Genomic DNA, 53,073 nt, shown 5'->3' with positions numbered 1-53,073 from the left:
CCTATCACGTGGCCATCTACCTAGGAAACGGGCAGATGGTCGAGGCGGCACCACCACGCAACTCCACCAGCGTGCACGTGACGAACGTCTACGGGGGTGACTTCGGTATCCGGGTGAACATGTGACCCGGGCTAGAACCTGAGCAATGGCACGGTCCTGCCACCGCACTCGGTGGCAGGACCGTGCCATTTCCCGTGCGTGCGGCAGGAATGTCCGTGGCACGTCCAGGACAGCCCTTTTCTCTTGTTGCCCGGCGGGTGCCGGGAAAGGATAAGAAACAGAAAGCAGGAATCCCCCGCCGAATTGGAGAAAACCGTGCAGATCAATGCCGCGCAGCGTGTCGCCGCCGTCGTCCTCGCCGCCGTCCTGCTCGCCGGAGCCGGCCAGACGGCGGCCAGCGCGTCCGACCCGCAGTGGGAGACGGACCCGCAGTGGGAGACGACGCCGCCTGCCACCGCCCACCCGTGACCGATGCGGATCGTCAGCATCGTCGTCGATGCGCCGCCGACCACGACCTGGACCACGTCGGAGCAGCTCACCGAGGCGGTCCAGTCCGTGGCCGCGCCGCGGGACGAGCTGATGCACGTCTACGCGGGCGCGCTGCCCACGGGCTTCGGCGTGGTGATCTTCCTGCTGGTCCCGCTGGAGCAGGCGGCGGCCACCGGGTGCCGCCTCCTGCTCGCCGCGGCCGACTCCCTGGAGCTGCCCGGCTGGACGCTGGGCACCGTGCGGGTGTGGAGCCCCGCGGAGCTCAACTGAGGTCGGCCGGGTCCAGCCAGCCGCGCTCCAGCGCCCGGGCGCCCGCCTGGAAGCGGCTGCCGGCGTCGAGCCGCTCCATGAGGGCGCTGCTCAGACGGCGTACCGTCCGCAGGGACACACCCAGCCGGCGGCCCGCGGTCTCGTCGGTGGCCCCCTTGGCCCACAGCCGGAGCAGCTCGTGCTCCTGCACGGACAGGCCGTCGTCGTCGCGCCGTCGGTCCGCGCCCAGCGGGGTGGCCGAGCGCCAGGTCTGCGAGAACAGGGCCATGAGCGCGGCCACGACCCCGGGCGACGTCATCACCACGGCCCCGGAACCCGACTCGGTGTTGGCCAGCGGCACCATCGCGTGGTCCTGGTCGATGATCTGCAGACGCACCGGGACGGTCGCCGCCAGCCGCACCTCGGCCCCGTTGTTGCGCAGCCAGGTCGCGTGGTCCCAGGTCGCCTGGTCGTTGCGGATGCTCTCCAGGTAGACAGTGCGCATCCGCACGCCCCGGTCCAGCAGCACCTTGCTCAGCGCCCGGCTCGACTCCAGCGCGCGCGACGACGTCGCCCGGGTCGGCACGAACGTGCAGAGCTGCTGCGTGCACCGCGCCGTGAGCGTCGCCAGGCGGTCCCGCGCCTCCTCGGCGGTCTCCAGGACCTCGACATCCGGGCCCTTGCGCACGTTCTGCAGCTCGGAGACCAGCCGCGCGAGGGCCACCCGGCCCTCCTCGATCTCCTGGTTGCGCTGCGCGACCTGCGCCTGCTCCCGGGCGAGCAGGGCGGCGAGCCCGATCTCCGGGCTGACCGGACGGAACCCGGCGCCGCCCGCCCACGACGCCTCCACGAGCATCAGGCGGGACAGCTCGTCCAGCGCGTCGCGCACCTGGTCCTCGTCGACCCCGAGCGCCTCCGCGATCCGGTCGGGCCCCGCGTCGCGGTCCCGGAGCATCTGCAGGTAGACGGACTCGGCCGTGCCGGACAACCCCAGACCTTGCAGCATCCGCTGACTCCCTGATCGAAACAGACCACAGGGGCGCCGGGTAGTCGTCCCGGTCTCGGACGATCGCACAGAGCGCCGGGCGCGGCCAGGAATTACCCCGGACTTCACCCGCTCGGGGTGCTGCTGACCTGCGGGTTCTCGGTCTCCCGGCGCCTCGCTCCGCCCCTCGCTCCGCTCGCTTCGGGGTGCGCTTCTACCCAGTCATCGGGCCGCGAAAACGCTGAGTTCCGGGCCCAATGACTGGGTAGAAGCGCACCTCGGGCCCGGCCTGGCAGCATGTGCGCATGGCCCTTGACCTGAGCGTGTGGCGTGTCCGGCCCGAGCCCGGCCCGCTGGTGGCCCCGTCCGGCTCCGGCGTGCTCGACGGCGAGACCGTCGCCGTGAAGGACCTGTTCGCCGTCGCCGGCCAGCGGGTCGGCGCGGGCAACCCGGCCTGGCTCGCGGCGGCGCCCACCCAGCAGGCGCATGCCGACGCCGTCGCGCGGCTCCTCGCGGCCGGCGCCGCGGTCGCGGGCATCGCGCAGACCGAGGAGTTCGCCTACTCGCTGACCGGCGCGAACGCGCACTACGGCACGCCGCCCAACCCGCGCGCGCCCGGACGGATCAGCGGTGGCTCGACGTCGGGCCCGGCGACCGCGGTCGCGGCCGGGGAGGCGAGCGTCGCCCTGGGCACCGACACGGGCGGGTCCGTGCGCGTGCCCGCCGCCTACCAGGGGCTGTGGGGCATCCGGCCGACGCACGGCGCGGTCGCGGACGGCGGCCTGCTGCCGCTCGCGCCGTCGTTCGACACCGTCGGCTGGCTCGCCCGCGACGCCGGCGCGCTGGCCCGGGTGGGGGAGGTGCTGCTCCCGGAGGACCAGGCCGCACTGCCGGACGACGTACCGCTCGTGGTGAGCGACGACCTGCTGGGCCTGGCGGCGCCCGAGGTGCGCGACGCCGTCGGGCGGCTCGCCCGGGACGCCGGAGCCGGGGCGGCCGACTGGTCGCCCGAGCCCGCGTGGCTCGCCGCCTTCCAGACGCTCCAGGCCGCGGAGGCGTGGGCCGTCCACGGCCCGTGGCTCGCGGACCGCATGGACACCCTCGGCCCCGCGGTGCGCGGCCGGTTCGAGCGGGCGCGGTTGATCGGCGTGGTCGACGCCGCGACGGCACGGGCCGCTGTCGCGCGAGCGCGGGCCGAGATCCGCGACCGGCTGGGGGAGCGGGTGCTGGTGCTGCCGTCGACGGCGACCGTCGCGCCCCGGCCCGAGGACGCCGAGGCCGCGCGGGAGGCGACGATGCTGCTGACCTGCGTCGCGGGGATCGGCGGCCTGCCTGCGGTGTCGGTGCCGGTCACGACGGCGTCCGGACTGCCGGCGGGCGCCTGCCTGGTGGGCCCGGCCGGCTCGGACCGCGCGCTGCTGACCGTGGCGGGGCGGCTGGGGAGCTAGGTGAGGGGCCGGTGCCTCAGGTGCCTGCCCCACCCTGGTGGAAACCCCATGTCGGCCGGACCGACGACGCCGTCTGCCGGAAACCCGTCGAGCACTGTCCGCGTTCGTGCGTGCCACGACGACCCGGGCGCGATGGCGCTCATCAGGTGCCAGATCACGGCAAGTGCCGGGTAGAAGCGAGCGCGATCCCGCTCGCTGATGTGCTGGAGGTGCCTCAGGTTCTTCATCCCGCCGAGCGCACTGGTCCGCACCTTCTCGGTGAAGTGACGGTTCCACAGCCGGGCGTGATGTGCGCACGTGTTGCGGACGAAGTTGAGGACCCGCAGCCAGTTGGCGAGAACGGACCCGTCGCCGCGTCGATGTTCGTCCACCACGCCGAGCCTGGCGGCGACGGCGTCCCGGTCGACTCGCTTGAGGCCGGTGAACAAGGTCGCCATGGCACCGAAGTCGAGCAGCTCGATCGCGGTCCAGATGGGGAGGTCGCCGCTGTACTTCGTCCGGAAGTGCTGCACGAAGTCCTCGGACGAGCGGCGCTGCTGTTCGCGGAGCCGGTCCAGCCAGCGTTCGTGTCGTGATGCGGCTTCGCCCGGACGGCGCCCGGTGAACGCGCCGTCGAGGCACGCGGCCTGGTGCTGTCCGAAGGGGCTCCGTCGTCCCAGCACGTCCGCGATCTGCACCCGGACGGCAACTTCGATCCGCTCGATCGCCTCCATGACCGCCATCTTGATGCGCTGGTCGAAGGTGTAGAGATCAAGGATCTGGGTGAACGGTGTGCCGTCGGGGACGGCGCTGCTGCGGTGGACCCGCTGCGCTCGGCTTGTCTGTCGCGGGTCGATGTTCCGGTACGGGTACCAGTAGGCGCTCAGCCGGTAGTAGCCGATCGTCTCCAGCGCACGGGCCGCGTCCGACCCCACGAGGTCCGTGCCGCGCCGCGCGAGGAGCGCGGCTTGCTGCGCTGGTGTCAGGTACGGCTTGGCGTAGTTCGGCACCCCAGAGGGCTAGAGGTGTGGGATGCGCCTGTCGCGACGAAAGGAAAACCGGCCCGTGACCGTGAGGTCAGAGGGGCCGGTGCTGTGGGATAAGTCTAGGTGACGCCCGTGACCCCCGCAACGGCCTCGCGCCGTGACTGCTTCCTGACGCCGACGTGCGAACAACCCGTTCCTGGGGGAAGGTGAAAAAACGTAACACCGGACCGACAGGAGAAGCATCATGTCTCACTCCACGGCACCACAGGGCACCCGCGGGACCCATCAGCTGCTGGCTCTCGTCTTCGGCATCGTCTACCTGCTGGTCGGTATCGCCGGTTTCTTCGTGACCGGGTTCAGCGGGTTCGCGATGCACGACCACAGCCAGACGCTGCTGATCTTCGCCGTCAACCCGCTGCACAACATCGTGCACCTGGTCATCGGTGTGCTCGGCATCGCCCTGTGGGGCACGTCCGGGGGTGCGCGCACCTTCGGCTGGCTCCTGCTGGTCGGCTACGGCGTGACGTTCGTCTACGGGTTGTTCGCCGTCGGCAACCCCGGCATCAACTTCCTGAACATCAACGCGGCCGACAACTGGCTGCACGCGCTCAGTGCGCTCGTCGGTCTCGTGATCGCGGTGTGGCCGGCGCGGTCGAGCACGCCCAGCACGTACGGCACCACGGCCCCCTCCCAGGGCTGACCTGCGCGACCAGCCCGCGCGGGCTGCACCGGCGCCGACGCCGGTACGGCCCGCGCGAAGATTTACGGACCTGAAACTCGCGTGCCACTCGCAAATCGCGTTGAAACCGTAGATTTGTTCCATGGACCTCGCGACGCTCAACGCCCTGTCCCCGTCCGACGCCGCGGCGGCCGTCCGCCCGTGCGCCGACGTCGACTCCTGGGTGGACGCGGTGGTGACCGCCCGCCCCTACCCGGACCGCGACGAGCTGCTGAGGCACGCCGCCGAGGCCGCTGCCGGCTGGGCCGCCGCGGACGTCGACGCGGCGCTCGCGCACCACCCGCGCATCGGCGAGCGCGCGGCGGGCGACTCCGCCGAGGCGCGCCTGTCCCGCACCGAGCAGCCCACGGCGGCCGAGGCGACCGCCGCCCGGATCGCCGCGGGCAACGTCGCCTACGAGGCCCGGTTCGGTCGCATCTTCCTGGTCCGGGCGGCGGGCCGCACCGCGGAGGAGATCCTCGTGAACCTGACCGAGCGGCTCGGCAACGACCCCGACACCGAGGCGCTGGTGACCGCCGAGCAGCTCCGCCAGATCGCCCTGCTGCGGCTCGGGGCGCTCGTCGAGGAGACGGCCCCGGACGCAGCGGCCCCAGTGCCGGCGACCGCCCACGACCCCGCGGTGGCACCGTGAGCACCGCGTCCACCCACGTGCTGGACGCCGCCCGCGGCCTGCCCGCCGCCGGGCTGACGGTCGCGCTGGGCACCCGCCAGGCCGTGACCGACGCCGACGGCCGCATCGCCTGGGGCGAGGTCACTCCCGGCCGGCACGTCCTGACCTTCGCCGTGGGCGACTGGTTCGGGGCGCAGGACCGGGAGACGTTCTTCGGGCAGGTCGTGCTCGACGTCGTGCTCGGCCCCGACCACACGCACGTCGCCCTGCTGCTGAGCCCGTTCGCCTACACCACCTACCGGGGGAGCTGAATGTCGATCGTCCTGGGCCCCAACCAGTACGGGAAGTCCGAGGTCCGGCTGGTCCGCGTCGACCGCGACACGCCACGGCACCGCATCACCGACCTGAACATCACCTCACAGCTCCGCGGCGACTTCCGGGCCGCGCACGAGTCCGGCGACAACTCGGGCGTCATCGCCACCGACACGCAGAAGAACACGGTGCAGGCGTTCGCGCGGGACGGCGTCGGCTCGCCGGAGGCGTTCCTGCTGCGGCTGGCCCGGCACTTCCTGGCGGAGCCGCAGGTCACGGGCGGGCGCTGGCGCGCGGAGCAGTACGGCTGGGAGCGCATCGGGGCGGGCACGCCCGACGGCGCTGGCACGTCGGACGCCGGAGCGGGCCACGACCACTCCTTCGTCCGGGGCGCCGCCGAGCGCCGCACCGCCCTCGTGCACGCCGACGACGCCGGCCTGACCCTGCTCGCCGGGCTGAGCGACGTCACGGTGCTGAAGTCGACGGGCTCGGAGTTCTCCGGGTTCCCCCGCGACCGGTACACCACGCTGCCCGAGACCGACGACCGCATCCTCGCGACCGACGTCACCGCCTGGTGGCGGTACGACGCGTCGTTCACCGACGCCGCCGGGCCCGCCGACCACGACGAGCGGTTCGCCGCCGTCCGCGAGCTGTTGCTGACGACGTTCGCCGGGCTGCACTCCCTGGCGCTGCAGCAGACCGTCTTCGCGATGGGCAGCGCGGTGCTGGAGGCGTTCGACGACATCGCCGAGATCCGGCTGTCCTGCCCCAACAACCACCACTTCCTGGTGGACCTGGAGCCGTTCGGCCTGGACAACCCCGGCGAGGTGTTCTTCGCGGCGGACCGGCCCTACGGCCTGATCGAGGCGGCCGTGCAGCGGTCGGAGAACACAGCGACGGAGCACCCCGTGTGGTCCACGATCGGAGGTTTCGTATGAGCCTGGTCCTCGCGTCCGAGCGGGTGCTCGTCGAGGGCGAGCTGCGCCCCGCCGTGCTGCGCCTCGACGGCGACCGCATCGACCAGGTGTGGTGGGGCACGAGCGACCCCGCCGCCGTGCTCAAGCCCGCCGACGACGTGTTCGGCGAGGTGCTGGGCGCCGTCCCCGAGCCGCCCCCGGAGGTCGTGGATCTGGGCGACAAGGTGGTGCTGCCCGGCGTCGTCGACACGCACGTGCACGTCAACGAGCCCGGTCGCACCGCGTGGGAGGGATTCGCGTCCGCGACGCGCGCCGCCGCGCTCGGCGGCGTCACCACGATCGTCGACATGCCGCTCAACTCGCTCCCGCCCACCACGAACGTCGCCGCGCTGGAGGCCAAGCGCGCCGCCGCCGAGGCGGTCCGTGACCGCGGCGAGCTGCACTGCGACGTCGGCTTCTGGGGTGGCGCGGTGCCCGGCAACGTCGAGGACCTGGAGCCTCTCTGGGACGCCGGCGTCTTCGGCTTCAAGTGCTTCCTCGCCGACTCCGGCGTACCCGAGTTCCCGCCGCTCGGCCCCGACGAGCTCGTGGCCGCGATGGACCGGATCACGCGCTTCGGCGGGTTGCTCATCGTCCACGCCGAGGACCCGGCGGCGCTCGCGGCGGCCCCGCAGCGGAGCGGCCGCGCCTACGCGGACTTCCTGGCTTCCCGTCCGCACGACGCCGAGACGGCGGCGATCGCCGGCCTGCTCGACGCCGTCCGCGAGACCGGCACGCGCACCCACGTGCTGCACCTGTCCTCCGCGCGGGCGCTCGACCTGCTGCAGGAGGCCAAGGACGAGGGCCTGCCCGTCACCGTCGAGACCTGCCACCACTACCTGGTGCTCGACGCCGAGCACGTGCCGGACGGCGACGCGGCCTTCAAGTGCTGCCCACCCATCCGCGACCGGGGCAACCAGGACGCGCTCTGGGAGGGCCTGCGCGCGGGGATCATCGACTGCGTTGTCAGCGACCACTCGCCAGCCACCGCCGAGGAGAAGTCCGGCGGCCGTCCGCCCGGCGAGGCGGACCTGCAGTCCGCCTGGGGCGGCATATCGGGCCTCCAGGCGGGCTTCCTCGCGCTGGCCGACGCCGCCCGCGGGCGGGGCGTCCCCCTGACCGACGTCGCCCGCTGGACCTCGGCGAACACCGCCGCGCTCGTGGGTCTCGACCGGGGACCGCGCCGCAAGGGCGTGATCGCCGAGGGCGCCGCGGCCGACCTGGTCGTCTACGACCCCGAGGCGACCACGACCTTCCGCGCCGCCGAGATGGCGCACAAGAACAAGATCAGCGCGTACGACGGCCTGACGGTCCAGGGGGCCGTCGTGCCGCTGGTCGAGCTTGTCGAGACCCGGGTCTCGACAAGCTCGACCAGCGCAGGAAGCCGGGGGACGCTGCTCAGGAGGCCCGCATGACCCAGATCCACCCGCCGGCCCGGCTTCTCATGGGGCCGGGCCCCGTCGACGCCGACCCGCGCGTGCTGCGCGCCATGGCCGCACCGCTCGTCGGCCAGTTCGACCCGTTCATGACCGACACGATGACCGAGGCCATGGTGCTGTGGCGCACGGTCTGGGACACCGCCAACGAGCAGACGCTGCTCGTGGACGGCACCTCCCGTGCTGGCATCGAGGCGGCGCTCGTGTCCCTGCTGGAGCCGGGCGACCGCGTGCTCGTGCCGGTGTTCGGCCGGTTCGGGCACCTGCTGGCCGAGATCGGAGCCCGCGCCGGCGCCGAGGTGCACACCATCGAGACCGAGTGGGGCACGGTCTTCGAGCCGGGGCAGATCGAGGACGCCGTCCGCCGCGTGCGGCCGCGCCTGCTCGCCGTCGTGCACGGGGACACCTCCACCACGATGGCCCAGCCGCTCGCGGACCTCGGCCGCATCGCGCACGAGCACGACGCCCTGCTGTACGTCGACGCCACCGCCACGCTCGGCGGCAATCCGTTCCACACCGACGAGTGGGGTATCGACGCCGCGACCGCCGGGCTGCAGAAGTGCCTGGGCGGCCCGTCGGGCAGCGCCCCCGTGACGCTCTCGCCCGCCGCCGTGGCCGCGATCGAGCGGCGCCGGCACGTCGAGGCCGGGCTTCGCACCGCGGACGACGTAGCGCCCCACGGCGTACCGATCCAGTCGAACTACCTCGACCTCGCGCAGATCATGGAGTACTGGGGACCGCGCCGCCTCAACCACCACACCGAGGCCACGTCCATGCTCTACGCGGCCCGCGAGTGCGCCCGCCTGCTGGTCGCCGAGGGCATGGCGACCGCGGTGGACAGGCACGCCCGGCACGGCGCCGCCATGCTCGCCGGGGTGCTCCGGCTCGGCCTGGAGGTCTTCGGCGACGTCGCGCACAAGATGCACAACGTGGTCGCCGTGCGCATCCCCGAGGGGGTCGACGGCGACGCCGTGCGGGGCGCCCTCCTGGACGACTTCGGCATCGAGATCGGCACCTCGTTCGGCCCCCTGCACGGCGTGGTCTGGCGCATCGGCACCATGGGCTTCAATTCCCGCCGCGACGCCGTGCTGACCACCCTGGCCGCGCTGGAGCACGAGCTGCGCCGGTTCGGGTTCGCCGCCCCGGCGGGCGGCGGGGTCACGGCGGCGCTCGCGGTGTACGAGGGCGACCTCGGCGCGACGTCGGCCGTCCAGGAGACCGGCCACGGCGCCGTCGTCGGGCAGGAGGCTCGCCTGTGAGCAGGATCGGCACCACCGACTGGGTCATGGACCGGTGCGACGACCTGACGCGCCACTCCGCGCGGCCCGACGCCCTGGAGCGCGTGTACCTCTCGCCCGAGCACGCCGCCGCGAACATCGCCGTGCGGGCCTGGATGCTCGACGCCGGACTGGACACCGAGACCGACGCCGCCGGCAACCTCTGGGGCCGCCGCGCCGCCGACGGCACGCCCCAGCGCCCCGGCACCGCGGGCGAGCCCGCGCTCGTGCTCGGGTCCCACCTGGACACCGTGCCCGACGCCGGGCGGTACGACGGGATGCTCGGCGTGATCCTCGCGATCGCCGTCGCGCACCGGCTGCGCGACACCGCCCTGCCGTTCGCGTTGGAGGTCGTCGGGTTCTCCGACGAGGAGGGCACCCGGTTCGGGAAGGCGCTGCTCGGGAGCTGCGCGGCGTCGGGCCAGTGGGACGAGGCGTGGTGGGACCAGGCCGACGTCGACGGCGTGACCCTGCGCGACGCGTTCGAGAAGTTCGGCCTCGCCCCCGACCGCGTGGGCGACGCCGCCCGGAACCCCGCTGACCTGGTCGGATACCTGGAGGCGCACATCGAGCAGGGGCCCGTGCTGGAGGCCGAGGACCTGCCCCTGGCGTACGTCACGTCCATCGCGGGGGCGCGGCGGTTCGTGCTGACCGTCACCGGCGAGGCCCGGCACGCGGGCGGCACCCCCTTCGCCCGACGCCGGGACGCGCTGGTCGCCGCGGCCCACCTGGTCACCCGGATCGAGGAGCTGGCCATCGCGGCCGGCTGCCTGGCCACCGTCGGCGAGCTCCACGTGGAGCCGGGCGCCGTCAACGTGATCCCCGGACGCGCCGAGCTGACCCTCGACCTGCGCGGCCGCACCGACGCCGGCCGGGACGCGCTGTGGGAGCAGATCGCCGCCGCCGGGCGCGAGATCGCCGACGCGCGGGGCGTCGAGTTCGAGCACACCGAGACCCATGAGGCGCCGTCGACGGCCTGCTCGCCCCGGCTGAGCCAGGCCGTGGCGACGGGCATCACGCAGGCGACCGCGGCGTCGTCGGACCCGCTGGGGCTGTGGAGCCCGGCCGGCCACGACGGCATGGCGATGGCGGCCGTGACCGACGTCGGCATGCTGTTCCTGCGCTGCCGCGACGGCATCAGCCACCACCCGGACGAGCACGTGGACCCCGCGGACGTGGCCCTGGCGCTCGACGCGTACACGGCGGCGGTGCTGGCGCTGGCCGAGGAGGCGTCATGACGTCGCTCGCGGACCGCCCGCTCGAGGACCGCATCGCCGCCGGCTACCGGGAGCTGTCCCCGCAGGAGCGGCGCGCGGCCGACGCCCTGCTCGACCACCTCGGCGACCTCGGGACCTACCGCGCCACCGAGCTCGCCGCCCTGGCGGGGGTCTCGAAGGCGACCATGAGCCGGCTGTTCCGCAAGCTCGGCTACGAGGACTTCGAGGGGCTGCGCGAGGACCTGCGCACCCAGCGCGGGCGCGGCCTGCCGATCGCCGTCGACCCCGCGCCCGGGCTGCGCGAGCGGCTGGAGCAGGAGGTCAAGAACCTGGAGAAGGTCTACGCGGCGCTCGACGACGCGACGCTCGACGGAATCGCCGGAGCGCTCGCGACCGCGCGCGACGTCGTGGTCGTCGGACGGCGGGGTTCGCTCGGTCCCGCGACCCAGCTCCGGCGCAACCTCATCCAGGTGCGCGGGCGCGTGCACCTCGCGCCCGGCCCCGGCCAGTCGCTCGCCGACGACCTGGTGGGCCTCGGCCCCGACGACGTCGTCGTCGTGGTCTCGATCCGGCGGCACGCGTTCCGCGTGGGCGAGATGGTCGAGGCCCTGCTGGCCGACGGCGTCCGCGTGCTGCTGCTCGCCGACTCCAGCCTGCGGCACCTCGCCGGCACCGTGACCTGGTGGATCGAGTGCCCCATCACGACCGAGGGTGCGTTCGACTCGCTGGTCGCGCCCGTCAGCGTCGTCGCGATGCTGTCCGACCGGGTGCACGAGGCGCTCGACGGCGCCGGCGCCCGCGTGGAGGCGATCGACGCCCGGTACGAGCTGCTCCGCGAGATCGACGAGAGGTGACCTGCGGCTTCATGGACCTGGACATCGACACCGTGCGGATCGCACGGACGCGCGCCGACTGCGTGCTGCGGCCCGGCGAGGCGTTCCTGGGCGGGGGCACCTCCCTGTATTCGGAGCCAGTGCCCGCCGGGGTGACCGGCCTGGTGGACCTGACGGGGCTCGGCTGGGAGCCGTGGTCCATGGACGGGTCCGGGCTACGTGTGTCCGGCACGTGCACCCTGGCGGAGCTGGAGGCCGGGCCAGGGGCGCTCGGGGGTGCTGGGGCTGTCGGTGGTGCCGGGTCTTTCGGGGGCCCTGGGTCGCTCGCGGGCCGTGGTTCTCTCGGTGGCCCGGCCGGCGCGGCTGGTCCGTATCGCGCGCTTGGGATCGTGGGGGAGTGCGTCAGCGCGCTGTCGCTCTCGGCCAAGGTCGCGCGGGTCGCGACCGTCGGCGGAAACCTGGCGCTCGGGCTGCCCGCCGGGTCGATGATCGGCCTGTTCGCGGCACTCGACGCGCGGGCGGTGGTGTGGACGCCGAACGGCGGCTCCGCTGCTGCCGGTTCGCGCGAGGTCGCCGTGGCTGACCTAATCACTGGCGCGGGCGTGGCGGCCCTGGCACCGGGGGAGGTGCTGCGCGAGGTGCGGGTGCCGGGTCCGGTGCTCGGGCAGCGCACCGTGTTCCGGCGGGCCTCGCTCACCCCGACCGGCCGGACGGCGGCCATGGTCACGGGACGGGCGCTGCCCGGCGGTGGCGGGAGCGGCCGTAGCGGCGACGGCGGTCGTGGCGACGGGCCGGGGCGGGTGCTGCTCGTCCTGAGCGGGTCGGTGCCGAGGCCCGTGCTCGCGGAGCTCGCGCCCGGGGAGCACGACCGGCTGGACCGGCTGATCGACGCGATCGACGCGGCCTCTGCGGCTGACACGGCTGACGTGGCTGGTGCGAACGGCGTGGCCGAAACGGCTGGCGGGGCCGGCGACGTCGGCTGGTACGAGGACACGCACGGCTCCGTAGCCTGGCGCGCCGCGATGACCCGGCGTCTGGCGCACGAGGCACTGGAAGAACTGGGTGGTGCGGCATGAGCACAGCGGGTACGAGCGGGCGTGGCGCGAACGGGCTTTGCACGAGCACGGGCAGCGGCCTGCCGGGGGAGACAGTTGTACCCCGGGGTGTGTTGCTCTGCGTCGACAATGTCTACTCAGGGCAACACACCCCCGGCGGATGTACTTACCCCGAGACGTCCCGCCACGCGGCCCTGCGGCGGCACCGGCCTCCACGGTCTCGGCCGGCGAGTGCGGGGACTGCACGGAGCACGGGGAGCGGCGCATGAGGATCGACGGCGCCGACGTCACGGCCGAGCCCCGGCCGGGCCAGTGCCTGCGCACCTACCTGCGGGAACAGGGCACCACCGTCGTGAAGAAGGGCTGCGACGCGGGTGACTGCGGAGCGTGCACCGTGCTGCTCGACGGCACCCCGGTGCAGTCGTGCCTGGTGCCCGCGCACCGCGCGGTCGACGCCGAGGTGGTCACCGCCAACGGGCTCGGCCGGTTCGGCCCGGGCGGGGACCTCGACGCGGACGCCGAAGACCTGCACCCCGTGCAGCGCGCGTTCGTCGAGGCCGCCGGGTTCCAGTGCGGCTTCTGCACGGCCGGCATGGTCTGCACGGTCGCGGGCACGCCCGAACCCGGCCCCGCCGGCGAGCTGCTCAAGGGCAACCTCTGCCGCTGCACCGGCTACCGGTCGATCCGTGACGCCCTCGCCGGGCACGTGAACACCGAGGTGCCGGAGCCGGGCCAGGCGTTCGGCCGCGCCGTCGTCGCGCCGGCCGCCGCTCGTGTGGTGACCGGCCGGGAGGCCTACACCCTGGACGAGCCCGAGCCGCCCGGCCTGCTGCACGTCGCCGTGCTCGGCAGCCCCCACCCGCACGCGCGGATCACGCGCATCGACGCGACGGCGGCCCGGGACGCGCCCGGCGTGCACCTGGTGCTCACCCACTACGACGTCCCGGACACGCTCTACTCGACCGGGCGGCACCAGAACCGGCTCGACGACCCCGACGACACCCGCATCCTCGACCCCGTCCTGCGGTTCGTGGGGCAGCGCGTCGCGGTCGCCGTCGCCGAGACGCCCCGGCAGGCCCGCGCCGCCCTCGATCTGGTCGACGTCGACTACGAGGTGCTGTCCGCCGTCCACGACCCCGAGGCCGCGCGGAGCCCGGGCGCCCCGCTGCTCCACCCCGACAAGACGCCCGCCGAGCACCGCGTCGCCGAGGCGGGCCGGAACGTCGTCGTGCAGATCCACGAGGAGTACGCCGAACCCGGGCAGCCCGGCGTCGAGGCGGCGCTCGCGGCGTCGGCGGCGACCGTGACCGGCACCTGGACCACGAGCCGCGTCAACCACGTCGCGCTGGAGACGCACGGCGCCCGCGCCTGGCTGGAGCCGGGCCCCGACACCGACCGCGCCGGAGCCGAGGGCGACCCTTCGACCAGCGCCGGGACCGACGGCGCCGTCCTGCACGTGCGCACCTCCACGCAGGTCCCGTTCCTCGTGCGCGACGAGCTCGCCCGGCTCCTGGACCTGCCGCAGGCCCGCGTCCGGGTGGTCGCGGGCCGCGTCGGCGGCGGGTTCGGGGGCAAGCAGGAGCTCCTCGTCGAGGACGTCGTCGCCCTCGCGACCCTGCGCACCGGCCGGCCCGTGCAGTGGGAGCTCACGCGCGAGCAGCAGTTCACCACCGTGCCCTGCCGCCACCCGTTCCGGGTCACGGTGCGGGCCGGGGCGTCCGCGACCGGCGAGCTGACCGCGCTCGCGATCGACGTCCTCGCCGACACCGGCGCCTACGGCAACCACGCGCCCGGCGTCCTGTTCCACGGGGTGCACGAGTCCATGGCCGTGTACCGCGCGCCGAACAAGCGCGTCGACGCCGAGTCGGTCTACACGAACAACGTGCCGTCGGGAGCGTTCCGCGGGTACGGGCTGGGGCAGGTGCAGTTCGCGATCGAGGGAGCGCTGGACGAGCTCGCCGCGCGCCTCGACATCGGCCGGGTCGAGATGCGCCGACGGAACGTCATCCGCCCGGGCGACCCGTTCGTCGTCGGGCAACCCGTGGACGGGGACCTGGAGTACGGGTCGTACGGGCTGGACCAGTGCCTCGACCTCGTCGAGGACGCCCTGGCCTCCGGTCGCGGCGAGGCGGCCCCGGACGGCTGGGCCGAGGGACGCGGCGTGGCGCTCGCGATGATCGCCACGATCCCGCCGCGCGGGCACTACACGCACGCCCGGGTCACGGTCGCGGACGACGGCGACTTCGTGGTCGACGTCGGCACCGCCGAGTTCGGCAACGGCACCACGACGGTGCACGCGCAGCTCGCGGCGACCGAGCTGGGCGTGCCGGTCTCGCGGATCCGCGTGCGCCCGTCGGACACGGCGACGTCCGGCTACGACACGGGCGCCTTCGGTTCCGCAGGCTCGGTAGTAGCGGGCCTTGCGGTCCAGATGGCCGCCACCGCCCTCCGTGCCAAGCTGTTGAGTGCTGGGTATTTGCCCTCTCAGAACGATTCGACAGGACAAATACCCAGCACTCAACGAGCCGGGGTGGGGCGGGTGGTGGGGATGAGTGCGGAGGCTACGCATGATGGGTCGCCGCGGTCCGTCGCGTTCAACGTGCACGGGTTCCGGGTGGCCGTGCAGCGGGAGACCGGGGTCGTGCGCATCCTCCAGTCGGTGCAGGCGGCCGACGCCGGCGTGGTGATCAACCCCGAGCAGCTCCGCGGGCAGATCGAGGGCGGCGTGGCGCAGGCCCTCGGCTCGGCGCTGACCGAACGCATGGTGGTGCGCGACGGCGTGGTCGTGACCGACCGGCTGCGCCACTACCGGGTGCCGCAGGCCGCGGACGTGCCACCCACCGAGGTGCTGTTCGCCGACACGGTCGACCGCCTCGGCCCGCGCGGCGCGAAGTCCATGAGCGAGGCCCCGTACAACCCCGTGGCCCCGGCGCTCGCGAACGCCGTCGCCGACGCCACCGGCGTGCGCCCGCGCGACCTGCCGATGCGGCCCGACCTGCTGTGGGAGCTGCTGGCTACAGCAGCCGTACCGACCGGCCGTGGGGGTCGGTGAGCGCCACGGGCTCGCCGTCGCGGGCCAGGATGAACTGCGGGTCGGCGTCCGCGGGCAGCTTTCTGGCGACGTCGGGCAGGACGGTCCAGCCCTCGTTGCTGAGCCAGACGACGCCGCGCGTGCGGCGCAGGTGCTCCATCGTCGCCGTGAACTGCGCGAGCTCGGCGGGCGTCAGGTAGTAGAGCACCGCCGAGCTCTGTACGACGACGGTTGCCTCGGCGGGCGCGGCGGCGACCAGGTCGGCGACGCCGGTCAGCAGGTCGGCCCGCACCAGGCGCGGCGGGTCGGCCGCGACCACCCGGGCGGCGGCGCGCAGCGTCTCGACCCGGTCGGCGTGCTCGGGCCAGACGAGGGCCTCCAGCCAGGCGAGGTCGCCGGGGTCGCGGACGTCCAGCGGGTTGAGGTCGATGCCGGCGCGCCACACGATGTCGGGCAGCCGGGCGGGGACCGGGCTCGTGACGGCAGAGGGCAGCCCGGCCGGCACCGGCCCCTCGATGTCGCAGGGGAGCAGCACCTCGCTCGGGCCGTCGGCGGGGTCCAGCCGGGTGCGGACGCCGTCGGGCGAGGTGTAGAGGTACGAGTACCGGTCCGGGTAGAGGCACAGCCCGGCCGACGCGCCCACCTCGACGAGCGCGACCGGGCCGTCGATCGCCGCGAGCGTCGGCACGAGGGTGGCGCAGCGCCGGGGCTCGTTGGTCTGCGTCGCGCGGGCGCGCATCTCCCGCTCGACGTCGGGCCAGGCGGTCAGCAGCCAGGTCCGCACCGCGGCCCAGCGGCCCGACGGCGCGCCCGCCAGCCGGGCTGCCGCGAACAGCAGGTTGGGCTGTCGCTTGGGTTCGGGCAGGGTGTCGAGCAGCGCGCGGACGTCGTCGTCGGCGGCGACGCCGAGCGCCCAGTCCTCGTAGGTGGGGGAGCCGCCGTTGCGGGCCTGGCTCCCGGCGAAGTGCGCGTAGACGGCGGCGGTGTCCATCCGGCTCACGCTAGCGGGGCCGCCGGGTTCGAGATCGGTCCCTTGGGTCGAGACCGGTCCAACGACCGACCGGTCTCGATGCAAGGGACCGATCTCGAAACCCCCGCCCCCAGAGGGGCCAGTACATCCCGGGTGAAACGGACGTTTCGCTGGAGGTGACCTCCTGGGAACGCCGTTGAAACGCAGCGGTGCGAGCATCGAAGGGTGACCAGCTCTCACCAGTCCTCCGACACCACGTCCCGGACGGCCGCGAGCCCCGAGGACGCCGCCTGGCTCGCCCGCGCCGTCGAGGTCGCGTCCCGCAACGTGGCCGACGGCGGTGGCCCCTTCGGGGCCGTCGTCGTGCGCGCGGGCGCCGAGATCGCGTCCGCCGGCAACCGCGTGACCCGGGACCTCGACCCCACGGCCCACGCCGAGGTGGTCGCGATCCGGGCGGCCTGCCAGGAGCTCGGCACGTTCTCGCTGGCCGGGACCACCCTGTACGCGTCGTGCGAGCCCTGCCCGCTGTGCCTCTCGGCCGCCCTGTGGGCACGGGTGGACCGCGTGGTGTTCGCCGCCGACCGGCACGACGCCGAGCGGGCGGGCTTCGACGACCGCGAGTTCTACGAGCTGCTCGACCGGGACCGCTCGACGTGGCCGAACCCCGTCGTCGAGCACCGGATCGAGCGGGCCGGCGAGCCGTTCGAGGCCTGGCGCGTGCACACCGCGCGCGTCCCGTACTGAGGCGCGCCTGGGTCCCGGGGCACGATCACCCGCCCGCGGGGAACGTTTAACGGCTGCGTAACCGGCCGACGCGAGGCGCGAAACCGCAGGTCCCTAGCGTCCTGGGCAACGGAACGCGGGTTTCGCCGCACCCCCGAGCACACCAGGAGAACCACTCATGATGCTTACCCGTCCTGGGCGCGCGCTGCGCCTGACGGCTGTCGCGGCGGCCGCCGCGCTCGCTCTCGCGGCCTGTGCTTCCGGCGACGACGCCCCCGCGGAGGGGGAGGGCCTGGGCGACCTGACGGTCCAGCTCTCCTGGATCAAGAACGCGGAGTTCGCCGGCGAGTTCATGGCGGACAGCAAGGGCTACTACGCCGACGCCGGCTTCGGCGACGTCACGTTCAACGCGGGCCCGGGCGCCACGGAGAACCTGGTCGCCTCCGGCAAGGCCGACTTCGGCCTGACGAACGCCGTCACCGTGGGCCAGGTCGTGGCGAACGAGGACGCGCCGATCAAGATCGTCGGCACCACCTTCCAGAAGAACCCGTTCACGATCCTGTCCCTGAAGGACGGCGCGGACATCGCGACGGTCGAGGACCTCAAGGGCAAGCGGATCGGCGTGCAGGACGGCGGCAACGGCCTGCTGTTCTCCGCGCTCCTGGCGGCCAACGGCCTGAGCGAGGACGACGTCGAGATCGTGCCGGTGCAGTACGACCCGCAGCCGCTGGTCAACGGCGAGGTCGACGGGTTCCTCGCCTACGTGACCAACGAGTCGATCATCGTGTCCGCGCAGGGCGAGGAGGTCACCAACCTCCTGTTCGCCGACAACGGCCTGCCGTTCGTCGCGGAGTCCGTCATCGCCACCGACGAGACCATCGCCGAGCGCCCCGAGGTGGTCAAGGCGTTCCTGGAGGCCGAGATCAAGGGCTGGACCGACGCCTGCGCCGACCTGGAGGAGGGCGCGCGGCTCGCCGTCGAGGAGTACGGCGCCGACCAGGACCTCGACATGGACAAGGAGATCGAGCAGAACACGATCCAGTGCGAGGAGCTGATCAACACCGACGAGACGGCGGAGAACGGCATCTTCACGATCAGCGACGAGCTCCTGGCGCAGAACATGGCGACCTTCGAGGCAGCCGGGATCGACGCGGCCCAGGAGGACGTCTTCGATCTGTCGCTGCTGACCGAGCTGCTCGAGGAGCAGCCGGAGCTGGCGGGCTGACCGTGACCGACCAGTCCGTCGCCGCTGCCCCGACCGGTGCCGGTCCCGCCCAGGAGGGCGGGGCCGGCACCGGCCTGCACATCGCGAACCTGTCCAAGTCGTTCGGGTCCGGCCGCCGCACGGTGACCGCGCTCGACGACGTCACGCTGCACACCGACCAGGGCAGCTTCCTGTCCCTGCTGGGCCCGAGCGGCTGCGGCAAGTCCACGATCCTGCGCATCCTGGCCGGCCTGGAGGCGCCGACGTCGGGCACCGCCCAGGTGGACGGCAAGAGCCCCGCGCGCCTGCGGGCCGGGCACGAGCTCGGCATCGCGTTCCAGGACTCCGCGCTGCTGCCCTGGCGGTCCGTCGAGTCCAACCTGCGCCTCCCGTTCCAGGTCTCGGGGCAGCCCGTGGACCACGAGCTGGTGGCCGAGCTGATCCGGCTGGTGGGCCTGAGCGGCTTCGAGAAGGCCCGCCCGGGGCAGCTCTCGGGCGGCATGCGCCAGCGCGTGTCCATCGCGCGCGCCCTCGTGGTCCGGCCGTCGGTGCTGCTGCTCGACGAGCCGTTCGGCGCCCTCGACGACATGACCCGCCAGCGCCTCAACCTGGAGCTGCTGCGGATCTGGACCGAGAAGCCGGCCACCACCCTGATGGTCACGCACGGCATCTCGGAGGCCATCTTCCTGTCCGACCAGGTGGCCGTCATGAGCCCCCGGCCCGGCCGGATCACGGAGGTCATCGAGGTGGACCTGCCGCGCCCCCGCCTGCCCGAGATGATGCGCACCCCCGAGTTCCACGCCCTGCACGACCGGGCCTCCGAGCTCCTGTTCACCACCGACGGCGCTGGGAGCCCGGCCGACGGCGCGGGCAGCGATGCCTGACCGCGCCCGCGCCCGCGCCTGGCTCGGCGGCGTCGCGGGCCTGGCCGGCCTGGTCGCGCTGTGGTGGCTGCTCGCGGTCACCGTCTTCGACGGCTCCTCCATGCCGACGCCGCCCGGCGTGCTGCGGCAGTACGGGGCCGACGGGTGGGCGTTCTACGCCAACAACTTCGGCGGCACGGTGGTCGAGGCGCTGATCGGGTTCGCGTGGGGCAACGGCCTGGCTCTCGTGCTCGCGGCCCTCGTGCTGCTCACGCCGCGGCTCGAACCCGTGATCTCGCAGGTGGCCGTCATCAGCTACTGCGTGCCGACCATCGCGATCCTGCCGATCCTCTACATCGTGCTCGGCCCGCCGGACCCGGGCGACCCGGCGCCCACGGCCGTGGTCCTGGCGGCCCTGTCCGTGTTCTTCACGACCGTCGTCGGGGCCGTGCTCGGCTTCCGGTCCGCGGACCGCGCGGCGCTCGACGTCGTGCGCGTCTACGGCGGCGGCCGCTGGCGGCAGCTCGTCACGGTCCAGCTCGTGTCCGCGCTGCCGGAGATCATCAGCGCGCTGAAGATCGCCGCCCCGGCCGCGTTCCTCGGCGCGATCCTGGGCGAGTACATCGGCGGCGTCGACCGCGGCGTCGGGCCCGCGCTCATCGCCGCCGGCCAGGGGCTGATGGTGGAGCGCGCCTGGGGCATCATGTTCGCCTGCGCCCTGGTGGCAGGCGCCGGGTACGCCGCGTTCGGCCTGCTGGGCCGGGTCGCGGTGCCGTGGTCGACCGGAGGAGGACGAGCATGAGCGAGGTCTCGACAGGCTCGACCCGCGGCAGGTCCTCGGACCACGACCGGTCCTCGACGCGCACGGGCGGGGGCGCCGGACGCGCGCTCGCGGCCGGCCTCGGCCGGACGCTCGGCACCGCCGCGCTCATGACGGCGATCCTCGCCGTGGTCTGGGTCGGTTCCGTGGCGCTCGTCGACAACACGTTCGTGGCGAAGGGGCCGGCCGAGGTCTACGAGTTCCTCTTCGCCTCCGACGACGCGGCCGAGACCCGCGCCCAGATCCTCGCCGGGCTCGGCGTCACGCTCGGCGACGCCGCGATCGGGTTCGTGGCCGGCATGCTCGCCGCGACGCTGGCGGCGGCCCTGATCGTGCTGTCCCGGCCCGTGGAGACGGCCGTCATGCCGGTCGCCCTGATCCTGCGCGCGGTGCCGCTCATCGCGCTCACCCCGATCATCCGGCTGCTGTTCTCCGACGAGGTCGTGCGAGTGGCCGTGGTCTCCGGCATCGTGGTGCTGTTCCCCGCGCTCGTGAACATCGTGCAGGGGCTGCGGTCGGTCTCCGGCCAGCTCGCCGACGTCGTGCACGTGTACGGCGGGGGACCCCTGGCCCTGCTGGTCAGGGTCGCCTTCCCCTCGGCGCTGCCCGCGCTGTTCGCATCGGTGCGGATCTCCGTGCCCGGCGCCATCACGGGCGCGCTGCTGGCGGAGTGGCTCATCACCGGCAAGGGGATCGGCAGCATGGTGGTCAACGCGGTGGGGCAGTCCGAGAACAATCTCGTGTGGGCCTGCGTGCTGGTGGTGACCCTCGCGTCGCTCGTGCTGTACCTTGCGGCGCAGGTCATCGAGTCGGTCGTCCTCGCCCGCTACGGACGGAGCTGAACCATGGACGGTACCCACCGCACGACGGCGGTCGGGATCGTGCTCGCGGCCGGCGCCGGCACCCGCTTCGGGATGCCCAAGGCGCTGGCGCGCGGCGACGGCGGCACGCCCTGGCTCGAGCTCGCCTGCCAGGCCCTGGTCGACGGCGGGTGCGCCGATGTCGTCGTCGTGCTGGGAGCGCGGGCCGACGAGGCCGAGGGACTGGTGCGCGGTGACGCCACCCACGTGGTCGCCGACCGGTGGGAGAGCGGCCTCGCGGCGTCGCTGCGCACGGGCCTCGCGTCGGCGCAGGAGACGGACGCCGACGCCGCCGTCGTCTCCCTCGTGGACCTGCCGGGCCTGCGGCCCGCGTCCGTGCGCCGCGTGCTGGAGCCGTTCGGCGCGCCCGACGCCGCCCGCACCGCCCTCGCCCGGGCGATGTACGGCGGCCGCCCCGGGCACCCGGTGCTGCTGGGCCGCGAGCACTGGGCGCCGCTCGCCGGGTCGGTGCGCGGGGACAGCGGCGCCGGGGAGTACCTGCGGGAGCACGGCGCCGTCGGCATCGACTGCACCGACCTGGGCGGCGGCGACGACGTCGACCGGAGGTAGGGCAGGCCCGACGACGGGCTAGGGGTCATCCCTGACCTTTCCCCGGTCCTGCCCGAATCCTGTCGCAGCGACCGGTTCGGCTACGTAGTCTCGGAATCGTGGAGGCCACAGAACTCGCTCGCCTGCAGTTCGCGCTGCTCGCCGCCGTGCACTTCCTCTTCGTGCTGCTCACGCTCGGCCTGGGTCCCGTCGTCGCCGTCTTCAACACGCGCTGGGCGCGCGCCACGGGCGACCGCGCCGTCCTGTTCGGGAACGCGACCCGGTTCTGGGGCCAGCTCTACCTGGTCAACTACGCGCTCGGCATCGCGGCCGGGATCGTGCTGGAGCTCCAGTTCGGGCTGCACTTCCCGGGCCTGCTCGACGTCGCCGGGGAGGTCTTCGGCGCGCCGCTGGCCGTGGAGACCCTCGCCGCGTTCTTCCTGGAGTCCACGCTGCTGGGCCTGTGGGTGTTCGGCTGGCACCTCTTCCCGCGCGCGCTGCACGCCGCGATCTTCTGGGCCGTGGTCGTCACCGGGTACGCCTCGGCCTTCGCCGTGATGGTGGCCAACGGGTTCCTGCGCAACCCCCTCGGGTACGCGCTGGAGGGCCCGCCCGATGAGCAGGTCGCGCGCATCACCGACGTCGGCGCCCTGGTCACCAACCCCGCCGCGCTGCTGTCCGGCCTGCACGTCGTGGGGGCGTGCCTGATGGCCGGCGGGTTCGTGCTCGTCGGCGTCTCGGCGTGGCACCTGCGGCGCGTCGGCGGGGGCCTGCGCCGGCCGACCGGCCCGGACGAGGACCTCTGGCGGCGCTCGATGCGCGCCGGCATCTGGACGGGCGGGCTGGGCGTGCTGCTCGCGCAGTCGTTCGGCTACGCGCAGTTCGGCTACCTCGCGGACGGGCTGGGCACGAACCCCGCCGTCGGCGTGCTGGCCGAGGTCATGATGCGCACCGCCGACCTGGTGTTCCTCGGCGCGCTGGTGCTGTCGCTGCTGCTCGTCGGGGGCGCCCTGTTCCGGATGCGGGGCCGCGGCGCCCTCTACGCGGTGCTCACGGCCCTGCTGCCGCTGCCGTTCGTCGTGGGGATCGCGGGCTGGCTCGTGCGGGAGCTGGGGCGGCAGCCGTGGGTGGTGCAGGGCGTGCTGCGGGTCGACCAGCTGACGTCCGGCCAGTCCGCGCGCGCCGTCCTGGTCTCCCTGGTGCTGCTCGTCGGGCTCATGGTGACGCTCGCCGTGCTGGACTGGTGGGTCCTGGCCCGGCTGGCCCGTGCCGGGACCGACCGGCTCGTGCTCGGCGCCGCGCCGGCCGACGTGCTGCGGGACGACGGCGCGGACCCCGAGGTGCTGCTCCGGTTCGGCGGGCCCGATACCGGGCCCGGTCCTGGTGGTGGCGCTGCCGGCGGTCCTGTCGGCGGCGGCCCGGAGCCGGAGGGAGCCCGATGAACGCGACGACCTGGGCCGTGCTCCTGACCGTCCTGCTGGTCGGCTGGGTGGTGCTCGACGGCGCCGTCCAGGGCGCGGGCGCCACCCTGCTGCAGGAGCAGGGCCCGGACGGCAAGGAGCGGCGGCGCCCGCCGGCCCGGCGCCGGATGGTGCTCGGCGCCGTCGGCCCGCTGCTGCTGCCCGGCGAGGTGTGGCTGGTGGCGGCGCTCGGGGTGCTGATCGGCGTCTTCCCGCACGCCGAGGCGGACCTGCTGGCCGTCGGGTACCCCGTGGCGATCGTGCTCGTGGGGTCCTGGGCGCTGCGCGACGCCGGGATCTGGCTGCGCAGCCGCCGCCCGGGCAACGTGTGGCGCGACGTGTGGGACGTGGTGCTCGTGGTGGCGAGCATCGCTCTCGCCGGGAGCTGGGGCGCGCTGCTCGGCATCGCCTGGGGGAGCGGCCTGGCCGCGCTGGCGCTCGGCGTCGCGGCCGTGGTCGTGACGCGGCTGCACGGGGACGCCGTGGTCGCGTGGCGGCTGCGCCGCACTGGCCTGCTGCCGGTGCTCGTCACGTCGGTGATGGTGGCGGCGCCCGTCGTCGGGACGGCGATCGCGGCCTGGCCGCGCCTGGTCGGCGGCGCCGTCTCCGAGGAGGCCCTGGCGACGCTCGGCGTCGTCGCGCTGGTGGTGCTCCCGCTGGTCCTGGCGGTGCAGGTCGCGGCCTGGTGGCTCGTGTCGAGGCCGCTCGGCCGTCGCGACACCCTGTTCTTCTGACTTCTTCTGACGCCAATTCCCGCGGTCGGAACTTAGATCTCGAAACGGACGTATCGCCCCGGAGGTCGACGAGATGCCGGTAAAGTCCTACTCACCATGACCATGAAGAACCGCATCGTCTGCGCGCTGCTCGGCGCCCTGGCGTTCGCCACCGCGACCCTGCTCCTGCCGTGGCTCCCGGACGCCCTCGTGGGCATCCTCGGGACCGGCGGGGTGCTGCTGTTCCTGGCCGCCCTGGTGCTGCCGACCAACACCCGGCAGCCGCCCGTGCACAGCCTCGCGATCCTCGACAAGGGGTACCTGACGCCCGCCGAGATCCACCAGATCCTCGGCATCTGGCTGCCGTCGGGCAGCTCGGCCCTCGACGCCCGCGACGCGCAGTGGACGGTGGCCCGGCACGTCGCCAAGTGGCGCGCCGATCACGTGGTCAACGTGATGGACTTCCACGGCGTGGTCGCCGAGCGCCGGGTCGACATGCTCTCGGTGGTGCAGTGGGTGGGCATCCAGCTCCTGCCCGCGTTCCTGGGCCTCATCTTCCTGATCCCCACGCTGGCGCTGAGCGGGTTCGACAAGATCAGCATCAACTTCCTGCAGACCCTCCTGCTCTTCGTGGTCTGGGGCGGCGTCGCGCTGCTGGCGCGCTGGATCCTGGAGAAGCACGTGATCCACCGGTTCGTGTGGGAGCCGGAGCTGACGCCGGACGGGACGCGTTTCGTCGAGCGGTGACGCGGAGCGCAGCGGAGGTTGGGGGCCGAGGAACGAGGCACCCGGCCGTAGCGGAGCGCAGCGTCGCCGCGACCAGAAAGCAGAGGGCGGGCCTGAGCGTCAATCAGTGTCGGTGACTGGGGGCAGAATGACTCTGTGCCCCTGTATCGAGACGACGCGATCGTGCTGCGCGCCCAGAAGCTGGGCGAGGCGGACCGCATCGTCACGTTCCTGACCCGCGAGCACGGCAAGGTGCGCGGCGTGGGCAAGGGCGTGCGGCGCACGTCGTCCAAGTTCGGGGCCCGGCTGGAGCCGTTCATGGCCGTCGACGTGCAGCTCCACACCGGTCGCAACCCGCGGCCGGGCATGGGGCTCGACACGGTGACGCAGGTGGAGACCATCGGCGCGTACGCCCGCTCGATCTGCGAGGACTACGGCCTGTACACGGCCGGCACCGTGATGCTGGAGGCCGCCGACCGGCTGGTCGCGCAGGAGCAGGAGCCCGCGGTGCAGCAGTACTGGCTGCTGGCCGGGGGCCTGCGGGCGCTGTCGGAGCGGCACCACGACGCCGGCCTGGTGCTCGACTCGTACCTGCTGCGGGCCCTCGCGGTGGCCGGCTGGGCGCCGTCGTTCGAGGACTGCGCGCGCTGCGGCGAGCCCGGCCCGCACCACGCGTTCAACGTGGCGCAGGGCGGCGCCGTCTGCCCGCGCTGCCGGCCGCCGGGCTCCACGGCCCCGGCGCCCGAGACCTTCGCCCTGCTGTCCTCGCTGCTCGCGGGCGACTGGGCGACCGCCGACGCGTCCGACGCGCGGCACCGCAAGGAGGCGAGCGGCCTCGTCGCCGCCTACGGCCAGTACTACCTGGAGAGAACGTTGCGATCGTTGAAGATGGTGGAGCGCTGATGGCCCGCAAGCCGAGCAGGGAGCTGGTCGCGCCGTTCCCGCACCCGTCCGGCGAGCAGGCCCCGCGCATCCCCAAGGAGTTCCTGCCGCGTCACGTCGCCGTCGTCATGGACGGCAACGGGCGCTGGGCCAACGCGCGCGGCCTGCCGCGCATCGAGGGGCACCGGGCGGGCGAGAACTCGCTGCTCGACGTCGTGGCCGGCGCCGTCGACGTGGGCGTCGAGTACGTCTCGGCGTACGCGTTCAGCACGGAGAACTGGAAGCGCTCGCCCGAGGAGGTGCGCTTCCTGATGAACTTCACGCACGAGGTGATGCAGCGCCAGTGCGACGTCATGGCGTCGTGGGGCGTGCGCATCCGCTGGGCCGGGCGCCGTCCGAAGCTGTGGAAGTCGGTGATCGAGGTGCTGCAGGAGGCCGAGGAGCGCACCAAGGACAACGACCTGTGCACGCTGACGATGTGCGTCAACTACGGCAGCCGGGCCGAGCTGGCCGACGCCGCGGCGGCCATCGCCCGCGACGTCGCCGCCGGCAAGCTGGACCCGAAGCGGATCAGCGAGAAGACGGTGCAGAAGTACCTGTACCTGCCCGACGTGCCCGACGTGGACCTGTTCCTGCGCTCCTCCGGTGAGCAGCGCACGTCGAACTTCATGCTGTGGCAGGCGGCATACGCCGAGATGGTGTTCCTCGACGAGCCCTGGCCCGACGTCGACCGCCGGCACCTCTGGCACGCCGTCGAGGAGTACGCGAAGCGCGACCGGCGCTACGGCGGGGCGCTGGACAAGCCCACCGCGAAGTAGGAGAACCCCCGCTGGTCGAGCTTGCCCCCTCGCTGGTCGAGCTTGCACCGGTGGTCGAGCTTGTCGAGACCTACTGGGTCTCGACAAGCTCGACCAGCGAAGGTGCGTTACTTGTTGAGCGTCTCCGACAGGGCGTCGATCAGCTTGGGCATGCCCTCCGGGTACTCGACCGAGAGCGCCGTGGGCGGCGAGACGGCCGAGACCGCGACGGTGCCGACCTGCTGCGCGACCATGCCGTTCTTGACGGCGGGCAGGGCCTGGAGCTCCTTCTTGTCGGGGAGCGCCGCGGCCTCCTCCTCGGTGTACGTGTAGGCCACGACGAGGTCGGACTCCAGCTTGTCGAGCTCCTCGTACGAGAGCGTGTAGAAGAACGAGCCGTCGTCCGGCGCGAGCTCCTCGACGGCCGGGGCGGTCTCGAAGCCGAGGCCCTCCAGGAACCCGGCGCGCGGGTCGCCCGCCCGGTAGACGTAGATCAGGCCCTCGGCGGCCGAGTCGACGATCGCGGCGACCGTCTTGCCCTCGAACTCGGGGTGCGCCTCGGCCTGCTCGGCCAGGTACGCGTTGATCTCCTCGACCTTGGCCTCGCCCGCGGCGCTGCGGCCCAGGGCGTCGTCCGTGGCGGTGATGATCTCGTCCCACGGCGTCTGCCAGGCCGTCTCCGGGTAGGCGACGGTCGGGGCGATCTCGCTGAGCAGGTCGTACTGCTCCTGCGTGATGCCCGAGTAGGTGGCGATGATGACGTCGGGCTCCGCGGCGGCGAACTCCTCGTAGGGCACGGTCGCGCCGGCCTCGGCGTCGGTCAGCACGGTGGGGTGCTCGACGCCGGCCTCGTCGTAGGCCTCCTCGACCCAGGGGAGCAGGTTGCCCTCGCCCACGGTCCAGGTCTGCTCGGCGACGGCGACCGGGAAGACGCCCGCGGCGATCGCGGCCTCGGTCGAGCCCCAGCCCCAGGTGGCGACGCGCTCGGGCGCCGCCTCGATGGTGGTCTCGCCGAGCCCGTGCTCGATGGTCAGCGGGAACTCGTCGGTCGCGCCGGAGGCACCGGCGGACGGCGTGGCGGCGTCGTTGCCGGCCGGCTCTTCGGACGCGCAGCCCGCGAGGGCGAGGGCGGACGCGGCGACGAGGCCGACGGCCGCTGCGAGGGATCGGCGAGGTCGCACGGTTTCTCCCGGGATGTTCAGTCGAACGACCGGCGGGCGCCGGTCGAGATGAGGCAACCCTAACCTCATTAGGTCACGCTGATGTTGCGAAATTGAGGAAGGTGTGGGTGAGGTAAACCACGCCCCTGTTTCGCCGGTCGAGCTTGTCGAGACCTGGTTTCGACAAGCTCAACCAGCGGACGGGATCAACCTGCGGAGGAGTGGTAGCGGCCGACCGGGACCACGAGGGGGGAGCCCGCGACCGGGTCGGGCACCACCTGGGCGCGCAGCCCGAACGCCTCGTCGACCACCTCACGGGTCAGCACCTGGGAGGGCTCGCCCTCCGCGACGATCCGGCCGCCCGACATCACGACCAGGTGGTCGGCGTACCGGGCCGCGAGGTTGAGCTCGTGCAGCACCATGGCGACCGTCGTGCCCTGGTTCCGGTTCAGTTCCGTGAGCAGGTCCAGCAGGTCGAGCTGGTGGCGCACGTCGAGGAACGTCGTGGGCTCGTCGAGCAGCACGATGTCGGTCTGCTGCGCCAGCACCATGGCGATCCACACGCGCTGCCGCTGCCCGCCCGAGAGCTCGGCGACGGGCCGGTCCGCGAGCTCCGCGACGCCGGTGGACTCCAGCGCCGTGGTGACCACGGCGTCGTCGTCGGAGGAGTGGCGGCCGAACCAGCCCTGGTGCGGGTACCGGCCCCGGCTGACGAGCTCGGCGACCCGCACGCCGTCGGGCGCGATGGAGGACTGCGGCAGCATGCCGACCTTGCGGGCCAGCTCCTTGCGCGGCATCGCCGTGATGTCGGTGCCGTCGAGCGTGATGCGGCCGCTGTCGAGCGGGTGCAGGCGGGCCAGCCCGCGCAGCAGCGTGGACTTGCCGCAGGCGTTCGGTCCGACGACGGCGGTGATCTTGCCGTCGGGCAGCGTCAGGTCGAGGCCCTCGATGACCTTCAGGCCGTCGTAGCCCAGGCTGACGCCCTCGGCGCGCAGGTTGGTCATCGGCTCCTCTTCTCGTTCGTGGCGAGCAGCCACAGCAGGTAGGGGGCGCCCACGAGCCCCGTGACGATCCCGACGGGGGCGGCGACGCCGAGCAGCCCGTGCTGCGCGATCACGTCCGCGACCAGGGTCAGGGCCGCGCCGGTCGCGGCGGACGCGACGAGGGCGGCGCCGCCGTCGTTCACCAGGCGGCGCGCGATGGCGGGCGCGACCAGGGCGACGAACGCGATGGGGCCCGCCGCGCTGGTGGCGAGCGCGATGAGCCCGACGGCCAGCAGCAGCGCGCCGATCCGGGCGGCGTCCACGTGCACGCCGAGGGCGCGCGCGTTGTCGTCGCCGAGCGCGAGCGGGCCTTGCGTGCGGGACACCAGCGCGGCCACGACGAACAGCACGAGTGTCCCGGCGGCGACGAGCGTGAGCTGCTCGCCGCGGACGTCGGACACCGAGCCGACGGTCCAGATCAGGACCGCCGCCGCCTCGTGCTCCTGGGACCGGGCCAGGGCCCAGGCGATCATCGAGGAGCACAGGTACGCGAACCCGACGCCGACCAGCACGAACCGGATCGAGTGCAGGCCCTTGCGCCAGGCCAGCAGCCAGATGGCGAGCGCGACGACGCCCGCGCCCCCGAACGCCATGCCGGACAGCGCGATGCCGCTCAGCCCCAGGACGAGCACGCCGATCACGGCCCCGAGGCTCGCGCCGGCCGAGATGCCGAGGATGTCGGGGGAGGCGAGCGGGTTGCGCAGCGTGGACTGGAAGAGGGCGCCGGCCAGGCCGAACGCGGCCCCGATCACCACGGCCGCCTCGATGCGGGGCAGGCGGAGCTTCTGGATGACGAAGACGTCGCCCTTGTCGCCGACGCCGAACACGCCGGAGATCGCCTGGCCGGGGGTGAGCCCGGCGGCGCCGATCAGCAGGGCGACGGTCCCGGCGACGAGCACCAGGAGGACCATCGCCGAGACGACGACGGTCTGCCGGCGGCGTCGGACGGCACGCAGGTCCGCGACGACGCCCACGGTGGTCGGGGTGGACATCAGGCGCCCACCACGTTCCGGCTGCGGGCGACGGCGACCAGCACCGGCGCGCCGAGGAGCGCCGCGACCACACCGGCCTCGAGCTCCGAGCGAGGCAGGACGAGCCGGCCCAGGACGTCTGCGGTGAGCAGCATGACCGGGCCGAGCAGCGCGCCGATCGCCATGACCCAGCGGTAGTCGGTACCGACGAGTCGGCGGGCGGCATGCGGCACCACGAGCCCGACGAGCGCGATCGGCCCGGCGAGCGACGTCGCCGTGCCCGCCAGCAGCACGATCGCGACGGCCGCGAGGGCGCGCGTGGTGCCGACCCGCTGGCCGAGCGCCGTGGCGACGTCGTCCCCGAGGGCCAGCATGTTGAGCCGGTGCGCGAGCAGGGCGGCGAGGACGAGGCCGACCACGATGAACGGCCACAGCGCCGTGACGGTGTCGAGGCCCCGGCCCGTCAGGGAGCCGACCGACCAGAACCGGTAGAGGTTGAACGCCTGCTGGTCGCGCAGCAGCACCAGGGTGATGAGCGGCGTGATGAGCGCGGTGACGGCGGCTCCGACCAGCGCGAGACGGACCGGCTGGCCGCGGCCGACCGAGAACACGATCGCGGCCGCGGCGGCGGCGCCGAGGAACGCGAACCAGACGTAACCGATCGGCGACGTGATGCCCAGCAGCCAGACCGCGCACACGACCGCCAGCGACGCGCCCGAGTTCAGCCCCAGCAGGCCGGGGTCGGCGATCGGGTTACGGGTGACACCCTGGATCAGGGTGCCCGCCGTGCCCAGCGCGACGCCCGCGGCCAGGCCGACGATCGTGCGCGGCAGACGCTGCTCCAGCACGACGTCGTGGTCCATGAACCCGGCGACCGGTGCGGTCAGCGCCCGCCAGACCTCGGCCGGGTTGATGTCCCGGACGCCGAGCGCGAGGCTCGCCAGGACGACGAGCAGCAGGGCGGCGAGCGCCGTGAGCAACGCCAGCGTCCGGCGTCGGGCACGGTGGGCTACGGCTTCCGCACCCTCACGGCGTCCCGCGGGTGCAGCCGCAGGTGAGGTAAGCATTGCCTAAGCATTCCACAAGGCGTGGGATGGTCGGTACGCGCCCCGGTGCGAGGCACGTACCGACCGGGTCTACCGGCTCACGGGGTCACCCAGCGGGTCAGGAGTAGGAGTCGCAGCCCCAGCCGTCGTTGTCCGCGTCGAGGCGGTGGTAGTCCTTGCCGGTGATCCGCACGGTCTTGCCGATGTCGGCGCAGTCCAGGTCCGGGTTGTCGGCCGTGACGGGGCACTGCCACCGTCCGGCGGTGTAGACGCAGACGGAGTCGCGGGCCGTGTCGGCGCGCAGGGAGCCCTTCTTGCCGCCGAACTTCACGGTCCACGAGCCGGACTTCGACGCGGTGGTCTTGAACGTGTAGGCCCCGGTCCGGGTGGTCTTGATCGTCGCGACCTTGCGCGACCCGGCCGACCCCGCCGGGTCGAAGTGGACCGTGAGCACCCGCCCGGACAGCGCGCGCCACCGTCCGTCCGTCTTGTACGTGAGCTTGCCCTTCAGGACGATCGACTTGCTCTTCGCGACAGTGTCGGACGCCGCGCGAGCCGTGATGCTCGTGCTGCGGGCGGTGCCGGCCTGCGCGGGGACCGACGCCGTGAGTACGAGCGCGAGCACGCTCACCAGGGCGACGATGGTTCGACGGAACATACGGGACCAGTCTCTTCCTCGAGTCGGAGTGCCTTCGAACGCGGCACGCTACGAGTCCCAGACCTGCTCAGGGCCACAATCTGACACGGTTCCGACCGACCTCACCCGGGTGAAGACCGCGGCTCTCTCGATGGTCCCGGGGAAGGTCTACGTCCTGGAGGTGTGTTGCTCTGCGTCGACAATGTCTACGCGGAGCAACACACCTCAAATTCGCACAGTCACCCCCGGACGGTTGTCCACAGGCCGGGCCGATCTTCCCTGCGCCGGGGCGTCGTGCCGGGCACGATGAGGGAATGGAGATCGACGAGGCGCGGGGCGGCGTGGCACAGCTCGTGAAGGAGGCCCGGCATGGCGCGAAACAGACCCAGGCGAAGCTGGCGGAGCGCGCGGGCGTCTCGCGGGCGACCGTGGCGGCGATCGAGACAGGCGCGCGCTCGCCGTCGTGGGAGATGTTGACGGGGCTCCTGGCCGCCGCAGGCCAGCAGATGAGGATCGAGCTCGAACCGCTGGACGATGATGTCCGCCGCGCGCTCTCCGCCCAGGTCGGCGACACGCAGGTCGCCGATGACCTGAGCATGACGGTGTCGCTCATGGAGGGGCTGACCGGCCTGGACTACCGGTTCGAAGGGCTTGCCGCCGCGGCCGTGGTCGGGGCGCCGCTGCCCTTGACGGAGCCCATCGGCCTGGCGCTGCCGGACGGCCCCGAGGCGGTGGAGTGGCTTGCCGCCCTGCTTCGCACGGGGGCGGCCGCGGTGACCCCGGTGGGGCACCCGTACCCGCTGGGTGGTGTCCGGACCGCCGAGGGTGTCGCCCGGCTCGTGGACCTCGGCGAGGACGGGCGGTTCCTGCTGGAGTTCTGGCTCCGTACGTTCGTCGTGCGGTTCGTCCCGGCGGCGGAAGCGGAACGCGCGGTCACCGTCGTCGGCGAGCACGCGCCGCTCAGGGTCCAACCGCTGCACGAGATCGAGAGCACGGACCGTAACGCGGCGCGCGTCCTGCGCCTGCTGCGGGAGCAGACCCAGGACGCGCGCGACTAGCTGCTGATCGAGCCCCGAGACCTCAGGCGCCGACGAGGTGGCCGGCCAGGTAGCCGACGACCTTGTCCAGGGCGACGCGCTCCTGCTGCATGGTGTCGCGGTGCCGGATGGTGACGGCCTGGTCGTCGAGGGTCTCGAAGTCGACGGTGATGCAGAACGGCGTGCCGATCTCGTCCTGGCGGCGGTAGCGCTTGCCGATGGCCTGCGTCACGTCGTAGTCGATGTTCCAGTACTTGCGCAGCTCGGCGGACAGCTTCTCCGACGTCGGGAGCAGGTCCGCCGTCTTGGACAGCGGCAGCACCGCGGCCTTGACGGGGGCCAGGCGGGGGTCCAGGCGCAGCACGGTGCGCTTGTCGACGCCGCCCTTGGTGTTCGGGGCCTCGTCCTCGGCGTACGCCTCGACCAGGAACGCCATGAGCGACCGGGTCAGGCCCGCGGCGGGCTCGATGACGTACGGGTAGTACTTCTCGTTCGTCACCGGGTCGCGGTACGCCAGGTCCTTGCCGGAGCTCTCCGTGTGGGTCTTCAGGTCGAAGTCCGTCCGGTTGGCGATGCCCTCGAGCTCACCCCACTCGCTGCCCTGGAAGCCGAAGCGGTACTCGATGTCGACGGTGCGGGTCGAGTAGTGCGACAGCTTCTCCTTCGGGTGCTCGAAGAGGCGCAGGTTGTCGGCCGAGATGCCGAGGTCCGTGTACCAGTTGGTGCGGTAGTCGATCCAGTACTGGTGCCATTCCTCGTCCTCGCCGGGCTTGACGAAGAACTCCATCTCCATCTGCTCGAACTCGCGCGTCCGGAAGATGAAGTTGCCCGGCGTGATCTCGTTGCGGAACGACTTGCCGATCTGGCCGATGCCGAACGGCGGCTTCTTGCGGGCCGCGGCGGCGACGTTCGCGAAGTTCACGAAGATGCCCTGCGCGGTCTCGGGGCGCAGGTAGTGCAGGCCGGACTCGTCCTCGACCGGGCCGAGGTACGTCTTCAGCATCATGTTGAAGTCGCGGGGCTCGGTCCACTGGCCGCGGGTGCCGCAGTTCACGCACACCAGGTCGGTCAGGGGCACGGAGTCCGGGTCGTCGATGCCCTTCTTCTCCGCGTGCGCCTCCTGCATCTGGTCCACGCGGAACCGCTTGTGGCACGAGAGGCACTCGGTGAGCGGGTCGGTGAACACGCCGACGTGGCCGGAGGCGACCCAGACCTGGCGGGGCAGGATGACGGAGGAGTCGAGGCCGACGATGTCGTCCCGGCTCGTGACCATCGCACGCCACCACTGCTTCTTGATGTTCTCCTTGAGCTCCACACCGAGCGGTCCGTAGTCCCACGCAGAGCGCGTACCGCCGTAGATCTCGCCCGACGGGAAGACGAAACCTCGTCGCTTCGCGAGCGAGACGACGGCGTCGAGCTTGGCGGTCTGCGCAGAGCGCACTGACTTGTCGGACACGAGGGATCTCTCCAGGGGAACAGGTGGAAGTAACGTCCGCCCAGCCTACCGTCCGGCTCCGCTGGTTGAGCCTGTCGAAACCAGGTCTCGACAAGCTCGACCAGCGAGGATCGATACGCGTGACCGACCTCTCGGTCCCGATCTTTGACAACCGTTCTCAACAAGCGTGAGAATCGTTCTCATGACCTCGACCCGCGCCACCGGCGCCGCCCTGACCAGCCTCGTCCTCGCCGGTGCGGCGACCCTCGCGGGTTGCTCCGCCCCGGGGGCGGGCGGCGCGGGTGGTGAGTCCGACGGCGTCGTCGTGCTCGCGTCGTTCTACCCGCTCCAGTACGTGGCGCAGCAGATCGGCGGCGACCTGGTCACCGTCGACAACCTGACCCCGCCCGCCGCCGAGCCGCACGACCTGGAGCTGTCCCCGGCCCAGGTCCGCGAGATCGGCACCGCCGACCTGGTGGTCTACCTGTCCGGCTTCCAGGCCGCCGTCGACGAGGGTGTCGAGTCCCGCGCCCCTGAGCACGTGGTCGACGCCGCGGACGCCGCCGGGCTGGTCGAGCACGCGGGCACCGAGGAGGAGGGGCACGAGGGCGAGACCGAGGAGGAGCACGCCGAGCACGCCGAGGAGGGCGACGGCCACGACCACGGCGCGACCGACCCGCACTTCTGGCTGGACCCGAGCCGGCTCGCCGCCGTCGGGCAGGCCGTCGCCGACGAGCTCGCGGCCGTCGACCCGGAGCACGCCGACGAGTACGCGGCCGGCGCGCTGCGCCTCGGCGAGCAGCTCGACGCGCTGGACCAGGAGATGGCCGACGGCCTCGCGGCCTGCCAGGGCGCGACCCTGGTGACGAGCCACGCCGCGTTCGGCTACCTCGCCGACCGCTACGCCCTGGAGCAGGTGGGCATCTCCGAGCTCGACCCCGAGGCGGAGCCGTCCCCGGCGCGCCTGCGCGAGATCGGCGACGTGGTCCGCGCCAACGGCGTCACCACGCTGTACTCGGAGACCCTGGTAAGCCCCAAGGTGACCGAGACGCTGGCCTCCGACCTGGGCGTCGACACCGCCGTCCTGGACCCGCTGGAGGGCCTGTCCGAGGACGCCTCGGCCGCGGGCGACGACTACGTCTCCGTGATGCGGGCCAACCTCGCCGCGCTCGAGGAGGGACTGGTCTGCGCATGACGGACGTGGGGCAGGCGAAGGCCGTTCAGGTGGAGACTAGGCAGGTGAGCGAGACGAGCGAACCCGTCATCGAGGCGCGCGGCCTGCACTTCCGTGCGGGCGCCAGCCACATCCTGCGCGGCATCGACCTGACGGTCGAGCACGGCGAGGTCGTCGCGCTGCTCGGCGCGAACGGCTCCGGCAAGTCCACGCTGGTCAAGTCCCTGGTCGGCATCAACGTGCTGTCCGAGGGCACCGTGCGGCTGCTCGGCCGGCCCCTCGGGCCTGGCCGGCGCGGCGCGACGGTCGACTGGGGCCGCATCGGCTACGTGCCGCAGCGCGCCGGCGCGGCCGGCGGCATCCCGTCGACCGCGCAGGAGGTCGTCGCGTCAGGCCTGCTGCACGGTCGCCGCCTGCGGCTGCCGCGCGGCTGGCGCGACCGGGTCGGCGCCGCCCTGGAACAGGTGGGCCTCGCCGACCGCGTGCACGACCCCGTGCACCTCCTCTCGGGCGGCCAGCAGCAGCGCATCCTCATCGCGCGCGCCCTGGTCCGCGAGCCCGACCTGCTCGTCCTGGACGAGCCCGTCGCCGGCGTCGACATGGCCAGCCAGGAGGCGTTCGCCGCCACCATGGCGCGGCTGGTCGACGGCGGCCTGACGGTGCTCGTCGTCCTGCACGAGCTCGGCGAGCTCGAACCGCTCGTCACGCGCGCCGTCGTGCTGCGGCACGGCAAGGTGGTGCACGACGGCGCCCCGCCGCCCGCCCGGCACGACCACGACCGCGCGGGACACCGGCACCAGCACCCGCACGCCGACGACAACGCCCTCGACTCCGCCGAGTCGCGGGCCCTGGACCTGGAGGTGCGCCCGTGATCATGCTCATGCTGACCGACCCGTTCATGCAGCGGGCGCTCATCGCCGCGCTGCTGGTCGGCGTCACGGCTCCCGTCGTCGGCACCTACCTGGTGCAGCGCAAGCTCTCCCTGCTGGGCGACGGCATCGGGCACGTCGCCCTGACCGGCGTCGCGCTGGGCTGGCTCGTCGGCGCGGGCATGGGCCTGACGCCGAACGACGCGCTGGCCGTCCCGGGCGCCGTGGTCGCCGCGGTGGTCGGCTCCGTGCTCATCGAGGTGGTCCGCCGCCGCGGCCGCACCTCGGGCGACCTGGCGCTCGCCATCATGTTCTACGGCGGCATCGCGGGCGGTGTGCTGCTCATCGGCATCGCCGGCGGGTCCTCCGGGAACCTCATGCAGTACCTGTTCGGCTCCATCTCCACGGTGTCCGACGCCGACCTCTGGCTCACCGTCGTGCTCTCGGCCGTGGTTCTCGCGGTCGGCGTGGGCCTGCGGCACGCGCTGTTCTCCGTGAGCCACGACGAGGAGTTCGCGACCGCCTCCGGCCTGCCGGTCTGGGCGCTGAACATCATCGTCGCCGTCGTCTCCGCCCTGACCGTGACGGTCGCCATGCGGGTCGTCGGCCTGCTGCTGGTCAGCGCGCTGATGATCGTGCCCGTCGCCATCGCGCAGCAGGTCACGCACGCCTTCGGCCGCACGATGCTGACCGCGTGCGTCGTCGGCGTGGTGGTCTGCCTGACGGGCCTGAGCATCACCTACTGGTACAACGTCTCGCCCGGCGCCACTATCGTGGTGCTCGCCATCGGGGTGTACGCGGTGGTCTCCCTGCTGGCGCCGCTCCTCAGCCGACGGCGCCCCGCGCACGACCCACATCCCGACCTGCCCGACGACGTCGACCTGCCTGCGGCCGCCACCGAACGCGCGGCCGCCGCCGCGAAGGAGTGCCGCTGATGACCGCACGCATGACCCGCCAGCGCACCGCTGTCGTCGAGGCGCTCGACGAGCTCGCGGACTTCCGCTCGGCCCAGCAGCTCCACGAGGCGCTGCGGGCCCGCGGCGAGTCCGTGGGCCTCGCGACCGTCTACCGGGCGCTCCAGGCGCTTGCCGAGGCCAGCGAGGTGGACGTGCTGCGCGCGGAGGACGGCGAGAGCCTGTACCGCCGCTGCGCCCGGCGCGAACACCACCACCACCTGGTGTGCCGCATGTGCGGCCGCACCGTCGAGATCGACGGCCCCACGGTCGAGGCCTGGGCCTCGAAGGTCGCCGCGGCCCAGGGCTTCGACGACATCGAGCACACCATCGAGCTGTGGGGCACCTGCGCGGACTGCCGCGCCGCAGCGAAGTAGAACTTCGCCGCAGTTCTATCTCGCCACAGTTCTACTTCGGCGAGATGAGTGCGTGGGTGGGGTTTTCGCCGTAGGCGCGGGCCTTGTGCAGGAAGACTTCCGGCGGGGGTCCGCATTCGCAGGAGCCCGTGGCAGGATGCGTGCATGACCTCAGCACGCCGCCCCGCGGACCGTCGGGGACGGCTGCCCGCGCGCGCCGACGTCGTCGTGGTGGGCGGGGGTGCGCTCGGTGCGTCGGTCGCGTTCCACCTCGCCGAGGACGGCGTCGACGTGCTGCTCCTGGAGGCCGACGAGCTGGCCTCGGGCAGCTCGGGCAAGCCCATCGGGGGAGTGCGGGCACAGTTCTCCGACCCCGCGAACGTCGACCTCGGCGACCGCAGCCTCGACCTGTACGAGGACTTCGCGAACCGCCCGGGCGCGGACATCGGCCTGCAGCAGCCGGGTTACCTCTTCCTCCTGCCGGACGCCGACGACGTCGCGCTGTTCGAGGAGTCCGTCGCGATGCAGAACGAGCGCGGTGTCGCCAGCCGCATGCTCGGCCACGACGAGGTGCGCCGCCTGAACCCGTACGTCGACGCCGGCCGTTACGCCGGGGCCGCCTACGCCGCGCGCGACGGGTTCGCCTACCCGGGGGCCGTCGTGGAGGGCTACGCGGCCGGTGCCGAGCGGCACGGCGCCACCGTCCGCACCCACGTGACCGTGCAGGACGTCGAGACCCGGGGCGACGACGTCGTCGCCGTCTGGACCAGCCAGGGCCGGGTACGGACCGGCGCCGTCGTGCTGTGCACCGGGGCCTGGACCCGGGACCTGGCCACGAAGGCGGGCCTCGACCTGCCCGTGGACCCCTACCGGCGGCAGATCGGGTTCACGCCGCGGCTGGACCCCGCTCCGCAGCGTGTCCCGTTCACGATCGACTACGGCACCACGTTCTACTTCCACAACGCGGAGCCCGGCGGCCTGCTGCTCGGCATCGCGGACCCGGAGACGCCCGTCGCGTTCGAGCGCACCTACGACCCGGCCTGGCTGCCGCTGCTGCGCGGCGCGATCGGCGGCTGCGCGCCCGGGCTGACCGACGTGCCCGTCGCCCGCGGCTGGGCGGGCCTCTACGAGATGACGCCCGACCACAACGCCCTGATCGGCGAGGCCACCGGCGTGCCCGGCCGCGTGCTGTACGCCACCGGCTTCTCGGGCCACGGGTTCCTCCAGGCCCCCGCCGTCGGCGAGGTGGTGCGCAACCTGTACGCCGGCCGCACCCCGGCGATCGACGTGTCCGGCTTCAGCGCGGACCGGTTCGCGGCGGACAGCAAACCCACCACACGCCCGGGGCGACGAGGCCCCGAGGCGAACATCATCTGAAGGCAAGGAGAGAGACCGATGTCGGCACCGACGTTCCTCGAGCCCTGGCAGCTGAGGGCCGCGTTCGCGCGCAGCCTCTCGGACATGTACGGCAAGGAGGTACCCGCCTACACCACGCTGCTCGACGTGTCGCACGAGGTCAACGCCGACTTCGTGGCCCAGCACGGGGCCGACGCCGAACGGCTGGGCTCCGTCTCGCGTGTCACCGCGGAGCGGCACGGCGCCATCCGGGTCGGCACGCCCACCGAGATGGCGCAGGTCGCCCGGGTCTTCGGCGCGATGGGCATGCGGCCGGTCGGGTTCTACGACCTGCGGGACGCCTCCTCCAGCTCCGTGCCCGTGATCTCGACGGCGTTCCGTCCCGTCGAGCGCGAGGAGCTGGCCCGCAACCCCTTCCGGGTCTTCACCTCCATGCTCGTCACCGCCGACCGCCGGTTCTTCACGGCCGACCTGGAGCAGCGCCTGGAGACCTTCCTCGGCGCCCGCACGCTGTTCGGCCCGGAGCTGCTCGCGCTCGCCGACCGCGCCGAGGCCGAGGGCGGTCTCCCCGAGGAACAGGCGACCGAGTTCCTGCGGCTCGCGACCGAGGCGTTCGAGCTGTCCCGCGAGCCCGTGGACCAGGCCTGGTACCGCGAGCTGGAGGCGGTCAGCGCCGTCGCCGCGGACATCGGCGGCATCGCCTCCACGCACATCAACCACCTCACGCCGCGCGTGCTGGACATCGACGACCTGTACGCGCGCATGGAGGCCCGCGGCATCACGATGATCGACGCGATCCAGGGCCCGCCCCGCTGGGAGGGCCCGGACGTGCTGCTGCGCCAGACGTCGTTCCGCGCGCTCGCCGAGCCCCGCACCTTCCGCACCGCCGACGGCGAGATCGTCAGCGACGCCCTGCGCGTCCGCTTCGGCGAGGTCGAGGCCCGCGGCATCGCGCTGACCCGCGCCGGCCGAGCCGCCTACGACGCCGCCGTCGTCGAGATCGACGAGGCCGCCGCGGCCGCCCGCGCCGGCGACCCCGGCTTCACCGAGGCGCACCGCCAGCACATCGCGCGCGCCGTCTGGCAGAAGACCTTCCCGACGACCGAGGCGGCGCTCGCCGACCAGGAGCTCGGCTGGTTCACCTACGAGGTGGTCTCGACGGGCTCGACCCCCGAGGTGCGGCGCGAGCCCGTGGTCTACGAGGACTTCCTGCCGCGCTCGGCGGCCGGGATCTTCCAGTCCAACCTCACGTCCGACGGCGCCAAGGACGCCAGCCAGGAGGGCACCGACCGGGACGCCGACTGGATGGCGGGCGCCCTCGGCCGCGACCTGAACGACCCCTTCGACCTGTACGCCGACCAGGTGGACAGGTCGCTCGCCGCCGCCGCCGAGACCCTCGGCGTCGACCCGGCCACCCTCACCACCACCCACCGCACAACGGGAGCACCGCGATGACCAGCACCACCACCGACAGCCCGCTGACGACCGAGCTGCGCGACACCGCGCTGGCCGCCCTGGAGCGGCTGGGTGTCGAGCGGTCGCTGGTCGAGCTTGTCGAGACCACCGACCAGGCCTCGACAAGCTCGACCAGCGATCGCCTGCCCGTCGTGTCGCCCCTGTCCGGGCAGCCGCTGCTGGAGCTGCGCCGCGACGGCGCGGCTGAGGCCGCCACCGCCGTCGGCGAGGCCGCCGACGCGTTCACCACCTGGCGCTCCGTGCCCGCCCCGGTGCGCGGGCAGGTCGTCAAGCGCCTGGGCGAGCTGCTCACCGAGCACAAGGCCGACCTCGCGGAGCTCGTCACCATCGAGGCGGGCAAGATCACCAGCGAGGCCCTGGGCGAGGTCCAGGAGATGATCGACATCTGCGACTTCGCCGTCGGGCTGTCGCGGCAGGTGGGCGGGCGCACCATGCCGTCCGAGCGCCCGGGGCACCGCCTCATGGAGACGTGGCACCCGATGGGCGTCGTCGGCGTGATCAGCGCGTTCAACTTCCCGGTGGCCGTCTGGTCCTGGAACACGGCCGTCGCGCTGGTCTGCGGCGACACGGTGGTGTGGAAGCCGAGCGAGAAGACCCTGCTGTCCGCCGTCGGCGCCGCCGCGCTGCTCGACCGGGCGCTGGCCGAGGCCGGCTTCCCGGCCGGCGTCTCGCAGCTCCTGCTCGGCGACCGCGAGGCGGGGGAGGCCCTCGTGGCGGACCCGCGCGTCGCCCTCGTCTCGGCGACCGGCTCGGAGCGGATGGGCCAGCAGGTCGCGCCCGTCGTCGCGGCGCGCGGCGGCCGGTACCTCCTGGAGCTCGGCGGCAACAACGCTGCGATCGTCGCGCCGTCGGCCGACCTCGACCTCGCGGTGCGCGGCGCCGTGTTCTCGGCGGCCGGCACGGCCGGGCAGCGCTGCACCTCGCTGCGCCGCCTGATCGTGCACGAGTCGATCGTGGACGACGTCGTGGGGCGGCTCGCCAAGGTCTACACCTCGCTGCCCGTGGGTGACCCGCGCACCGACGGCACGCTGGTGGGCCCCCTGGTCGACGCCGCCGCGCGCGACCGCATGCTGGCCGCGATCGACGAGGCCGTCACCGCGGGCGGCGAGCTCGTCGTGGGCGGCACGGCCGTGGCGGTGCCCGGCGCCGACGACGCCGCGTACGTGCACCCCGCGATCGTGCGCATGCCGGAGCAGGCCGACGTCGTCAAGCGGGAGACGTTCGCGCCGATCCTGTACGTGCTGACGTACTCGGAGCTGTCCGAGGCGATCGCCGTGCACAACGACGTGCCGCAGGGCCTGTCGTCGTCGATCTTCACGCTCGACGTGCGCGAGGCCGAGACGTTCCTGTCCGAGGTCGGCTCGGACTGCGGCATCGTGAACGTCAACATCGGCACCTCCGGCGCGGAGATCGGCGGCGCGTTCGGCGGCGAGAAGTCGACCGGCGGCGGCCGCGAGTCCGGGTCGGACGCCTGGAAGCAGTACATGCGCCGGGCGACCAACACCGTGAACTACTCCACGGAGCTGCCGCTGGCGCAGGGCGTCAACTTCGGCTGACCGGAGACCTTCGGCCGACCGGAGAGCTCCGGCCGACCGGAGGACGACCGCGGCCCGGCACCACCGAGGGGTGGTGCCGGGCCGCGTTCTGCTCAGCGGGTGCTCAGGAGGCGGCCTGCACCGCCATGAGGGAGCCCGTCTCGGTGGTCGGGTCGGTGCTCGGGGCGTACTTCGTCACCGAGGCGATGGAGACGCCGAGGCGTGCCGCGACCTCCTCGATGCTGAGGTTCTGCGCCCAGCGCAGCACGCGGATCTCGCTGATCTGCGCCGTGGTGAGCGGCGCGGCGGGCTCGTCGACGGCGGGCGTCTCCCAGTCCTTGGCGGCGGGCTGCTCGGCCGGTGCGGACGCCCGCGCCGGCTCGGGCCGCGCGGACGCGTACTTGGCCTCCAGGCGGACCCGCTCGGCGACGAGGCGCTCGGCCGCGGCCTCCGTGGTCTCGCGGGCGACGGGCTCGGCGGCGGCCGGCGCGGGGGTGACCGGCTCGGCGCGCGCGGGCTCGGGGGCGACCGGCTCGTACACCGGCTCGTCGACCTGCTCGGCGGCGGCCGGGGCCACGTTCGAGGTGATCTGCCTCGGGGCGTCGTCCGCGGCGTCGAGCAGCAGGGCCTCGGGCAGCACCGGCTCCGGCAGGAGCGCCTGCTGCGGTGCCTGCTGCCGTGCCTGCTCCTGCTGCTGCGCGTGCCGCGAGGGCATCCACTCGCCGGCCAGCGCCGCGGCCTCCTGGACCACGTCGCGGATCGTGCGCTCCGACTCCAGGTGCGGGCGCGTCACCTCGGCGGTGACGCCCGCGGGCACGTGGCGGTGGACCCGTCCCACCGCGGCGTTCACGTCGGCGATGCGGGCCGAGCGCTCGTCGTCGGGGGCGATCTGCGCCAGGCGCACGGCGTCGAGCATGTCGAGCACGGCCGTCTGGCGGTCGTTGGCGATCTCGGCCTGCCGGTCGAGGTTGCGCGCGCTGGAGGCCGACTGGAAGAACAGGTGCACCGCGACCGCGGCGAGGACGGGGGCGACGGCGCGCGAGACGGCGAAGATGCCCTCGCCGAGGATCCAGCCGTGCCAGGCGGCGAGCGCGCCGGAGAGGATGCCGACGACGATCGCGCCGCCGAGCCAGCGCCCGTGGCCGGAGACCGGCATGCCCATCTCGAGCGCGCGGTCGGCGCGGCGGCGGCCCTCCCAGGCGAGGCCGATCACCAGCGCCTCGTAGGCGACGCCGAGCGCGTAGCCGAGCTCGGGCCCCTCGTAGTCGGCGATGGTGTGCGACATGCCGATGTAGGCCCAGGCCGAGAGCCCGAAGGCGCCCAGGGCGAATCCCGGGTTCCTACGGGTGTCGGCGATGACCGCAGGAACGCGACGGGGGCGTTTCTCCGATGCCATGGTGGGTGTATCCCTTTCCGTCAGAACAAGTGGGTGGGGCTGAGGCGGCCGGGGCTCGTGGTCGGATCCCGTGCCGTCGTCACCGTGCAGTGCCGATCTTCGTCTACTTTGCGGTCTATGCGCTCTTCACGCCGAAGATCGACCTCAATCTTTTATCGAACGGCCGGCCCAGCGGCAGGATGAAACGGTAGATCTCGGTCTCGAAGTTATCCACAATGGCTGTGGATGACGGAGCACGATTGTCTTTCGTGCCGAATGCTATCCCTATGAGATCAACCTTCCGTTCCACCGGCCCCGGCCCCGCCGTCGGCCCGCTCGACCGGCTGACGCTGGTCGAGCGCCTCGCCCTCGCGACCCGTCTGGTGCACCGCCTCGTGGGGCACGTGCTGCGGGCGGAGAACGCCGACGCCGTCGAGCGGCAGGTCGCGTACGTCCGGTCGGACGTGCTGCTGTCCGGAGCGTTCCTGCCGATGGACGACGTCGACCCCGAGCAGTACGACGAGGTGACCCGGGACTGCGCGACCGACATGCTGGTGCACGCGGGGCCGCGCGAGACGGGTGGGTCGCTGGTCCGCCGGCTTCTCGGGGAGGCGCCGGCGGGCGAGGACGACGGTACCGAACCCGCCGGCCTCCTGCTCGACGACGCCGAGCGCGCTGTCCTTCAGGGCTGGCGCGGCGGCGGGGTGCTCGGCTACTTCATCGTCACCGACCTGGTCGACGAGCACGCCGTGCTGCACAACCTGGAGGACGACCTGGACTACCGGGTCTTCACGGGGCGGTCCGACATCCGCGCGGTCGCGCTCGTCCCGGGGCTGCCCCTGTCCGGCCGGGTGCTGCCCGTCGGGGAGGCCTGGATCTTCGCGGCCACCCCGGCGGTCTTCACGCCGGACATGATCGGGGGCATCGTGCACGGCGTCGTCGGCCTGCTGGCGTCCACGCCGTGCCCGGCCTACCGCAACCCGCGCACGCTCGCCCGCGCCCGCGAGCTCGTCGCCGACCACCACCGGGCCTTCCGCGACCTGTTCGGGGACGTCGTGGTGGAGGGCACGGCGTCGCACGTCATGGACTGCTGCCTACGGTTCAAGGACCGGATCGGGGCCCCGGCGGAGGAGTTCGCGCTGCTGGGCGCGCTCCGCGACGAGCGCTGGTTGCCCGACGACGCCGCCGACCCCGACGACGCGCCGTTCGCCCTGCTGCACCACCCGGTCAAGGGTCTGCGGCTGCTCGACTGGTACGCGCAGCTCCGGGACGTGCACACGGCCCCGCTCCAGGACTGGAAGCCGCGGCGGCTCGCGCAGGTGCTGGCCGACCCGGACGCGCCGTCGTGGGTGCTGGCCCTGCTCGCCGAGCGCCACCCGGACCACCTGGACGCGCTGTACGCGGCGGCGTCGGGCCGGCCCGGGTTCTCCTGGGCGCGCGACGGCGCGGACCTGCTGCGGGACCGCGAGCCGGCGTCGGGCCGGGACGAGCCGGGGATCGTCATGGCGTCGTCGATCATGGGGCGCGTCGCGCCGCCGGGGTACGAGATGACGGATGTCATGCCCACCTCGTGACACCCGGCAGCGGTCCTCGGCCCGCTCCCGCAGCAGGGTGAAGGCATGACATCGACACGAGCCCCAGCAGTAGCGGTGACCGGACTCGTCAAGGAGTTCCCCGGCCCCGGCGGCCCGGTCCGCGCCGTCGACGGCCTCGACCTCGTGGTCCGCCCCGGCGAGGTGGTGGCCTTCCTCGGCCCGAACGGCGCCGGCAAGACCACCACCCTCGACCTCGTGCTCGGCCTGACCACGCCGACCGCCGGCACCGTCCACGTGTTCGGCAGGACGCCCGCCCGGGCCGTCGCGGACGGGCAGGTGGCCGCGGCCCTGCAGGACGGTGGCCTGCTGCGCGACATCACCGTGCGCGAGACCGTCGAGGTGACGGCGGCCCTGTTCGGCCGCACCACCGACGTCGGCCCCGAGCTGGAGCGCGCCGGGATCGCGGAGATCGCCGGCCGGCGGGTCGGCAGGTGCTCCGGCGGGCAGCGGCAGCGGCTGCGGTTCGCCATGGCCCTGGTCTCCGACCCCGACCTCCTCCTGCTCGACGAGCCCACCACCGGCATGGACGTGCGCGGGCGCCGCGACTTCTGGACCGCGATCCGCGACGACGCCGCCGGCGGCCGCACCGTCGTCTTCGCGACGCACTACCTCCAGGAGGCCGAGGCCTACGCCGACCGCATCGTCCTGGTCAGCCACGGCCGCGTGGTCGCCGACGGCAGCCTCGCCGAGGTGCGGGCGCAGGCCGGGTCCCACGACCTGGAGGACGTCTTCCTCGCCCTCACCGCGGACGACGGCGCGACCGCCGGCCCGCCCTCGACGAACAAGGGAGCCCACCGATGACCTCCACCCCTGAGCACCGCGCGGCGACCCACCCGACGACGCCTGCCGCGACCCGCACACAGGCCCGCGGCGTCGCGATCCGCGCCTACCTGCGGCTCGAGCTGCGCCGCACCCTGCGCGACCGGCGCACCCTGCTGTTCTCCCTGGTCGTCCCGCCCGCCTTCTACCTCGCGATCGGGGCCACCGCCCAGAACCGGAGCACGTCCATCGGCCCCGACACCAACCTCGCGGCCTCCCTGCTCGTCTCGCTCGCGCTGTACGGGGCGCTCCTGACCGCGACGTCCGGCGGGGCCGGCGTCGCCGTGGAGCGCGCCCAGGGCTGGACCCGGCAGCTCCGGCTCACGCCCCTGGAGCCGTGGGCCTACGTGCTGGTCAAGGTGCTCGCCTCGATGACGGTCGGCGCCGCCTCCGTGGCCCTGACCTTTGCCGCGGGCCTGCTCGGCGGCGCGCGGATGCCCGCGACCGCCTGGGTCCTGTGCGCACTCATCGCCTGGTGCGGCTCGCTCGTCTTCGCCGCGTTCGGCCTGTTCCTCGGGTACGTGCTGCCCTCGGAGACCGTGGTCCGGATGCTCGGCCCCGTCCTGACGGTGCTCGCCTTCGCCGGTGGCCTGTTCCTCCCGTTCGGCGACGGCACGGTGATGGCCGCCGTCTCGCAGGTGATGCCCACCTACGGCCTCGCCGAGCTCGCCCGGGCACCGCTCGGCGGCGGCTCCGTCGAGGTCGTCGCGGTGGTCAATGTCGTAGCCTGGACGGCGATCTTCTTCGCCGGCGCGGTCTGGCGGTTCCGTGCCGACACGGCCCGGGTGTGAGGATGACCAGGTGACGACGCCACAGGGACCCACCGACAGGCCGTCCGGGACCGCGGCGGCACGCCGCTGGTACGGACCGCTGCTCACCGTGGTCTGGGTCGCCGTCCTCGCCGTCCCGATCCGCGAGGCCGCGACGGCCGCCTCCGTCCCGCTCCGCGTGGTGGGGGTGGCCGCCGTCGTGGCGTTCGCCGCGGTCTTCGCCCGGGCCTTCCTGGGGTACTGGGCGGGCCGGACGCCCACCCGGCGCACGGCCGCCCTGCTCGTCGGGGGCGCACTCGCCTGCGCCGCCCTGATCGCGGCCGCCGCCGGGCAGGACGGGCTGCTCGCCGTCGTGCTCCTCGCCGCCCTGGTGACCCTGCTCGCGCCGACGCCGGCCGCCGCGGCCGGGGTCGGCGCGCTCGTACTCGTGCTCCTGGTGGCGCCCCGCGTGGTGCCCGGCTGGCAGCCCGAGGACGGGCTCGCCCTGACCGCGCTGCTCGTCGGCGTGGCGATGTACGGCTTCCGCCGCTCCCGCGAACGCAACCGCGCCCTGCGCCAGGCCCAGGAGGAGGTCGCCGCGCTCGCCGTCGCCCAGGAACGCGACCGGATCTCCCGCGACATGCACGACATCCTCGGCCACTCCCTGACCGTGGTCTCCGTCAAGGGCGAGCTCGCCGCCCGCCTGCTGCGCAGCGGCCGCGAGGACGGCGACCCCGCACCCACGCCCGCGGCCGCCCGGGCCGAGGCGGAGCTCACCGAGATCCGCGCCCTCGCCCGGTCGGCGCTCGCGGACATGCGGGGCATGGTGTCGGGCGAGCGGCAGGTCACGCTCGCGGGCGAGCTCGCCGCCGCCCGCTTGGCCTTCGACACGGCCGGGATCACGGCCGACCTGCCCGGCGCGGTGGACGAGGTGCCCGAGGCGTACCGCGACGTGTTCGGCTGGGCGCTGCGCGAGGGCACCACCAACGTGCTGCGGCACTCCGCCGCGCGCCGGGTCGTCGTCCGCCTGACCCCGGACGCCCTCGTGGTCGACGACGACGGGCGCGGCGTCGTCCCGGACGGGGCCGCCGCGCCCGGCGGAGGGAACGGGCTGCGCGGGCTGGCCGACCGGGCCGGGGCCGCCGGCCTGGTGGTGCGGACGGGTCCGAGCCCGCTGGGCGGCCTGCGGCTCGCGGTGCGCGTGCCCGACGACGAGGCGAGCCCTGACAAGACCGTGACAGAGCGAGAGGACACCGCATGATCCGGCTGCTGCTGGCCGACGACCAGGCGCTCGTGCGCGGCGCGCTCGCCGCGCTGCTGGACCTGGAACCGGACCTCGAGGTCGTGTCCGAGGTGGGGCGGGGCGACGAGGTCGTGGCCGCCGCGCGGGAGACCCGGGCCGACGTCGCGCTGCTCGACGTCGAGATGCCCGGGCTCGACGGCATCGCCACCGCCGCCGCGCTCGCCGCGGACGTACCCGGCTGCCGGTCGCTGATCGTCACCACGTTCGGCCGGCCCGGCTACCTCCGGCGCGCGCTGGACGCGGGGGCCGGCGGCTTCGTGGTCAAGGACACACCCTCCGGGCAGCTCGCCGACGCCGTGCGCCGCGTGCACTCGGGGCTGCGTGTCGTGGACCCCGACCTGGCGGTCGCGTCGCTCATGGTCGGCGACAGCCCGCTGACCGACCAGGAGGCCCGTGTCCTGGTGCTCGCCGAGGACGGCGGCACCGTCGCGCAGGTCGCGGGGGAGGCCCACCTGTCGGAGGGCACGGTGCGCAACTACCTGTCCTCCGCCATGGGCAAGACCGGCGCGCGGACGCGGGCCGAGGCGGTGCGGATCGCCCGCGAGCACGGCTGGCTGTGAGGCTCGGCGGGCCGGGCCGGGCAGGTCACCCGGCGGGCCGCGCCGGGCAGGTCAGCCGCCCGGGGTCCAGTCGGCCGGCATGGTGAACGTGGTGCGGAACTCGTCCGACCGGTAGCCCGCCCGCTCCGCCTCGACCGTCACGGTGATCCGGTTGCCCTTGTGGCTCCCGCGGATCCACGTGCGCGGACCCGGCGGTTCCGCCTCCGACCCGATGGCCACGCCGCCGTCGATGTCGACGTAGGTCCACGTGTAGGTGACGTTCGGGTCCTGCTCGACCTCGCAGTGGGCGAACCAGCCGGCGTGCACCGTGCCCGCGCTCAGGCGTACCTCGCAGCTCGGCTGCGGCACGGACGGCTGCGGCACCGTGCCGGTCGCGTCGGACAGCACCGTCGCCTTCGCGTACCCCGAGCGGGTCCCGGTGAGCCGGACCTGGACCGGCTTGCCGACGTCGTCCAGCGAGACGGTGTAGCTGCACGACCCGAGGTTGTCCCGCTCCTCGCCGCCGATGCTCCACAGGCACGCGGTGGTGTCCGGCTGCGGCGTCCAGCCACTCGCCTTCGCCGTGATCTTCTGGCCGACCTGCACCTGCGCCGGGATCACCACGGCACCCGGCTGGAACGCGGCCGGCGCCGCGTCCTGCCCGCCGTCCGTGGTACCGGCGGGCGTGGCGGACGCGGAGGGCTCGGGGGAGGGCGACGGCTTCTTCTTCGGCTTCGTCGCGCTCGGGCTGGGGCTGGGTTCGCCGGACGGCGGGCCCGACGTCGACGGCCCCGGCTGGGGTGCGCCGACGGCAGAGGGCCCGTCGTCCTGCCCCAGGAAGTGCGCGACGGCCGCCGCGCCACCCCCGCCGGCCAGGACCAGGCCGACGGCGACGAGGCCGGTCAGGACCCGGCGGCGGGTCCGGCTCACCGGACGCGGGTCGTCGGCCTGGGCCGGCCCGTCCGGGGTCTCGGTGTCACCCGGCGACGACTCCGCGCCCAGCACGGTGTCCGCGCCGGACAGCCCGGCGCCGGTGAGGCCCGTGACCACGGGCTCGACGTACGGCAGCTCGGCGGACGGTGCCGCGGGCGGCTGTTCGGACGGCGTCGGCTCGGCGGTTGCTGGTTCGACGGGCGGCTCGGCCGCCGACGCGAGCAGCGCCGCCGTCGTCGGTCGCTCGCCGGGGTCCTTGGCCAGGCACGCCGCGACCAGACCGCGCAGGCCCGGCGCCAGGGCGCCGAGGTCCGGCTGCTCGTGCACGATCCGGTAGGTGACGGACGCGAGGCTGCCCGTCCCGAACGGCGGGGTCCCGGTCGCCGCGAGGTGGGCGACGGCGCCGACCGACCACACGTCCGAGGCCGGCGTGACGGACTCCCCGCGCGCCTGCTCCGGCGACATGAACTGGGGCGTGCCCGGCTGCACCCCCGTGCCGGTCAGCGACGTCGCGTCGGCGTCGGCCACGACGCCCAGGTCGATCAGCACCGGGCCGTCGGGGCCGAGCAGCACGTTAGTGGGCTTCACGTCGCGGTGCACGAGGCCCTCGCGGTGGATCGTGCCGAGGGCCTCGGCGAGGCCGGTCACGAGCTCGCGGACGGCGTCCTCGGGCAGGCTCCCCAGCTCGGCGACGGCCTGCGCCAGCGTGGGCCCGGGCACGTGCTCGGTGGCGAGCCAGGGCCGGGGCGCGTCGACGTCGAAGTCGACGACGGCCGCCGTGCGGCGGCTGCGTACCCGCGTCGCGGCCGACACCTCACGCCGGAACCGGGTGCGGAACTCGCTCTCGCCGGTGCGCTCCGGGTGGATGACCTTGATCGCCAGCAGGCGACCGCTCCGGGTCGCCCCGAGGTACACGACGCCCATGCCGCCCCGGCCGATCCGGCCGCGGATCTCGTAGCCGCCGATCTCCGCCGGGTCGTCGGCGGTGGCCGGGACGGGCTCGGGTACTCGGACACGTCGGACCACGGCGGACAGCACGGATGGAGCGTAGCGGACCGGCCCGACTTCACCCGCCCGAGTTGTCGGACATCAGCCGCCGCTGACGCTCAGCTCCGCCTCGCGCAGCTTCGCCTCGAACTCCTCCGACAGGTCGCGGGAGTCCAGCCAGCCGTACGGCAGGTGCGGCGTCTTCGGGGAGCCGGCGCGGCCGCGCGGGCCCTCGGCGTCCTCGCCGGGGTAGGGGGCGTCCAGGTCCAGGGCGTCGAGCCGCTCGCGCAGCTCGGCGAGGGTGTCGACCAGCGCGAGCTCGTGCCGCTTCTCGCCGCCCACGGCGTAGCCCTTGAGGTACCAGGCCATGTGCTTGCGCAGGTCGCGCATGCCCTTGCCCTCGTCGCCGTCGAAGTACTCGACCATGAGCAGGCCGTGCCGGTAGATCGTGTCGGCCACCTCGCGCAGGCCGGGCCGCACCCGCAGGTCCGAGCCGTTGAACGCGGCGGCCAGGTCGGCGAACAGCCAGGGGCGGCCCTGGCAGCCCCGGCCCACGACGACGCCGTCGGCCCCGGTCTCCTCGACCATGCGCACCGCGTCCTCGGCGGCCCAGATGTCGCCGTTGCCGAGCACGGGGATGGTCCGCACCGCCTCCTTGAGGCGCGCGATGGCCTCCCACTCGGCCTGGCCGGAGTAGTGCTGCGCGGCGGTGCGGGCGTGCAGGGCGACGGCGGCGACGCCGAGCGACTCCGCGATGCGGCCGGCCTCCAGGAAGGTCAGGTGGTCGTCGTCGATGCCCTTGCGCATCTTCACCGTGACGGGCACGCCGTGCGGCTCGGCGGCCTCGACCGCGGCCTTGACGATGTCGGTGAAGAGCTGGCGCTTCCACGGCAGCGCCGCGCCGCCGCCCTTGCGGGTCACCTTGGGCACCGGGCAGCCGAAGTTGAGGTCGACGTGGTCGGCCCGGTCCTCGGCGGCGATCAGCTTCACGGCGGCGCCCACGGTGGCCGGGTCCACGCCGTACACCTGCGCGGAGCGCGGCGTCTCGTCCTCGCCGAACGTGACGATCCGCAGGGCCTCGGTGTTGCGCTCCACGAGCGCGCGGCTCGTGACCATCTCCGCGACGTACAGGCCCGGGTCGAAGCCGCCCGACCGCCCCGCCTCGCGGCACAGGGTGCGGAAGGCGCGGTTGGTCACGCCGGCCATCGGCGCGAGCACGACCGGCGTGCCCACCGTGATGGGCCCGATCTGCAGGGGCGGGAGGAGCGAAGTCACGGGTCCATTCTGGCGCACACCGGCGGGGACCCGCTGCGACGCGGGCCACACGCCGGGGGCCGGGCCGGGACCGGGTCTGGCATCTTTTGCCGACTTCTGACGTACATGTATCTAATTGCACTGCCGGAGCATCGGCGGGACGCGGCGCTGCGGAGACGTGCAACCGGACTACCGGACCGTGCTCGGCCGCATGGGGGTCTCACGATGGCGCAGCAGTCGGAGAGCAGCACACAGGGGCGCACGGCCAAGATCAGCGTGGCCACCCTCACCGCCATGGTCGTGGGCTCCATGGTCGGCGCCGGGGTCTTCTCCCTGCCCAGCCGGTTCGCCGGCCAGACCGGGGTGCTCGGCGCACTGATCTCCTGGACCATCGCCGGCACCGGCATGCTCATGCTGGCCTTCGTCTTCCAGCGGCTGGCGATCCGCAAGCCCGACCTCGACTCCGGCGTGTACGCCTACGCGAAGGCCGGGTTCGGCGAGTACCTCGGCTTCTTCTCGGCCTTCGGGTACTGGGCGAGCGCGTGCGTCGGCAACGTCACCTACTGGATCCTCATCATGTCCACGCTGGGCGCGCTCCTGCCCGTGCTGGGCGAGGGTGACACCTTCGTCGCGTTCCTCGCGTCCTCGGCCTGCGTGTGGTTGTTCTACCTGCTCGTGCGCCGCGGCGTGAAGGAGGCGACGACGATCAACCGCATCGTCACCGTCGCCAAGCTGGTGCCGATCGTGATGTTCGTGCTCATCGCGGTCTTCCTGCTGGACCCGCAGGTGCTCGCGGACAACTTCGAGGGCTACGGCGTCACCGGCCCGCTGTTCGACCAGGTCCGCGGCACCATGCTCGCCACGGTGTTCGTGTTCCTCGGCGTCGAGGGCGCGAGCGTCTACTCGCGGCACGCCCGACGCCGGGAGGACGTCGGCCGGGCCACCGTCCTGGGCTTCCTCATGGTGCTCGCCATCTTCGCGTCCGTCACGATCGTGTCCTACGGCATCCTGCCGATGGAGGAGCTCGCCGACCTGCGCCAGCCGTCCATGGCGGGTGTGCTGGAGGCGGCGGTCGGCGGCTGGGGCGCCGTGTTCGTGAGCGTCGGCCTCATCGTGTCCGTGCTCGGCGCCTACCTCGCGTGGACCCTGATGTCGTCCGAGGTGCTGTTCGTCGCCGCCAAGGACCGGGACATGCCGCGGTTCCTCGCGACGTCGGACGCGAACGACGTGCCCCGCGCCGCCCTGCTGCTGACGACCGCCCTGATCCAGGTGGTCCTGTTCGTCACCCTGCTGTCCGACGACGCGTTCACGTTCGCGCTCGACCTGACCAGCGCGCTGTCGCTGATCCCGTTCCTGCTCGCCGCCGGGTACGCGCTCAAGCTGGCCCTGGGCCGCGGCGGCCCGGCAGCCGGCAACCGCACCACCGGCGACCTGGTGATCGCGGCGCTCGCCGTCCTCTACACGGCGTTCCTGCTGTTCGCGGCCGGGCTGACGTTCGTGCTGCTGTCGTTCGTGATCTACGCCCCCGCGACGATCCTCTTCGCGATGACCCGCCGGGAGCAGGGCAGGCGCGTGTTCAGCGGGCGGGAGCTGGTGATCTTCGTCGTGTCGGTGATCGGCGCGGTGATCGGCGTCGTCGCCCTGGCCACGGGCGCGATCTCCATCTGAACGCGACCTCCGTCCGAGACGCGATCTCCGTCTGAAAGGGACCCCCATGACGATCCAGAGCGACGACGCGACGCGACCCTCGGCGGCCTACGGGGTGCACTCGGAGGTGGGGCGGCTGCGCAAGGTGCTGGTCTGCCGGCCCGGGCTCGCCCACCGCCGGCTCACGCCCACCACCTCGGACGACCTGCTGTTCGACGACGTGCTGTGGGTGGACCGGGCGATCGAGCACCACGCCGGGTTCGTCGCGGACCTGCGCTCGCGCGACGTCGACGTCGTCGAGCTCCACGACGTGCTCGCCGCGACGCTGCGCGTGACCGGGGCCCGTGACTGGCTGCTGGACCGCAAGATCGTGCCCGGCATCGTGGGCACGGGCATGATCGACGCGACCCGCGAGTTCCTGGAGGGGCTGGCTCCCGAGCAGCTCGCCGAGTACCTGATCGGCGGCCTCGCCACGCAGGACGTGCCCGACCTCCCGGCCGCCTACCGGTCGCTCGCCGAGTACGCGCTCGACGCCCGCGAGTACCTGATGGCGCCCGTGCCCAACACCCTGTTCACGCGGGACACGACCTGCTGGCTCTACGGCGGCGTCACGCTCAACCCGCTGTACTGGCCGGCCCGGCACGACGAGACGCTG

51 protein-coding genes (1 of these 51 only partly in view) are annotated in these 53,073 nt (G+C 73.5%); 39 read left to right on the top strand and 12 right to left on the bottom strand.

Going from position 1 to position 53,073, the window contains the following annotated elements; all coding sequences use genetic code 11:
• The first annotated feature begins 315 nt into the window (after positions 1-315).
• Positions 316-468, top strand: a complete 153-nt coding sequence (locus FHX71_RS17240) for a hypothetical protein (RefSeq protein WP_182618359.1) — start codon at positions 316-318, stop codon at positions 466-468.
• Between the two features lie 3 nt (positions 469-471).
• A complete protein-coding gene (locus tag FHX71_RS17235) occupies positions 472-759 on the top strand; it encodes a hypothetical protein (protein WP_182618358.1) in 288 nt (95 codons plus the stop codon).
• On the opposite strand, the gene FHX71_RS17230 is transcribed toward FHX71_RS17235, so the two are convergent.
• Positions 752-1,744 (bottom strand): helix-turn-helix transcriptional regulator, encoded by a 993-nt coding sequence (locus tag FHX71_RS17230; protein ID WP_182618357.1) that lies wholly within the window; start codon positions 1,742-1,744, stop codon positions 752-754. The genes FHX71_RS17235 and FHX71_RS17230 overlap by 8 nt on opposite strands.
• A gap of 284 nt (positions 1,745-2,028) precedes the next feature.
• Between FHX71_RS17230 and FHX71_RS17225 the strand changes: the two genes are divergently transcribed.
• A complete protein-coding gene (locus tag FHX71_RS17225; RefSeq protein ID WP_182618356.1) occupies positions 2,029-3,171 on the top strand; it encodes an amidase family protein in 1,143 nt (380 codons plus the stop codon).
• Here FHX71_RS17225 and FHX71_RS17220 read toward each other — a convergent pair.
• Complete coding sequence (locus tag FHX71_RS17220) at positions 3,168-4,160, bottom strand: Abi family protein (RefSeq protein ID WP_182618355.1); 993 nt, start codon at positions 4,158-4,160, stop codon at positions 3,168-3,170. The genes FHX71_RS17225 and FHX71_RS17220 overlap by 4 nt on opposite strands.
• Positions 4,161-4,380: 220 nt before the next feature.
• Here FHX71_RS17220 and FHX71_RS17215 point away from each other — a divergent pair, with 220 nt between their 5' ends.
• The 10 genes from FHX71_RS17215 (at position 4,381) to FHX71_RS17170 (ending at position 15,623) form a co-directional block, all read left to right on the top strand.
• Positions 4,381-4,836: a DUF4383 domain-containing protein gene (locus tag FHX71_RS17215; RefSeq protein WP_182618354.1), complete on the top strand. Its 456-nt coding sequence runs from the start codon at positions 4,381-4,383 to the stop codon at positions 4,834-4,836.
• Between the two features lie 121 nt (positions 4,837-4,957).
• Positions 4,958-5,506, top strand: a complete 549-nt coding sequence (gene uraD, locus FHX71_RS17210; RefSeq protein WP_182618353.1) for a 2-oxo-4-hydroxy-4-carboxy-5-ureidoimidazoline decarboxylase — start codon at positions 4,958-4,960, stop codon at positions 5,504-5,506.
• Positions 5,503-5,796, top strand: coding sequence for a hydroxyisourate hydrolase (locus tag FHX71_RS17205; RefSeq protein ID WP_182618352.1), 294 nt, complete (start codon positions 5,503-5,505; stop codon positions 5,794-5,796). Before uraD ends, FHX71_RS17205 begins: the two co-directional genes overlap by 4 nt.
• Positions 5,797-6,735 (top strand): factor-independent urate hydroxylase, encoded by a 939-nt coding sequence (pucL, locus tag FHX71_RS17200; RefSeq protein WP_182618351.1) that lies wholly within the window; start codon positions 5,797-5,799, stop codon positions 6,733-6,735.
• Positions 6,732-8,168 carry an allantoinase AllB gene (allB, locus tag FHX71_RS17195; RefSeq protein ID WP_246402613.1) on the top strand — a complete coding sequence of 479 codons (1,437 nt, stop codon included), beginning with the start codon at positions 6,732-6,734 and terminating at the stop codon, positions 8,166-8,168. Before pucL ends, allB begins: the two co-directional genes overlap by 4 nt.
• Positions 8,165-9,448, top strand: a complete 1,284-nt coding sequence (locus FHX71_RS17190; protein ID WP_182618350.1) for a (S)-ureidoglycine--glyoxylate transaminase — start codon at positions 8,165-8,167, stop codon at positions 9,446-9,448. The genes allB and FHX71_RS17190 overlap by 4 nt, the downstream gene beginning before the upstream one ends.
• Entirely contained in the window at positions 9,445-10,704 is a 1,260-nt protein-coding gene (locus FHX71_RS17185; protein WP_312877078.1) for an allantoate amidohydrolase, read from the top strand. The genes FHX71_RS17190 and FHX71_RS17185 overlap by 4 nt, the downstream gene beginning before the upstream one ends.
• Positions 10,701-11,537, top strand: a complete 837-nt coding sequence (locus FHX71_RS17180) for a MurR/RpiR family transcriptional regulator (RefSeq protein WP_182618349.1) — start codon at positions 10,701-10,703, stop codon at positions 11,535-11,537. Before FHX71_RS17185 ends, FHX71_RS17180 begins: the two co-directional genes overlap by 4 nt.
• An 11-nt stretch (positions 11,538-11,548) precedes the next feature.
• Positions 11,549-12,592 carry an FAD binding domain-containing protein gene (locus tag FHX71_RS17175; protein WP_182618348.1) on the top strand — a complete coding sequence of 348 codons (1,044 nt, stop codon included), beginning with the start codon at positions 11,549-11,551 and terminating at the stop codon, positions 12,590-12,592.
• 244 nt (positions 12,593-12,836) lie between these two features.
• Positions 12,837-15,623, top strand: coding sequence for a molybdopterin-dependent oxidoreductase (locus FHX71_RS17170; protein ID WP_182618347.1), 2,787 nt, complete (start codon positions 12,837-12,839; stop codon positions 15,621-15,623).
• On the opposite strand, the gene FHX71_RS17165 is transcribed toward FHX71_RS17170, so the two are convergent.
• Positions 15,586-16,593: a DUF2332 domain-containing protein gene (locus tag FHX71_RS17165; protein WP_182618346.1), complete on the bottom strand. Its 1,008-nt coding sequence runs from the start codon at positions 16,591-16,593 to the stop codon at positions 15,586-15,588. The two genes, FHX71_RS17170 and FHX71_RS17165, sit on opposite strands and share 38 nt — an antisense overlap.
• A gap of 204 nt (positions 16,594-16,797) precedes the next feature.
• Here FHX71_RS17165 and FHX71_RS17160 point away from each other — a divergent pair, with 204 nt between their 5' ends.
• The 11 genes from FHX71_RS17160 to FHX71_RS17110 all read left to right on the top strand — a co-directional run bounded on the left by FHX71_RS17160 (position 16,798) and on the right by FHX71_RS17110 (position 26,190).
• Positions 16,798-17,316, top strand: a complete 519-nt coding sequence (locus FHX71_RS17160) for a nucleoside deaminase (RefSeq protein ID WP_182618345.1) — start codon at positions 16,798-16,800, stop codon at positions 17,314-17,316.
• A 160-nt stretch (positions 17,317-17,476) separates the two neighbouring features.
• Positions 17,477-18,520, top strand: a complete 1,044-nt coding sequence (locus tag FHX71_RS17155) for an ABC transporter substrate-binding protein (RefSeq protein WP_246402612.1) — start codon at positions 17,477-17,479, stop codon at positions 18,518-18,520.
• 2 nt (positions 18,521-18,522) lie between these two features.
• A complete protein-coding gene (locus FHX71_RS17150; protein ID WP_182618343.1) occupies positions 18,523-19,383 on the top strand; it encodes an ABC transporter ATP-binding protein in 861 nt (286 codons plus the stop codon).
• Positions 19,376-20,164, top strand: coding sequence for an ABC transporter permease (locus tag FHX71_RS17145; RefSeq protein WP_182618342.1), 789 nt, complete (start codon positions 19,376-19,378; stop codon positions 20,162-20,164). The genes FHX71_RS17150 and FHX71_RS17145 overlap by 8 nt, the downstream gene beginning before the upstream one ends.
• A complete protein-coding gene (locus FHX71_RS17140) occupies positions 20,161-21,024 on the top strand; it encodes an ABC transporter permease (RefSeq protein WP_182618341.1) in 864 nt (287 codons plus the stop codon). Before FHX71_RS17145 ends, FHX71_RS17140 begins: the two co-directional genes overlap by 4 nt.
• 3 nt (positions 21,025-21,027) lie before the next feature.
• On the top strand, positions 21,028-21,612 hold the full coding sequence (locus FHX71_RS17135; RefSeq protein ID WP_182618340.1) for a nucleotidyltransferase family protein: 585 nt from the start codon (positions 21,028-21,030) through the stop codon (positions 21,610-21,612).
• A 98-nt stretch (positions 21,613-21,710) separates the two neighbouring features.
• The gene (locus FHX71_RS17130; RefSeq protein WP_182618339.1) at positions 21,711-23,033 is read left to right on the top strand and encodes a cytochrome ubiquinol oxidase subunit I; all 1,323 of its coding nucleotides are present in this window, start codon (positions 21,711-21,713) and stop codon (positions 23,031-23,033) included.
• Positions 23,030-23,785, top strand: coding sequence for a cytochrome d ubiquinol oxidase subunit II (locus FHX71_RS17125; RefSeq protein ID WP_182618338.1), 756 nt, complete (start codon positions 23,030-23,032; stop codon positions 23,783-23,785). Before FHX71_RS17130 ends, FHX71_RS17125 begins: the two co-directional genes overlap by 4 nt.
• 96 nt (positions 23,786-23,881) lie before the next feature.
• Positions 23,882-24,511, top strand: coding sequence for a hypothetical protein (locus FHX71_RS17120; RefSeq protein WP_182618337.1), 630 nt, complete (start codon positions 23,882-23,884; stop codon positions 24,509-24,511).
• Positions 24,512-24,646: 135 nt separating this feature from the next.
• Positions 24,647-25,393 carry a DNA repair protein RecO gene (gene recO, locus FHX71_RS17115; protein ID WP_182618336.1) on the top strand — a complete coding sequence of 249 codons (747 nt, stop codon included), beginning with the start codon at positions 24,647-24,649 and terminating at the stop codon, positions 25,391-25,393.
• A complete protein-coding gene (locus tag FHX71_RS17110) occupies positions 25,393-26,190 on the top strand; it encodes an isoprenyl transferase (RefSeq protein ID WP_182618335.1) in 798 nt (265 codons plus the stop codon). Before recO ends, FHX71_RS17110 begins: the two co-directional genes overlap by 1 nt.
• 107 nt (positions 26,191-26,297) lie before the next feature.
• On the opposite strand, the gene FHX71_RS17105 is transcribed toward FHX71_RS17110, so the two are convergent.
• The 5 genes from FHX71_RS17105 to FHX71_RS17085 form a co-directional block, all read right to left on the bottom strand.
• Positions 26,298-27,350 carry an iron-siderophore ABC transporter substrate-binding protein gene (locus FHX71_RS17105; RefSeq protein WP_182618334.1) on the bottom strand — a complete coding sequence of 351 codons (1,053 nt, stop codon included), beginning with the start codon at positions 27,348-27,350 and terminating at the stop codon, positions 26,298-26,300.
• A gap of 185 nt (positions 27,351-27,535) precedes the next feature.
• The gene (locus tag FHX71_RS17100; RefSeq protein ID WP_182618333.1) at positions 27,536-28,333 is read right to left on the bottom strand and encodes an ABC transporter ATP-binding protein; all 798 of its coding nucleotides are present in this window, start codon (positions 28,331-28,333) and stop codon (positions 27,536-27,538) included.
• A complete protein-coding gene (locus tag FHX71_RS17095; RefSeq protein ID WP_182618332.1) occupies positions 28,330-29,364 on the bottom strand; it encodes a FecCD family ABC transporter permease in 1,035 nt (344 codons plus the stop codon). Before FHX71_RS17095 ends, FHX71_RS17100 begins: the two co-directional genes overlap by 4 nt.
• Positions 29,364-30,410 (bottom strand): FecCD family ABC transporter permease, encoded by a 1,047-nt coding sequence (locus FHX71_RS17090; RefSeq protein ID WP_182618331.1) that lies wholly within the window; start codon positions 30,408-30,410, stop codon positions 29,364-29,366. Before FHX71_RS17090 ends, FHX71_RS17095 begins: the two co-directional genes overlap by 1 nt.
• Positions 30,411-30,507: 97 nt before the next feature.
• Complete coding sequence (locus FHX71_RS17085) at positions 30,508-31,047, bottom strand: hypothetical protein (protein ID WP_182618330.1); 540 nt, start codon at positions 31,045-31,047, stop codon at positions 30,508-30,510.
• A 293-nt stretch (positions 31,048-31,340) separates the two neighbouring features.
• Here FHX71_RS17085 and FHX71_RS17080 point away from each other — a divergent pair, with 293 nt between their 5' ends.
• Entirely contained in the window at positions 31,341-32,084 is a 744-nt protein-coding gene (locus tag FHX71_RS17080) for a helix-turn-helix transcriptional regulator (protein WP_182618329.1), read from the top strand.
• Positions 32,085-32,106: 22 nt separating this feature from the next.
• Here the strand turns inward: FHX71_RS17080 and FHX71_RS17075 are convergent, their stop codons facing one another.
• Positions 32,107-33,519 (bottom strand): glycine--tRNA ligase, encoded by a 1,413-nt coding sequence (locus FHX71_RS17075; RefSeq protein ID WP_182618328.1) that lies wholly within the window; start codon positions 33,517-33,519, stop codon positions 32,107-32,109.
• 181 nt (positions 33,520-33,700) lie between these two features.
• On the opposite strand from FHX71_RS17075, the gene FHX71_RS17070 reads away from it, so the two are divergent.
• The 7 genes from FHX71_RS17070 to amaB all read left to right on the top strand — a co-directional run bounded on the left by FHX71_RS17070 (position 33,701) and on the right by amaB (position 41,238).
• Positions 33,701-34,693 (top strand): metal ABC transporter substrate-binding protein, encoded by a 993-nt coding sequence (locus FHX71_RS17070; RefSeq protein ID WP_182618327.1) that lies wholly within the window; start codon positions 33,701-33,703, stop codon positions 34,691-34,693.
• A gap of 44 nt (positions 34,694-34,737) precedes the next feature.
• Positions 34,738-35,544, top strand: coding sequence for a metal ABC transporter ATP-binding protein (locus FHX71_RS17065; RefSeq protein WP_312877077.1), 807 nt, complete (start codon positions 34,738-34,740; stop codon positions 35,542-35,544).
• 2 nt (positions 35,545-35,546) lie between these two features.
• Positions 35,547-36,476 carry a metal ABC transporter permease gene (locus FHX71_RS17060; RefSeq protein WP_182618779.1) on the top strand — a complete coding sequence of 310 codons (930 nt, stop codon included), beginning with the start codon at positions 35,547-35,549 and terminating at the stop codon, positions 36,474-36,476.
• Positions 36,476-36,871 (top strand): Fur family transcriptional regulator, encoded by a 396-nt coding sequence (locus tag FHX71_RS17055; protein WP_182618325.1) that lies wholly within the window; start codon positions 36,476-36,478, stop codon positions 36,869-36,871. The genes FHX71_RS17060 and FHX71_RS17055 overlap by 1 nt, the downstream gene beginning before the upstream one ends.
• A gap of 144 nt (positions 36,872-37,015) precedes the next feature.
• Entirely contained in the window at positions 37,016-38,227 is a 1,212-nt protein-coding gene (locus tag FHX71_RS17050; RefSeq protein WP_182618323.1) for an NAD(P)/FAD-dependent oxidoreductase, read from the top strand.
• Positions 38,228-38,245: 18 nt separating this feature from the next.
• On the top strand, positions 38,246-39,661 hold the full coding sequence (gene hglS, locus FHX71_RS17045) for a 2-oxoadipate dioxygenase/decarboxylase (protein ID WP_182618320.1): 1,416 nt from the start codon (positions 38,246-38,248) through the stop codon (positions 39,659-39,661).
• Positions 39,658-41,238 carry an L-piperidine-6-carboxylate dehydrogenase gene (gene amaB / locus FHX71_RS17040; RefSeq protein WP_182618318.1) on the top strand — a complete coding sequence of 527 codons (1,581 nt, stop codon included), beginning with the start codon at positions 39,658-39,660 and terminating at the stop codon, positions 41,236-41,238. Before hglS ends, amaB begins: the two co-directional genes overlap by 4 nt.
• A gap of 103 nt (positions 41,239-41,341) precedes the next feature.
• On the opposite strand, the gene FHX71_RS17035 is transcribed toward amaB, so the two are convergent.
• Positions 41,342-42,613 carry a helix-turn-helix domain-containing protein gene (locus FHX71_RS17035; RefSeq protein ID WP_182618317.1) on the bottom strand — a complete coding sequence of 424 codons (1,272 nt, stop codon included), beginning with the start codon at positions 42,611-42,613 and terminating at the stop codon, positions 41,342-41,344.
• A 266-nt stretch (positions 42,614-42,879) separates the two neighbouring features.
• Here FHX71_RS17035 and FHX71_RS17030 point away from each other — a divergent pair, with 266 nt between their 5' ends.
• The 5 genes from FHX71_RS17030 to FHX71_RS17010 are packed head-to-tail and all read left to right on the top strand — an operon-like array spanning position 42,880 to position 47,618.
• Positions 42,880-44,166, top strand: coding sequence for a hypothetical protein (locus tag FHX71_RS17030; protein WP_182618316.1), 1,287 nt, complete (start codon positions 42,880-42,882; stop codon positions 44,164-44,166).
• A 45-nt stretch (positions 44,167-44,211) separates the two neighbouring features.
• Complete coding sequence (locus tag FHX71_RS17025; protein WP_182618315.1) at positions 44,212-44,988, top strand: ABC transporter ATP-binding protein; 777 nt, start codon at positions 44,212-44,214, stop codon at positions 44,986-44,988.
• Entirely contained in the window at positions 44,985-45,797 is an 813-nt protein-coding gene (locus FHX71_RS17020; protein WP_182618314.1) for an ABC transporter permease, read from the top strand. Before FHX71_RS17025 ends, FHX71_RS17020 begins: the two co-directional genes overlap by 4 nt.
• A 10-nt stretch (positions 45,798-45,807) precedes the next feature.
• Positions 45,808-47,016 (top strand): sensor histidine kinase, encoded by a 1,209-nt coding sequence (locus tag FHX71_RS30110; protein ID WP_182618313.1) that lies wholly within the window; start codon positions 45,808-45,810, stop codon positions 47,014-47,016.
• Positions 47,013-47,618, top strand: a complete 606-nt coding sequence (locus tag FHX71_RS17010) for a response regulator transcription factor (RefSeq protein WP_182618312.1) — start codon at positions 47,013-47,015, stop codon at positions 47,616-47,618. The genes FHX71_RS30110 and FHX71_RS17010 overlap by 4 nt, the downstream gene beginning before the upstream one ends.
• A gap of 51 nt (positions 47,619-47,669) precedes the next feature.
• Here the strand turns inward: FHX71_RS17010 and FHX71_RS17005 are convergent, their stop codons facing one another.
• Together FHX71_RS17005 and dusB are read right to left on the bottom strand one after the other, a co-directional pair.
• A complete protein-coding gene (locus FHX71_RS17005; RefSeq protein WP_182618311.1) occupies positions 47,670-49,568 on the bottom strand; it encodes a serine/threonine-protein kinase in 1,899 nt (632 codons plus the stop codon).
• A 51-nt stretch (positions 49,569-49,619) separates the two neighbouring features.
• Positions 49,620-50,792 carry a tRNA dihydrouridine synthase DusB gene (dusB, locus tag FHX71_RS17000; protein ID WP_312877076.1) on the bottom strand — a complete coding sequence of 391 codons (1,173 nt, stop codon included), beginning with the start codon at positions 50,790-50,792 and terminating at the stop codon, positions 49,620-49,622.
• 204 nt (positions 50,793-50,996) lie between these two features.
• Between dusB and FHX71_RS16995 the strand changes: the two genes are divergently transcribed.
• Both FHX71_RS16995 and FHX71_RS16990 read left to right on the top strand, forming a co-directional pair.
• Positions 50,997-52,439, top strand: a complete 1,443-nt coding sequence (locus tag FHX71_RS16995; protein WP_182618309.1) for a basic amino acid/polyamine antiporter — start codon at positions 50,997-50,999, stop codon at positions 52,437-52,439.
• 46 nt (positions 52,440-52,485) lie between these two features.
• Positions 52,486-53,073, top strand: partial view of an arginine deiminase gene (locus FHX71_RS16990; RefSeq protein WP_182618308.1) — the 5' portion only. It continues 675 nt past the right edge of the window; the window shows 588 of its 1,263 coding nt (coding positions 1-588); the start codon lies at positions 52,486-52,488; its stop codon lies beyond the right edge, outside the window.

It is taken from the genome of Promicromonospora sukumoe (assembly GCF_014137995.1).
GTDB classification, from domain to species: Bacteria; Actinomycetota; Actinomycetes; order Actinomycetales; family Cellulomonadaceae; genus Promicromonospora; species Promicromonospora sukumoe.
Note: the sequence above shows the minus strand (reverse complement) of the source record. Positions and strands in the feature narration are given on the sequence as shown.

What these genes read in the sequence shown, in the direction of transcription:
- pucL (WP_182618351.1), top strand. Translation starts at nt 5,797, where the DNA reads ATGTCGATCGTCCTGGGCCCCAACCAGTACGGGAAGTCCGAGGTCCGG.
- FHX71_RS17170 (WP_182618347.1), top strand. Translation starts at nt 12,837, where the DNA reads ATGAGGATCGACGGCGCCGACGTCACGGCCGAGCCCCGGCCGGGCCAG.
- FHX71_RS17140 (WP_182618341.1), top strand. Translation starts at nt 20,161, where the DNA reads ATGAGCGAGGTCTCGACAGGCTCGACCCGCGGCAGGTCCTCGGACCAC.
- FHX71_RS17050 (WP_182618323.1), top strand. Translation starts at nt 37,016, where the DNA reads ATGACCTCAGCACGCCGCCCCGCGGACCGTCGGGGACGGCTGCCCGCG.
- allB (WP_246402613.1), top strand. Translation starts at nt 6,732, where the DNA reads ATGAGCCTGGTCCTCGCGTCCGAGCGGGTGCTCGTCGAGGGCGAGCTG.
- FHX71_RS17180 (WP_182618349.1), top strand. Translation starts at nt 10,701, where the DNA reads ATGACGTCGCTCGCGGACCGCCCGCTCGAGGACCGCATCGCCGCCGGC.
- FHX71_RS17095 (WP_182618332.1), bottom strand. Translation starts at nt 29,364, where the DNA reads ATGTCCACCCCGACCACCGTGGGCGTCGTCGCGGACCTGCGTGCCGTC.
- uraD (WP_182618353.1), top strand. Translation starts at nt 4,958, where the DNA reads ATGGACCTCGCGACGCTCAACGCCCTGTCCCCGTCCGACGCCGCGGCG.
- FHX71_RS17025 (WP_182618315.1), top strand. Translation starts at nt 44,212, where the DNA reads ATGACATCGACACGAGCCCCAGCAGTAGCGGTGACCGGACTCGTCAAG.
- FHX71_RS17175 (WP_182618348.1), top strand. Translation starts at nt 11,549, where the DNA reads ATGGACCTGGACATCGACACCGTGCGGATCGCACGGACGCGCGCCGAC.
- FHX71_RS17010 (WP_182618312.1), top strand. Translation starts at nt 47,013, where the DNA reads ATGATCCGGCTGCTGCTGGCCGACGACCAGGCGCTCGTGCGCGGCGCG.
- FHX71_RS17135 (WP_182618340.1), top strand. Translation starts at nt 21,028, where the DNA reads ATGGACGGTACCCACCGCACGACGGCGGTCGGGATCGTGCTCGCGGCC.
- amaB (WP_182618318.1), top strand. Translation starts at nt 39,658, where the DNA reads ATGACCAGCACCACCACCGACAGCCCGCTGACGACCGAGCTGCGCGAC.
- FHX71_RS17235 (WP_182618358.1), top strand. Translation starts at nt 472, where the DNA reads ATGCGGATCGTCAGCATCGTCGTCGATGCGCCGCCGACCACGACCTGG.
- FHX71_RS17020 (WP_182618314.1), top strand. Translation starts at nt 44,985, where the DNA reads ATGACCTCCACCCCTGAGCACCGCGCGGCGACCCACCCGACGACGCCT.
- FHX71_RS17110 (WP_182618335.1), top strand. Translation starts at nt 25,393, where the DNA reads ATGGCCCGCAAGCCGAGCAGGGAGCTGGTCGCGCCGTTCCCGCACCCG.
- FHX71_RS17215 (WP_182618354.1), top strand. Translation starts at nt 4,381, where the DNA reads ATGTCTCACTCCACGGCACCACAGGGCACCCGCGGGACCCATCAGCTG.
- FHX71_RS17230 (WP_182618357.1), bottom strand. Translation starts at nt 1,744, where the DNA reads ATGCTGCAAGGTCTGGGGTTGTCCGGCACGGCCGAGTCCGTCTACCTG.
- FHX71_RS17035 (WP_182618317.1), bottom strand. Translation starts at nt 42,613, where the DNA reads ATGGCATCGGAGAAACGCCCCCGTCGCGTTCCTGCGGTCATCGCCGAC.
- FHX71_RS17085 (WP_182618330.1), bottom strand. Translation starts at nt 31,047, where the DNA reads ATGTTCCGTCGAACCATCGTCGCCCTGGTGAGCGTGCTCGCGCTCGTA.
- FHX71_RS16995 (WP_182618309.1), top strand. Translation starts at nt 50,997, where the DNA reads ATGGCGCAGCAGTCGGAGAGCAGCACACAGGGGCGCACGGCCAAGATC.
- FHX71_RS17030 (WP_182618316.1), top strand. Translation starts at nt 42,880, where the DNA reads ATGAGATCAACCTTCCGTTCCACCGGCCCCGGCCCCGCCGTCGGCCCG.
- FHX71_RS17090 (WP_182618331.1), bottom strand. Translation starts at nt 30,410, where the DNA reads ATGCTTACCTCACCTGCGGCTGCACCCGCGGGACGCCGTGAGGGTGCG.
- FHX71_RS17165 (WP_182618346.1), bottom strand. Translation starts at nt 16,593, where the DNA reads ATGGACACCGCCGCCGTCTACGCGCACTTCGCCGGGAGCCAGGCCCGC.
- FHX71_RS17070 (WP_182618327.1), top strand. Translation starts at nt 33,701, where the DNA reads ATGACCTCGACCCGCGCCACCGGCGCCGCCCTGACCAGCCTCGTCCTC.
- FHX71_RS17155 (WP_246402612.1), top strand. Translation starts at nt 17,477, where the DNA reads ATGCTTACCCGTCCTGGGCGCGCGCTGCGCCTGACGGCTGTCGCGGCG.
- FHX71_RS17120 (WP_182618337.1), top strand. Translation starts at nt 23,882, where the DNA reads ATGACCATGAAGAACCGCATCGTCTGCGCGCTGCTCGGCGCCCTGGCG.
- hglS (WP_182618320.1), top strand. Translation starts at nt 38,246, where the DNA reads ATGTCGGCACCGACGTTCCTCGAGCCCTGGCAGCTGAGGGCCGCGTTC.
- FHX71_RS17125 (WP_182618338.1), top strand. Translation starts at nt 23,030, where the DNA reads ATGAACGCGACGACCTGGGCCGTGCTCCTGACCGTCCTGCTGGTCGGC.
- FHX71_RS17145 (WP_182618342.1), top strand. Translation starts at nt 19,376, where the DNA reads ATGCCTGACCGCGCCCGCGCCCGCGCCTGGCTCGGCGGCGTCGCGGGC.
- FHX71_RS17055 (WP_182618325.1), top strand. Translation starts at nt 36,476, where the DNA reads ATGACCGCACGCATGACCCGCCAGCGCACCGCTGTCGTCGAGGCGCTC.
- FHX71_RS17190 (WP_182618350.1), top strand. Translation starts at nt 8,165, where the DNA reads ATGACCCAGATCCACCCGCCGGCCCGGCTTCTCATGGGGCCGGGCCCC.
- FHX71_RS17060 (WP_182618779.1), top strand. Translation starts at nt 35,547, where the DNA reads ATGCTCATGCTGACCGACCCGTTCATGCAGCGGGCGCTCATCGCCGCG.
- FHX71_RS17080 (WP_182618329.1), top strand. Translation starts at nt 31,341, where the DNA reads ATGGAGATCGACGAGGCGCGGGGCGGCGTGGCACAGCTCGTGAAGGAG.
- FHX71_RS17100 (WP_182618333.1), bottom strand. Translation starts at nt 28,333, where the DNA reads ATGACCAACCTGCGCGCCGAGGGCGTCAGCCTGGGCTACGACGGCCTG.
- FHX71_RS17225 (WP_182618356.1), top strand. Translation starts at nt 2,029, where the DNA reads ATGGCCCTTGACCTGAGCGTGTGGCGTGTCCGGCCCGAGCCCGGCCCG.